The following is a 55,324-nucleotide window of genomic DNA, read 5'->3' on the forward strand; positions in this document are numbered from 1 at the left end:
GCATGCCGCTGCTCACCGCGATCATCGGTGTCGGCATCGGCGTCTCCGGCATCGCGGCGCTCGGCAGCGTCCTCAACCTCTCCAGCACCACGTCCACGCTGGCGATGATGATCGGCCTCGCGGTCGGCATCGACTACGCCCTGTTCATCGTGAGCCGCTTCCGCGCCGAGACAGCCGAGGGCCGCGCGGGCGAGGAGGCGGCGGGCCGCGCGGTCGGCACCGCGGGCTCCGCGGTCGTCTTCGCGGGCCTGACCGTCATCGTCGCCCTCGCGGGCCTGTCCGTCGTGAACATCCCCATCCTGACGAAGATGGGCCTCGCCGCGGCCGCGACCGTGGCCATCGCCGTCGTCATCGCCCTCACCATGATCCCGGCGCTGCTCGGCTTCGCGGGCAAGAAGGTGCTGCGCCGCAAGGAGCGTAAGGCCGCCGTCCCCGCGCAGGCCGCCGCGGCCGGCAAGCCCAACCTGGGCACCCGCTGGTCCCGCTTCGTGATGCGCCGCCCGCTGACCGTCCTGCTGGTCGCCGTCCTCGGACTCGGCGCCATCGCGGTCCCCGCCACCAGCCTCGAACTCGGCCTGCCCGACGAGGGCTCCTCGGCCCCCGACAGCACGCAGCGCAAGGCGTACGACATGCTGTCCGAGTCGTTCGGCGCCGGGTTCAACGGCCCGCTGACGGTCACCGTCGACGGCCGGGGCGCCGAGGCCGCCGCCAAGTCGGTCGGTGCCTCGCTCGCCAAGGTCGACGGCGTCGCCGCGGTCGCCCCCGCGCAGGTCAACGAGGCGGGCGACACCGCCATCATGTCCGTGGTGCCGACCACGGGCCCGAGCGACCACGCGACCGAGGAACTGGTCAGGACGATCCGCTCCGAGGCCGGCGGCTGGGAGGCGCAGACCGGCGCGGACGTCCTCGTCACCGGGCAGACGGCCATGACGATCGACTTCTCGCAGACCCTGAACGACGCGCTCGTGCCCTACCTGCTGCTCGTCGTCGGTCTCGCCTTCCTCCTGCTGATGCTGGTCTTCCGCTCGATCCTGGTCCCCCTCAAGGCGGCGCTCGGCTTCCTGCTCTCGGTGGCGGCGGCGCTCGGCGCCGTGGTCGCGGTCTTCCAGTGGGGCTGGCTCGCCGACATCGTGGGCGTCGACCAGCCCGGCCCGATCATGTCGATGATGCCGATCTTCATGATCGGCGTGGTCTTCGGCCTGGCCATGGACTACGAGGTCTTCCTCGTGACGCGGATGCGGGAGGCCTATGTCCACGGAGCGCGGCCCGGCGAGGCGATCGTCACCGGGTTCCGGCACGGCGGCCGGGTGGTCGGCGCCGCCGCGATCATCATGATCAGTGTCTTCTCCGGCTTCATCATGGAGAACGACGACATGATCAAGATGATGGGCTTCGGTCTGGCCGTCGCCGTCCTCTTCGACGCCTTCGTGGTCCGCATGGCGATCGTGCCCGCGGTCATGGCGCTGCTCGGCAAGGCCGCCTGGTGGCTGCCCCGCTGGCTCGACCGGCTGCTGCCCAACGTCGACGTCGAGGGCGAGAAGCTCCGGAAGGACCTGGCGGCGGCCCCCTCCGCCGAGGACGACCGGGAGCTGGAGCCGGTACGCGGCTGAGTCAGGAGCCCTCTTCCAGGCGGCGGGCCCGCTCCGGTGACCGGAGCGGGCCCGCCGCTGTGCCCCGCCGTCCCCAGCGAAGACGCCGTCCCCGGCGAGGGCGCCGTCCCCGGCGAAGGCGCCGTCCCCGGCGAAGGCGGCGGCCACGTTCGGACACACCCGCACAGTGCCGTGACCGCCGCCCGGACGCACCCGCCCGGCAGGTCGCCGGGGCGCATCCGATCCCTCAACTCCCGCGGCGGGCCCGGGGTGACGGGCCGCCCCGCCGTCCCCCCGGACGGCTGTCGGCTCGCTCACCTGTCCGGGACCGGGCGTCCCGGACCCGGGGCGGGCGGCGTCAGTCGGTGTAGACCTCGGCCCGGTCGACGCTCACGAACGCGGCCCCGGACGCACCGCTCCGCTCGCCGGTCACCCGGACCCGCACCGTGTGCGTGCCGGGTGCGAGACGCGGGCTCAGGTATTGCAGCGTCTCCCCGGTGCGGATCGCGCCGTAGTAGTCCACGCGCTGCTCGGGGCCGCCGTCGACGCTGATCGCCGCGATGCCGTTGCCGGTGTCGCGGACCGAGAGCAGGGCGATCCGGGTGCCGGTGAAGGTGTAGGTCGCGCTGTTGCCCGCTTGGTCGCTCCAGTGGTCGTCGCCCCAGAAGCACTGGGCGGCGCAGCCCGTCCCGGAGTTCCAGCTGCCGGTGTACGCGACCGAGCCGGCGCCGCTGGAGCGGCCGTCGTCATTGATCCAGTAGGTGCCCGAGCCCGGGTCGCCCGCGGGCAGGTCCTGGGTGGCGCCCAGGGCGAGCGGGACGCCGAGGTCGGGGCTGCCGTCCGCCTTCCAACTGATCTTCTGGGCCCGGGTGGTGCGGTTGCTGTAAGTGTTCACCGACGTGGTCTTGGCGTGGTAGATCAGCCAGTCCTGAGTGCCGTCGGGGGAGGTGAAGAAGGCGTGGTGCCCGGGGCCGAAGACGCCGTGGCCGTCGGCGCGGGAGAAGACCGGCCCGGCGTGCTGCTTCCAGTTGCCGGCGACGAGCGGATCGGCCCCGTCGGCCAGGGACATCATCCAGACCTGGTAGTCGGGCTTGCCGGTGTCGCAGGTCGAGTACGTCATCCAGGTGCGGCCGTTGCGGTGCAGGAACTCGGGACCCTCGCGGACCTCGGGGCAGCCCCCCGCGGCGTCGATCGCGCTCGCGGCGCCCGAGACGGTCCAGGGGTTGGCGAGCGGCGCGATGTTCAGGCCGTTGTGCTGGTATGCGTTGATGCCGCTGTACGCGAGGTAGAGACGGCCGTCGCGCTGCAGGATGCCGGGGTCGATCGCGAAGTCGTCCGCGTGGTTGGGCGGGGTGAGCTTGGCCTTGAAGTGGTAGGGGCCCGCCGGGTCGTCGCGCTCCGATTCCAGGACGTAGAGGCGGTGGTGGTCGTCCGTGCCGTCGTCCGCGGTGTAGTAGAGGTACCAGCGGTTGCCGGAGCGGTAGAACTCCGGCGCCCAGATGTGCTGGTTGCGGGTGCTGCCGGTGTCCGTCCAGACCGTGATCGGGTCGGCGTCGAGGAGGGTGGCCAGCGAGGGCGAGCGCCACATCCGGATGCTGTCGCCCTGGGTGGTGGTGAGGTGGTAGGCCCCGTTCGCGTAGGCCAGGAAGGGGTCGGGTCCGGTGTTGAGTGGATTGCGGAAGGTGCCCCCGGCCGCCGCCGGCGCCCGGCCCGCCGCTCCGGCCTGCGGTGCGCAGACCAGTCCGACGAGCAGGGCCAGGAGGGCGGTGACCAGGGCGAGACGGGGCCGGGTGCGCATGAGCGGCTCCTTACATCGATGTAAGTCTCACGGCTTCAGGACGGTAGGGAAGGGGTGCGGGGCTGTCAACGGGGCGCGGGCGCACCCGCGTTGTCCCTCACTGGCCACCGAGACCGGTGGTCGCCACCGACTTCACGATGTGCCGCTGGAACAAGAGGAAGACCACGACGAGCGGCAGCGCGGCGAGCACGGCCGACGCCATCGACTGGGCGTACTGGATGCCGTACGCGTCCTTCACCGTGGTGATGCCGACGGGCAGCGTCATCAGCGACGGGTCGGAGGTCGACACGAACGGCCACAGGAAGTTGTTCCACGCGCCGATGAACACGAAGATCGCGACGGCGGCGAGCATCGGCCGCGACAGCGGGAGCAGCACCGACCAGAAGATCCGCCAGTGCCCGGCGCCGTCGATCCTGGCCGCCTCCTCCAACTCCTTGGGTAGCGAGTCGAAGTGCTTCTTCAGGATGAACACCATCACCGGCGCGACCGTCTGCGGCAGGATCACCGCCGCGTACGTGTCGAGCAGGTGCAGCGTCAGCATCTGCTGGAACCACGGCACGATCAGGATCTGCGGCGGCACCAGGACGGCCGCGACGGTGAGGACGAACAGCCGGCGGCGCCCGGCGAACGCCGTGCGCGAGAACGCGTAGCCGGCCATCGCGGAGACGAGCACCGTGATCACGGTGACGGCGGCCGAGATGATGAGGCTGTTCAGCATCCACAGCGGCAGGTCGCCGCGCTCCCACACGGCGCTGAACCCGTCGAAGGTGAACCCGTTCTTGGGCCAGAACCAGTGCAGCGGGTCGCTCGCGTCCTGCTCGGTCTTGAACGCCGTGAGCAGCGCCCACGCCATCGGCAGGAGCCAGACCAGGGCGCCGACGGTGAGGACGGCGAGCGCGAGCACGCGGGCGACGCGGCTCTCGCCGAGCGTCAGGTTCGTGCGGGAGCGCCCGGTGCGCCGCGGCGGTCTCGGCGGCGTGATGGGCCTGCGCGCTCGCGGCTCGGTGGTCGGACGGGCCGGTGCGTCGGTTGCGGTCATGGTCACTTCTCCCGGCTGCGGAGTGCGAAGAACTGGGCGGCGGAGGCGAGGACGACGAGGGCGAAGAAGATATAGCTGATCGCCGAGGCATAACCGAGCCGGTAACCGGTGAAGCCGACGTCGTAGACGTACTCCACCAGGGGCCGCGTCGAGTTGTTCGGGCCGCCCTTGGTGAGCAGGTAGACCTGGTCGAAGACCTTCAGCGACGCCAGCAGCTGGAGGACGGTGATCACCACGGTGATCCGGCTGAGCTGCGGCAGCGTGATCGAGAACAGCCGGCGCCACGCGCCCGCGCCGTCGATCGCCGCGGCCTCGTAGAGGTGGTCGGGGATCGACTGGAGCGCGGCCAGGTAGAGCAGGAAGTTGAAGCCGACCGTCCACCACAGGGTGGCGAGCGCGATGGCCCACAGGGCCACCGACTCGTCGCTCAGCCACGCGACCCCGTCGAGACCGACCTTGTCCAGGAGGTGGTTGTAGAGGCCGAGGTCGGGCTGGTACAGCCAGATCCACAGGAGGCCGACGACGCCGACGGGCAGCAGGTACGGGGCGAAGAACGCGAGCCGCCACACCCACTGGCCCGGCACCCCGGTGTGGACGAGCAGCGCCATCCCGAGCGCCACCACGACCAGCGGGACCGTCGAGATGAGCGTGAAGAGGACCGTGTGCCAGAGCGCCTTCCACATCTCGGCGTCCTGGAACGCCTCGGTGAAGTTGTCGACGCCGATGAACGACGGGGTGTGCGCGGACAGGGCCCGGTCCGTGAGGGACATCCAGAGCCCCTGGCCGAGCGGCCAGAGCATGAACACGGCGAACAGGACAAGGAAGGGCAGCGCGAAGAGCAGGCCGGGGGGAAGCAGCCGGCGCACCGCGGGAACCCCTGGCCGGGGTGAGGCGTGGGGAGAAGAGGACATCGTCGTGCCTCCTAGGGGCGTGGCCGGTCAGGCCGGGCTGGGCTTGGCGAGGAAGGTGTTCAGGCGCCGCACCATCGCGCGCGCCGCACGGTCGGGGGCGAGTCCGTCGAGCAGGGCCTGCTGGAGCACCTGCGACATGGCGTTCTGGAAGTCGGACCCGGCTCCGGCGAACCAGGCCGCCGGGTCCAGGACGACGTGATCGGCTGCTGCCTTGTAGTGGGCCTGCGGCAGCAGCTCCGCGTACTCCTTCGTCCTGGTGACCGGCGTGTAGGCCGGGATGTGGCCCGCGGTGCCCCAGATCTGCCCGGCCTTCAGGAGCGCGGCCACCGCGCGGTGCGTACGGCGGCGGTGTTCGGCGTCGGGGTGGGGGTGGTGCGGGAGCACGAAGCTGTGCGAGTCGGCGTAGACGGCCGGGGTACCGAACACGGTCGGGAACGGGGCCGCGCCCACGTTCTTGTCCGCGCCCCGGAACGTGCCCAGCTCCCACTCGCCGGAGAGGATCATCGCGGTCTGCTTGTTGTTGAACGCCGCCATGCCCGCGTTGTAGTCGAGCCGCCCGGGGTTCACCCGGCCGTCGACCAGCCTGGCCATGAACGCGATGACCTCGGCCATCCGGTCCACGTCCACCTCGGCCGGGCCGCCCTGCGGCACCTCGAAGACGCCGCCCGTCTGCTTGTACAGGCCGTAGAACAGCCGCCAGCCCTGCGCGGTGTCGGTGACGTACCCGAAAGCGACGCCCTGTTTCCCGGACGCCTTCGCCAGTTCCCTGCCCGCCGCGAGGAACTTGTCCGGCGACGAGAACGCGTCCGCGTCGAGCGTGCCGTCCGCCGTCAGCAACCCGGCCTTCTTCACCGGCTCCGGGTGGAAGAACGTGATGAACGGGTGGGTGTCGAGGGGGATCGCGTACGTCTTCCCCTCGTACTGCGTACGGGACCACACCGCGTCGGTGAAGTCCTCGCGCCGCACGCCGTACTCGGCGAGGACGTCCAAGTCCCACGGGTCGACGAGGCCGCTGGGCGCGTACCCCGCGAGCCGCGACATGTGGCAGACGGCCACGTCCGGGCCGCGGCCGCCGGCCGAGGCCATGGCGAGTTTCGTGTAATAGGGGGTGCCCCACTCCAGGACCGTGCGCTCGACGCGGGTGCCCGGCATGTCGGGCCGCGCCTTCTTCACCATCTCGTTGAGCAGGCCGCCGTCGGCCCCGCTGAACAGGTCCCACAGGCGAACGGCCGAGTCGTCGGCCGCCAGCGCGCTGCCGCAGCCGCTGAGCGCTCCGGCGCCGAGGACCGTGGTCCCGGCGGCGAGTGCGGCCGCAAGCGCGCGTCGTCTGGTGAGTGCGGGGCGACCGACGGGTGCGGGTGTGCCGGTCATCAGGCTCCTTCCCCGGGGGACGGCGGCGGGCGGGCCGCCGTCCCCACGGACGTACATCGATGTAAAGAACGGGAACGAAGAACCTAGCGCGGGTTCTCGAAGGCCGCGGGGCGCCGCTGCGCGTCCCGCAGCAGAGCGGTGTCGACCTTCTCGCCGCGGTCGAAGCGGTAGACGCCGTTGCGCTCCTGGAAGACGTCCGTGAGCTGCGTGTAGCAGTAGCCGAACATGTCCGGGTCGTCGAGCAGCACGCCCGTCAGGCCGATGAACCGCCGCACGAACTCCTCGGCGCTGCGCGGTCGTTCGCCGTACCCCCACGACTCGTCGCGGGCCTCGCCGGAGACCTCGGCGGCCGCCTGCGCGTCCCACCAGATGCCGCCGAACTCGCTGCAGAAGTAGGGCTGGCCGCGGTACGGCAGCGACCAGGGGCGCCCGTCGGGGCCGGCGTTGACGTACGGCGCGCCGTCGGCAAGCCCGCTCATCGCCTTCGCGAACTCGGCTGGGTCCTGCTCGTAGTTGTGCGAGTCGTAGACGTCGGTCTCCAGGACCCGGTGGGCGTAGCCGGAGGCGTCGATGACCGGCCGGGTGCCGTCGGCCTGCTTGGTGGCGAGGAACATCGCCCGCGTCACGTCGTCGAGCTGGGTGAGGCGGTCGTGCAGGTGCTGGTACGTCTCGTTCAGCGGGCACCAGCCGACGATCGAGGGGTGCGAGTAGTCGCGCTCCACGGCCTCCAGCCACTGCGCGACGTAACTGGCGTCGGGCCGCTGGTTGTCGTCCCGGACGCCGACCTCGCAGCCCCAGTCGCCGAACTCGCCCCAGACCAGGTAGCCGAGCCGGTCCGCGTGGTACAGGAACCGCTCCTCGAAGACCTTCTGGTGCAGCCGCGCCCCGTTGAAGCCGGCGGCGAGGCCCAGTTCGATGTCGCGGACGAGGGCGGCGTCGCTCGGCGCGGTCATCAGGCCGTCCGGGTAGTACCCCTGGTCGAGCACGAGCCGCTGGAAGACGGGCTCGCCGTTCAGCAGGAGCCGCTTGCCGTCGACGGAGACCGAGCGCAGACCCGCATAGGACCGCACGCGGTCGACCACCCCGCCCGCGGCGTCCAGGACCTCGAAGGTGAGGTCGTACAGGTGCGGGTCGGCCGGCGACCACACGCGCAGCCGGTCCGCGGGCACCGTGAGCGCCAGCCGGGGCGTGAGGTCGAGGTCGGCGCGGGCCTCGGCCGTCACCACGGCGCCCCGCTCGTCGCCGAGGGTCGCGCGGACCCGGTGCCCCGGCGCGTTCCCGGTCAGCGCCGCCTCCACGAAGAACGAGCCCGAGGCCAGGTCGGGCGTGATGCGCGGGCGCTTCAGGGCGACGGTGCGCGGCACCGGCTCCAGCCACACGGTCTGCCAGATGCCGGTCGTGCGGGTGTAGTGGCAGTGCGTGTTGGCGTACCAGGTGGCCTGCTTGCCGCGGGCCTGCGGGCCGTGCCGGCTGTCGCGGGCGCGCACGACCAGCGTCACCTCGCGGCCGGGTGCCGCGACCTCGCCGAGGTCCGCGGTGAACGGGGTGAACCCGCCGCGGTGCCGCGCCACTTCCACGCCGTTCGCCCACACGGTGGTGTCGTGGTCCACGGCTCCGAAGTGCAGGAGCACCCGGGAGCCGGTCCAGTCCGCGGGGACCGTCACGGTCCGGCGGTACCAGACCGCCTCCAGGAAGTCGGTGTCGCCGATCCCGGACAGCTCCGACTCCGGGCAGAACGGCACGGTGATCCGTCCGGACAGCTCGCGCTCGCGCAGACCCCGTTCGAGTCCGGTGTCGGCGCGGTCGGTCTCGAACTGCCACTCGCCGTTGAGATTGAGCCAGGCCTCGCGGGCGAACTGCGGCCTCGGATACTCGGGCCGCGGCAGGTCGTCGTGGTGCGGGACGGGCATGGTGCTCCTTGCCTCCGGGTGCTGCTCCAGTCGGTGCGTGGCTCATGGCACCATGGCGATTACATCGATGTAAATATCCGGGGCGGTACGAGATCCGGCCCGAAACCGATTCGTGATGGTCGATACGATCGCGGGTGGCAGACGGAAAGGAATGAGCAGCGTGGCGGCCAGACCCAGGATCAAGGACGTGGCGGAGTACGCGGGTGTCTCCCCCAAGACCGTCTCCAACGTCATCAACGACTACGAGCACGTCTCCGACCGCACCCGCGAGGTCGTGCGGGAGGCGATCGAGGCCCTCGGCTACCGCGTCAACATCGCCGGCCGCCAGCTCCGCCAGGGCCGCACCGGCATGATCACCCTGGCCGTGCCCGAACTCGACGTCGCCTACTTCTCCGAACTGGCCAAGCACGTGATGACCGAGGCCGACCGGCGCGGCCGGACGGTGCTGCTGCACCAGACCGGCGGGGCGCGCGAGCGCGAACTCGCCGCGCTGCACGGCTTCGACGCCCAGTTCACCGACGGCGTCCTCCTCAGCCCCCTCGCCCTGCTCCCCAGCGACCTCGCCACCCGCGACCGGCGGCTCCCCGTCGTCCTGCTGGGCGAGCGCCCCGCCGAGGGCAGCACCGACCACGTCGCCATCGACAACGTGCGGGCCGCGCGCGAGGCCACCGAACACCTGCTGGCCCGCGGCCGGCGCCGGATCGCCGTCGTCGGCGGCACCGTGCGCGGCCGCCAGGGCACCGACCGGCTGCGCACCGACGGCTACCGCGAGGCGCTGGAGCGGGCCGGCGTCCCCTTCGACAGCGCCCTCGTGGTGCCGGTGGACGCCTACCACTGGCAGGACGGCGCGCGGGCCGCCGCCGCCCTGATGTCCGGCGCCCCGCGCCCCGACGCCCTGCTCTGCCTCAACGACCACCTCGCCCTGGGCGCGCTGCGCGCCCTGCACGAGCGGGGCGAGAGCGTGCCCAAGGACCTGGACGTGGTCGGCTTCGACGACATCGAGGCCTCCGGGTTCAGCGTGCCCAGCCTGACCACGGTCGCCCCGGACAAGAAGGAGATCGCGCGGGCCGCCGTCGCGCTCCTGCTCGACCGGATCGAGGAGCCGGCGACCGGCCCGCTGCTGGACCACGTGGTGGGCCACGAGCTGAAGGTCCGGGAGAGCACCGGAGGGTGAGCCCCCGTGCGCCCCCTCGTGCGTACGAGGCTCTTCGTCACGCCGGGTGCGACGGTTACGATGAACTACTGAGTGAGCCTCATATGCCGTGGCCCACGGGGGAGTTCGCGGAGGATCCTTGACGAGCGTGCTGTTCATCCACGGCACCGGGGTGCGCGCACCCGGCTATGCGCAGGCGCTGCGCGCGGTGCGCGCGGGCCTGTCCGCCGTGCGGCCCGACGTGACGGTGGCGGAGTGCGACTGGGGCTCCGCCCTCGGCTCGTACCTGCGGGCCGAGGGTGCCTCCATCCCCGGATACGCCCCGGGCGAGCCGGCCGTGAAGCCCTCCCCGCAGGACGAGGAGCGCGCCCGCTGGGCCCTGCTGTACGCGGACCCGGACGCGGAGTTGCAGCTGTTCGCCCTGGCCGGGCAGCAGGCGAGCGCACCCTTCCTGCCCGGGGCGCTGCCCGCGGGACGCCAGCTGTGGACCTGGACGCAGCAGGTGGACCGCGCGGATGCGGTGCGCGAGGCATGGCGGGCGGCGGGCCTCGGCGCGGGACCGGCCGACGACGTGGCGGCGCTGCTCGCCTCGGCCGTCTTCCGGCGGGCCTGCGACGCGGCGGACGGCGCCGGAGCGGCGGGCCTGGCCCGCCTCACCGGCCGCTCGCTCGCCGCACGCGCCCTGGCCCGCCACCCGGGCGGCCCCGGCGCCGTCCCGCCCGCCGCGCGGGACGCGCTCGTCGCCGCCGTCGTCGACCAACTCGGCGGTGAGGAAAGGGGCGTGGGCGATCTGCTGAGCGCGACGGCGGGCGCCTGCGCGCGGCTCGTCGAGCGGGCCGGCGGCTCCCGGTTCGTCGTGGGCCGGCGCAGCCGGATCAGCGAACGCTCCCTCGGCTTCGCCGCGGACATCCTCAGCTACCTCGTGCGCGGCGCCGCCGTGCGGGCCTTCGTCGCGGACCTGGCCCGGCGCCTGGAGCCGCCCGTGGTCCTCCTCGGCCACAGCCTCGGCGGCATCGTCGCCTTCGACCTGCTGGCCGGGGAGCCCGGCACGGCCCCCGAGGTCGCCCAGCTGGTCACCGTCGGCTCCCAGGCGCCGCTGCTCTACGAACTGGACGCCCTGCCCTCCCGCCCGTACGGCACCGGACTGCCGGCTGCCTTTCCGGGGTGGCTCAACATCTACGACCGGCGCGACCTGCTGTCGTTCGTCGGCGCGGACCTCTTCGGGCGGGGCGTACGCGACGTGGAGGTGGACAACGGCCAGCCGGTGTCCGCCGCCCACGGCGCGTACTGGACCAACCGGCGCCTGTACGAGGTGCTGGCACAGGAACTGCCCGGGTGACGCCGGATGTTACGCAGTGCGAGGGGGACGCACGTGCCGCAAGGCGCAGGAGGACGGCAGGAGAGACAGCGGACGCTGCGGGAGATGGTCGAGGCCCTCGGCACGTCCACCCCGCTCGCCGACGAACGGGGACGGCTGCAATGGGCCCGTGAACTGGCCGACGAGTTCCCGGACCTGGACCTGGAGGGATTCCGCACCGCACGCCAGGCGTTCGCCGAGGCCGTACGGCACTGCAGCCGGGTGGAGGACGGCCTCGAACGGCTCGTGGACACCACCGAGTTCGTGGCGCCCGCCGTGGCCGCGAAGCTGCGCCCGCTGCTCGACGAGTGGCACGCCATCGACCTCTACCGCGGCCGCGACTGGTCCGCCCTGCGCGACGGGCTCGACCTGGCCCTGCCGGAGCTGCCCGCCCTGGTGGCCGCCGCCACGCACGACCGGATCCGGCTGCCACGGCACTGCCGCTCGGCCTGGCACGCCTTCGTGCACCTGGCCTGCCACAACGCGCCGGTCGGCGGCCTCGAACCGAGCATGGCCCTCCTGGAGCACCTCATGCTGCGCCCCGAGGCCGCCCACCTCGTCGGCGAGATACGCGCCTGGAACGACCACTTCGCGCAGGACTGGGGCAAGAGCGACGGGGCGCAGGGGCTGCGCGCGCTGCGGGCCAAGCTCTCCGGACGACCGGATCCGGCCGCCCCTGCGGAGCGGAGCGCGGAGCGGGGCGCACGGAACGGCGCCGCCTTCGCGGAGCCGCACGTGCCGGTCATCCGGCTGTTCATCAAGGTCGCCCCGGACCTGCGCCCCTCGGACGCGCACGTGGCGCGTCAGGGGCGGCACGAGGCGCACTACCGGGTCTCGTCCCGCGTCCGGTACACCGAATCCGTGCGCCTGCACCAGGAGGACTGCGACCCCGTGGAGCCCGTGCCGCGCAGCAGGCTCCCGTACGCCGTCGCGGACCTCCTGTCGGCGACGGCCGAGCTGTGGCAGTCTCGGGACGAGAACGTCGTCCTGGAGTTCTTCCTCCCGGCGGAGCTGCTCACGGAGCCCGTCGAATGGTGGGACAGGGATCCCCGGCTGGGGCATTCCAACCCGCTGTTGAGCAAGTACCCGTGGGTGTACGTGCACAGCCTCGAACGGATGCAGCGGCGCGATCTGCACCACGCCTGGCGCAGGCGGTGGACGCGCTTCAAGAGCGACCCGGGCGGCGGGCGTGCCCACTGGTGCGACCCGCAGGGCCGCCCCGACCCCGAGCACCTCGCGCTGCTTGATGCACGGATCGGCAAGGAGGAGGGCGTGGTCTGCATGGTGCTCAGCGACACTCCACGGGCCGGGGACGGCACGGGCTCGCACGAACTGCGGCTCGGGCTCGACCTGGGCGTGCCGGTGATGGTGTTCCACCGCGCGCCGGACGCGCCGGAGGCCTTCCACGGTCTGGTGAAGGAGTTGTTGGCCGGGGAGGGTCTGGCCAACCTTCCCGCCGCTGCCCGACAGTGGAGGAGCGATGCGGCAGCGGGCACCGCGGAAGTGCGCGACAAGGCGTTGATCCAGCAATTGGGCGTGGTCTGGGACGATCCGCAGCAGCTCCTCGACGGTGACGCGTGCGCCCCCGCCGCCTTCGTAGGGGGGACCGAGTGAACGCGCAGGAGACCGACGGGCTGCCGTACCGGGGCAGCGGCGCGCCGCGCCCCCAGGGACCGTACGAGGAGCGGAGCTGGCCGGACGGCCCGCGCTGGCGCAGTTTCGGCGGCGGCCCGGTCCAGCCCCGGCCGCCGGACGACGACGAGGCCGACCGCAGGCTCGGCCCGGCCGACGCGCCGCGCACCCCGCCGGCCGACGAGGTGCGCCTGGTGAACGCGGCGATCCTGCTGCGCCGGCCGCTGCTGATCACCGGCCGCCCCGGAGTGGGCAAGTCCGCGCTCGCCTTCCGCGTCGCCCGCGAGCTGCAGCTCGGCCGGGTCCTCCAGTGGCCCGTCACCAGCCGCACCACCCTGGCCTCCGGACTCTTCGAGTACGACGTGATCGGCCGGGCCCAGGCGGGCCAGGCCTGGTACCTGGCCCAGCAGCGCACGGACGGCGCGCACCAGACCGAGGCCGGTGAACTCGCCACCGACATAGGTGAGTTCGTGCAACTGGGGCCGCTGGGCACGGCGCTGCTCCCGCACCGCATCCCGCGCGTCCTGCTCGTGGACGAGATCGACAAGTGCGACGTCGACCTCCCGCACGATCTGCTGTCGCTCTTCGAGGACGGGTTGTACGCCGTACCGCCACTCGTTCGTGTGAGCAAGAAGCAGCCGGAGGTCACCGTGCACACCGCGGATCCGGGCGGAACCGCTCGGATCACGGACGGAATCGTTCGCGCGCGGGCATTTCCCATCGTGATCATGACCTCGAACGGCGAACAGGAGTTTCCTGAGGCCTTCTTGCGCCGGTGTCTGCGTCTGGACATGCCGGACCCCGATGCGGAAGGGTTGGGCGAACTGCTCTCCGCCCACTTTTCCGACCGACTCGGTGACATGCACGGCAAGTTGATCCAGGACTTCACGTCCCGCAGCGAGCGCACCGACGGTCTGGCCGCCGACATGCTGCTGAACGCCGCGCACCTGGCGACCTCGGGCGCCTACACCTACGAGGACGGCGACGACGCCGAGTGGCAGGCCGTCCTGCGCGCCATCTGGCACTCGCTGAAGGCCGACGGGACCGGGATCGGTGACTGAACGCCCACCCGAGCCCGAGGGCCGGGGGCCGGACGCGCACGGCCCGCGTCGGCCCACCGGCCGCTCCCGCCTGCCCGTGGAGGAGCTGCGCTGGTGGGAGGTGGCGGACGCGCTGTGGATCGCCGAGCGGCACCCCGAACTCCTCGACCCGCCGCGCGCCAGCGCCCCGCCGCCCGCCCCGGCGGCGCGCCCGGCCCCGCCGGGGTCACCGACGCCGCCCGAGCCGCCGCGGGACGCCCCCGACCCCACCCCCGTACGGCAGGACGCCCCGGAGCCCGCCGCGGCCCCCGGGGAGCCGACCGGAACCGCACCACAGCCGTTACCTACACCGCACCGGAGCACGGAGCGGGACCACGCGGACGACGCGGAGCCCGCGCCCCGGCGGCGCCCCGGTCGCTGGCGCGCCGCGGGCCCGCGCCGCCGGCGGGGCCCCTCCGCCCGGGACCTGGGGCGCGCCCTGCGGCCCTTCCGGCAGCTGCGCAGGACCTCGCCGGCCGACGAGGTCGACGAGGAGCGCACCGGTGAGCAGTTCGCAGAGGCGCCCTGGCTGCCCCCGGCGCTGCGCCCGGCGCCGGAAGGGCGCTGGGACGTCGTGCTGGTCGTCGACGGCGCACCGCAGATGGCCGTCTGGCGAGCCACCGCCGACCGCCTCGCCGCCGTACTGCGCCGCTACGGCGGCTTCCGCGACATCGTGCTGCGCCGCCTGGACACCGACTCCACCGGCGGCGTGGTGCTGCGCGGCCCCGGGCGGCGCGGCGCCACCCACCCGGTGCGCAGTCTCGTGGACCAGTCCGGGCGGCGGATCGTGCTCGTGCTGACCGACGGCGTCGCCGCCGCCTGGCGCAGCGGGGCCGTGCACAGCGCGCTCGCCCAGTGGGGCAGGCACCAGCCGCTCGCCGTGCTCAGCACCCTCCCGCAGCGGCTCTGGCACCGCACCGGGCTGCGGCCCGAGCGGGTGCGGCTGCACCTGGCCGGCCGCGGCGCCGCCGGCGAGACGGTGCGCTGGGAGCCGGCGCAGCCGCACGGCGCCGAGGAGTGGGTGGCGCCGCTGCGCCGGGACCACGCGCTGGCCGTTCCGGTCCTGGAGGTGTCGGGGGAGTGGCTCTCGCCCTGGGCCCGCTTCGTGGCGGGCGAACAGCCGCGCTGGACGGAGGTCGCCGCCCTCATGGTGACGCCCGGCCCGGCGAAGGACCGGGACCGGTCCGAACCGGAGCCCGACGCCCCGGACGCCACGGCCGCCGAGCAGGTCGGCCGGTTCCGCGTCTGGGCCTCGACGGAAGCCTTCGACCTCGCCGTGCGGCTCGCCGCGGTCCAGCTCGACCTGCCGGTGATCACCGCCGTGCAGCGCGCGATGCTGCCCAGGTCGGAGCCGGTGCACCTGGCGGAGCTGCTGATGAGCGGCCTGGTCGAGGTGTTGCCGGGGGACGAGAGCGCGTACGTGTTCCGGCCGGGCGTGCGCGAGGAGCTGCTCGCGGCCGGGACGAAGCGGACCACCTTGCAGGCCTCGCGCCGCGCCGCGGAGGTGCTCGCCTCCCGCAGCGGCGCGGCCCGTGAGCTGCTGGCCCACTACGACGGGCGGGAGCAGCCGCCCGAACCGGAGGTGACGGCGGAGAACGCCCGCTTCCGGGCGGTCGAGCACGCCGTGCTGAGCGTGCTGGCCGGCGAACACCTGCCGAGGGCCCGGCGGCTGGGCCGGCTGATCGCGGCACACACGAAAACGGCACCACCGACGGACGCTGGGGAGCGTGGCGGAGTGATATCGGACGAATCATCCCGAGGCACAATGAAGCACCATAGTTCGCAAAACGGCCCGAATCGCACTGATTCTCCCCGCTCCCCGCACCCCCCGACCGCCGTCACCACCGGCCGGGGGCCAGGCGCACCGGGCCCGCTCCAAGGAGGCACGCCAGTGACCACGGTCGTCCCCGGGACCGCCGCCCCCGCCGCCGAGACCCGTGAGGAACCGGGCGGCGCGACCTACCGGACGCGCGCGGTCCGCCCCGCGATCCTCGGCAACATGCCGCCCCGCAACCTCGTCTTCACCGGCCGCGACGACCTCCTGCAACGGCTGGAGGACGACCTCGGCCAGGGCCCGACCGCCGTGCTGCCGCACACCCTGCACGGCATGGGCGGCGTCGGGAAGTCGCAGCTCGCCCTGGAGTACGTCTACCGCAACGCCGCCCGCTACGACGTGGTGTGGTGGATCCCCGCGGAGCGGCCCACACAGATCGCCCAGGCACTGGTGGAACTCGCGCTCCGGCTCGACCTGCCGGTGACCGGCGAGGCGAACACCGCCGTGCCCGCGGTCCTGGAAGCGCTGCGCACCGGACAGCCGTACGCCAACTGGCTGCTCGTCTTCGACAACGCGGAGAGCCCCGAGTCGGTCCAGAACTACTTCCCGCTCACCTCCGGCGGCGGCTCCGCCGGCTCGATCCTCGTCACCTCGCGCAACCCGCAGTGGAACACGCTGGCGCACCCCCTGGAAGTCGACGTCTTCAAACGCGAGGAGAGCATCCAGCTGCTCCAGCGGCGCAACCCCGACCTCCCCGACGACGAGGCCGACCGGCTCGCCTCCGTCCTCGGCGACCTGCCGCTCGCGGTCGAGCAGGCCTCCGCCTGGCGCGCCGAGACCGGCATGCCCGCCGAGGACTACCTGAGACTGTTCGAGGAGAAGCGCGCCGAGCTGATGGCGGTCTCCCCGCCCACGCAGTACGAACAGACCGTGGCGACCGCGTGGAACGTCTCGCTCGACCACCTGGAGGGCAAGAACAGCGCGGCCCTCCAACTCCTCCAGGTCTGCTCCTACTTCGCCCCCGAACCGATCGCGCGCTCGCTCTTCTCCGGCGCCCCCGTCGAGCCGATCGCCCCGGACCTGGACCGGGCCCTGACCGACCCGCTGCGCCTGGGCCGCGCCATCCGCGAGATCAACCGCTACTCCCTCGCGAAGATCGACCACCGCACCAACTCGATCCAGATGCACCGCCTGGTCCAGGCCGTGCTCAACGCCCGCATGTCCCAGGAGCAGCGCGACCGGATGCAGCACGGAGCCCACCTGCTGCTCGCCGCCGCCACCCCCCGCGACCCGCAGGACCCCTCGCACTGGGGCCGGTTCGGCGAGCTGTACCCGCACGTGGTGGTCTCCGAGGCGATGCGCTCGCCCTCGCGCCACGTACGCCAGATGGTGCACGCGGTCGCCGAGTTCCTCTACTACTGGGGCGACCACGAGGGATCGCTGGACTTCTCCCAGCGGGCCTACGACAGCTGGTGCGAGCTGCACGGCGAGGACGACCGCCAGACCCTGATGCTCGGCCGCCACCTGCGCTACGTGCTGTGGGCCCTCGGCCGCTACCGCGACGCCGCCGCGCTCAGCACCCGGATGCTCTCCGTCCTGGAGGAGCGGCCCGGCTCGGACGTGGACGACGAGTTCCTGCGCGTGCGCGGCCTCGCCGCCTCCGACAGCCGGGCCAGCGGCGACTTCACGGCCGCCCGCGGCATCAACCAGGAGGTCTACGAGCGGGCCGTGCGCGCCTACGGCGACGACGACCCCGAGACCCTGATGCACGCCCACAACCTCGGCGTGAGCCTGCGCGTCAACGGCGACTTCCGCGGCGCCCTGGAGCTGGACCGCCAGACCTGGCGGCGGCGCACCCAGATGTTCGGCGAGGACTCGCTGAGCAGCATGCTCACCGAGTCCAGCATCGCGCTCGACCGCCGCGAACTGGGCGAGTACGTCGACGCCGTGCAGCTCTTCGAAGGCATCACCGAGCGCTACCAGCTGCAGATCGGCGCCAACCACCCCAACACCCTGCGCAACGTGGCCCGGCTCGGGGTCTCCCTGCGCAAGGCGGGCCGCCACGCGGAGGCCGCCGAGCTGACCCGGCGGGCCCGCAAGGAGCTGCTCAGCCGGTACGGGCCCGAGCACCCCGACTCCCTGGTGGCCTCCCTCAACCTCTCGGTCGACCTGCGCCAGTCCGGCGAGCTGACCGAGTCGATGCGGCTCGGTGAAGCCACCCGGGACCTGTTCGCCCGGGTCTTCGGCGCCGACCACCCGCACACCCTCGAAGCCGAGATGGACCTCGCCATCACCTACCGGCTCCTGGGCAAGGTCGACGAGGCCCGCGCGCTGAACGAGTCGGCGCTCGCCCGGTGCACGGCCCAGCTGGGCGACGGGCACCCCGACGCCCTGGTCTGCCGGATCAACCTGGCCAGCGACCTGTTCGCGCAGGGCGACGCGGCCGCCGCCCTCGCCCTCGACGAGGAGACCCTCCAGGCCGCGAAGGAGAGCCTCGGCGAGAACCACCCGACGGTCCTCGTGCTGATCAGCAACGTCTCGCAGGACCTCAGAGCCCTCGGCCGGCTCGCGGAGTCCGAGGAGCTGCGCCAGGCCGCCGTCGAGGGGATCGGCCGGGTCCTGGGCGAGCAGCACCCCGCGCACGCCGACGCGGTCGCCTCCCGCCGGGCCAACTGCGACATCGACCCCATGCCGATCTGACCGGGCGGGGCCGCCCGGTCAGCCGGCCGCCAGCCCGTCCAGCCAGCTGACGAACGCGAGGGGGCCGGGCCCGGCCCCCTCGCCCCGGCACACCGCGCGGTGCACCGCGAGCGCCAGCTCGGGCTGCGCGCGGGCGACGTGGCCGGGGCCCGGCGGCCCGGACGCGCGCAGCGCCAGCAGGAGATCGGCCCACGCCGACCGGTCCGGCGCGGCCCCGGACAGCGCCGCGACGGCGGCGCGGACCGCACCGGCCGCGTCACCCCGTACGAGCAGGGCCTGGGCGGGGCGGGCGTCACGGGGCGGGTCGGTGTCCGCGCGGCCGGACAGCCGCATCCGGTAGAGCGCGGCGACCACGTCAAGGCGCGGCACCTCCGGGTCCGGGCAGACGCGGGCGGTGCCGGTCGCCCGGGGCGTCAGCGGCGCGGGCCAGGCGTCGGCGAGCGCGGCCACCGCCGCCGGGTCGGGCGCCATGTGGTGCAGCCGCCAGCTCATCGTGTGGTGGTCGGCGGCGTCCCGTGCCATCGCGGCCACGGCGCCGGACGGCTCAGGCCCCTGCCGCGTCACCGACTCCCGCAGCCGCCGCACGACCCGGCGCCCCAGCTCGGTGAGGCCGGCGTGGGTCTCCAGGCGGGCCAGGACGCGCAGGAGCTGGCGTCGCCACAGCGCGTACTCGAAGCGCGCGGCGGCGCGGCCCGGCGCCGCGAGCCCGGCCCGGCCGCGCCAGAAACGGGTCACGGCCGTGAACGCGTAGACGCCCTGGAGCAGCCCGCGCAGCGGGCGCGGCTCGTCGCGCCAGGGCGTGTAGAAGAGGGTGTCGTCGTCGGGCTCGTACAGCTGGTACAGGTGCATGAGCATGCTCAGTTTGGTGTGCTGGATCTCGTGGGCGAGGACCTCGGCGAGCTGCTCGGCGTCCCCGGGCCGCGCGGAGGCCAGACGCCCCGCGCCGTCGCCCGAGGTGGCGCTGGTCAGCCGCTCGCCGCCGGTCCTCGTCACGGGCTCGACGCTGTGCAGCAGCTCCGCGACGTCCGTCGCGGACTGCGTGTCGGCCGCCGCGAGCAGCGGCGCCGCCGCGTGCAGCAGCTCGGTCCAGCGGTCCGCCTCGTCCGCGGGCAGCCGCCCCGGCGGCCTGCCCTGCGCGGTCGGCACCACGCGGTGCAGCCCCAGGTCGTCGAGGAGCACCGAGCGGGGGGCGCCCAGCGAGGTCAGGGCGACCCGGCGGGCCGGTTCCCAGCCGGGCCCCGCCGCGGTGCACGGGTCGGGGACGCGGACCGTGTGCCCGTCGACGCGGACCTCGATCCGGCCGCCCGCGCCGGTGACGTGGGCCCGGCTCCAGGGGGCGCCGCCGGGCACGACGGCGCGGCCGGCGCCGGGCAGCCACACGGTGCCGTGCCGGGCGGGCACGCGCAGGGCGAAGTCGGCGCCCGTGAGCAGCGCCGCCGCCGCGGCCAGGGCGTGGAAGTGCCCGGTCTCCACCCACAGCGGCGCGGGCGCGGCGGCCGGCGGCGCCGTGCCGCGCAGGGCGCGCAAGGTCCCGGCGAGCCACAGCCCCGTCTCCGGCGCCATCAGGAGCCCCTCGACCGCGGCGTGGTCGCGCCGGTCCGCGTCGATCAGCAGCCGCCACGGCTCGTCGGCCGGATCCAGCGGCCCCACCGCCCACGGGTGCTCGCGCAGCAGGTCCAGGAAGAGGTCGACGAGGAGCAGCCGGTGGCTGCGCTCGGCCCGCCACAGGTCCCGCAGCACGCGGGGGCTGCCGCCGCCCGCGGCCAGCGCGTCGAAGTCCGTGGCCGAGAACCCGTGCCGCCGGGGGCCGGTGGGCGGCCCCGCGGTCTCAGCGGCCATCGGCCGGCCCCGGCCCCCCGTCCGGTGCCCGATGGCACCGCTCAACTCTTGTCGTCACCACCGAAGTTGACGTCCGGGTCGTCGAGCTTGCGCAGCAGTCGTCGCTTGCCCTGTGCCCGCTCGGCTCCGGTATGCGCGCGTAGCTGCTCAAGCGTCCATCCCCCGAGGTCTACAAGCTCCGACTCGACAGCGTTGTCGGCGTGATCCATGGTGCCGTGGCCCTCCCAGCATCCGGGTCGCCGATGACGCCGACGCCGACCCCTTGTGCTCCATCATGTCCCTTGCACTCCTGCTCGGGAACCCTGTGTCTCAGTCATCCTTTTCGGTCAACTCGCGTGCCCTGGCCGAGAATTCTGCAAAAGCGAGGGTTCCGGGGTCGACCATCTCCAGTGCCGCGCACAGTTCGCCGAGCCCCTCGGCGAACTCCAGGCAGGTGTCGACGAGGTCGAGCAGGGCGGGCCGGGTGATCGACGACTGGGGCACCCCGGTCGCGATCTCCGGCGGCAGTTGCCGGATCACCCGGGCGCGCGCCCCGGGTTCCCGCATCGCCGGGACGCGCTCCAGCGCCAGGACGAGCTCCCGGCGCACGTCGCGCGGCACGCGCCCCGGGTGGGCCGGGCGCGCCGCGGGCCGCCGCCACCGCTCGCCCTGCCCGTCGGGCCCGGAGTGCCAGAAGTAGGTCGGGGTCTGCACGGCCCGGCCCCGCTCGGCGACCCGCTCACGCAGCCGCCCGGCCAGGAGCCGCGGGTCGGCCAGGGCGCCCGCGGGACCCGCCTCGTCCCACAGCTCGTGCACGGCGGCGGTGAAGACCCCGGGGCCGCCGGCCGGGCCGCCGCGCGCCGACTGGCCCGGGGCGCAGGCGAACAGGGCGTGCTGGCCCGGCCGTTCGCGCAGGGGCCGCACCGGGACGGGGTCGGGGGCCAGGGCGCCGTCGAGCCGGGCCGGGTCGGCGAACAGCTGGCAGGCGTCGAGCAGCCACAGCTGGTGCGGGAAGGACGGGACGAGGTCCGAGCGCCACGCGGCGAGCGCCGCGTCGAGGTCCAGGCTGCGCAGGTCCTGCCCGGTGGCGTCGGCGTAGAGCAGGCGCCGGTGCCCGTCGGCCGCGACCAGCCCGTGGCCCGACCACGCCAGGAAGAACAACTCGCCCGACCGTGCGGGCAGTTCACGGAAGAGGGCCTGGTGCACGGCCTCCCGGCCGGCCGGGAGGACCGGGAGCCCGGCCTCGGCGGCGAGCCGCTCGTGGTCCGGGGTGGGGGAGAGCAGCAGGGTGATCCGCTCCGGCGGCACCCCGGCGGCGAGCAGCCTGCGCGCGTGCCCGACGGCGTCGCGGACCGGCCCGTCGAGATCCCAGGCCGGCCCGGCGGCATGGCGCTCCACCCCCACGATGACCGCGTGCGTCTCCAAGGTCCGGTCCGGCATGGGGAGTTACTCCCCGGGAACGGCTCGGACGAATCGTGCGGAGCGGACCGGGCGGCCCGGGGCGCTCACTCCGTGAGCGGCTGGGTGAAGCGCAGGAGATTGCCGGCCGGGTCGCGGAAGGCGCAGTCACGGACACCGTAGAACTGGTCCATCGGCTCCTGCACCACGTCCGCGCCCGCGGCGCTGACCCGCTCGAACGTGGCGTCGCAGTCCTCGGTCGTGAAGAGCACGCCGCGCAGCAGCCCCTTGGCCAGCAGCTCGGCCATGACCTTGCGGTCGGCCTCCGAGGCGTTCGGATCGGCCAGCGGCGGCTCCAGGACGACGCTCACGTCCGGCTGCGCGGGCGACCCCACGGTCACCCAGCGCATCCCCTCGTAGGCGACGTCGTTGCGCACCTCGAGACCCAGCACATCGCGGTAGAAGGCGATCGCCTTGTCGGGGTCGTCCACGGCGATGAAGCACGTTGAGAGCTTGATGTGGTCCATGCCGCTCAGCCTACGACCGGGCGGCGGGCCCTGCCTCTCCGTTCCTGACCGGCCTGGTGTGGATCTTCATCATGCAGGCCGGGATCGCGGCCGCGGCGTCGTGGGGCCGGGCCCGGTACGCGCTCGGGCTCTCCCCGACCAGCTCGGTGAAGCGCGAACTGAACGAGCCGAGCGAGGTACAGCCGACGGCGAAGCAGACCTCGGTCACGGTGAGATCGCCCCGGCGCAGCAGCGCCTTGGCCCGCTCGACGCGGCGCGTCATGAGGTAGCTGTACGGCGTCTCCCCGTACGCGGCGCGGAAGCTGCGCGAGAAGTGGCCCGCGGACATCAGCGCCACCTGCGCGAGCGCCGCGACGTCGAGCGGCTCCGCGTAGTCCCGGTCCATCCGGTCCCGGGCCCGCCGCAGCCGGGCGAGGTCGTCGAGCTCTGGCTGTCTCACGGTCCGAGTCTCGCACAGCGGGCGGGTCGAGGGAGCGGGAGCGCGTATGGCAGAGTGCCGCTTCGGCAGGCGAGCGACGTACGGGGGAGCAGTGGGCGACGAGGCGGCCAGGGGTACCTGGGGGCTGATGCTGACGTGTCTGGGCGGCGGGCTCGGCGGGGTGCGGATGGTGACGCGCCCGGTCGGGCACGTGACGGGGACCAGGCAGGAGGCGCGGGCCGCCCTCCACCGGCACGTGCTCACCTTCGAGCCCAAGCACCCGGCCAACCCGCAGCGCCGCACCGTCTACGAGCAGGACGAGGGCTATCTGGTGATCGCCGAGGGGCTCACCCAGACCTTCGAGTACGCGTTCCAGCTCGCCCGGGTGGTCCACGACACGCGGCCCGACCTGCCGATGGCGCCGCCCCAGCCGACGGCCCCGCCGCCGCCCGTGGCGCCGCCGTACCGGTGACCGCGGCTCAGCCGAGGGCCAGCAGCGCCGCGATCACCGCGTCGGCGCCGCGCTCGGCCTTCACCCGGGGGCACCCCACGTTCAGGCGCAGGAAGCCCGGCGCTCCGTAGGCGGCTCCGGGCATCACGGCCACCTTCTGCCGCTCGACCAGTTCGCGCTGGAGCGCGTCGTCGTCGACGCCCAGCGGCCGTACGTCGATCCAGGCGAGGTAACCGGCCTGGGGCGGCGCCCAGCCGAGGCCCGGGAAGGCGGCGCCGAGCCGGTCGGCGAGGCAGGAGAGGTTGCCGCGGACGTAGTCGCCCAGCGCGTCCAGCCAGCGCGCGCCCTCGCGGTACGCGGCGATGTGTCCGACGAGCGAGAGCACCGCGGGCGACGACAGTCCGTCCGCCTCCTTGAGGTGGCGCAGATAGGCGTCGCGGCTCGCCGGGTCGCCGATGATGCCGTAACTGCCGGTGAGAGCCGGGATGTTGAAGGACTTCGACGCCGAGGTCACCACGGCCCAGCGGCCGCCCGGGGCGCCGTGCAGCGCCCAGGGCCGGTGCACGTGGGGCGCGTGCGCGAGATCGGAGTGGATCTCGTCGCTGATCACCGCGACGCCGTACCGCGCGCACAGCTCCGCCGTGCGGTCCAGTTCCGCGCGGGTCCAGACGTGGCCGGTGGGGTTGTGCGGCGAGCAGAGCAGGAGCACCGCGGTGTCGGGCCGCGCGAGCAGCCGCTCCAGGGCGTCCCAGTCGCCCGGCGGGCAGGCCAGCAGCCGCCGTCCGTGCGCGGCGACCGTCTTCGGGAACGCGTCGTACATCGGGGTGTGCGCCACGACGCCGTCGCCCGGCCGCGACCACAGGTGCAGCAGCCGGCCGATCTGGTAGACGACCGAGGGGCCGTAGACGATCGCCTCGGGGTCGAGCGTGGTGCGGTGCCGGGTGCCGTACCAGTCGGCGACCGCGGAGAGGAAGTCCCGCTGGCGCCAGCGGGAGTAGCCGAGGACGCCGTGGTCGAGGCGGCCGTGCAGGGCGCGCAGGATCTCGGGCGCCGCCGCGAAGTCCATGTCGGAGATGGTGAACGGCAGCAGGCCGGGGACGCCGAAGCGGTCCTCGACGTAGTCCCACTGCGTGCACCAGGTGCCGTGCCGGTCCACCGGGGTGTCGAAGTCGTAGGCGGGGACGGCGGGACGGCCGGTGGGGTCGAGGGGGTCGAGGGGGTCGAGGGGGTCGAGGGGGTCGAGGGGGGAGGGGTGCGTCATGGGTCAGCCCGCCGGGACCATCGTGGCGAGCGCGTCCTTCACCGACTGCACCTGGGGGCCGATGACGACCTGGACGTTGTGGGCGTCGAGCTTGACGACACCGACCGCCCCGAGCTTCTTGAGGCGGGGCTCGTCGACGCGGGCGGCGTCCGCGACGGTCATCCGCAGCCGGGTGATGCAGTTGTCGAGGGAGCGTATGTTGTCCGGCCCGCCGATCGCGTCGAGGATCGCCACCACGTCGTACTTCCCGGCGACCAGCTCGCGCGGGCGGTCGTCGGCCGCCTGCGGGGCGGCGTCCTCCTCTTCCGTCGGCTCGTCACGTCCCGGCGTCTTCAGGTCGAAGCGGACGATGGCCCAGCGGAAGAGGAAGTAGTACCCGGCGAACCAGACCGCGGCGATCACCGGCACCAGGTACCACTTCGTGCTCGTGCCCTGGAGCACGCCGAAGACGAGCCAGTCGATGACGTTGCCGTCCGTGTTGCCGATGAAGACGCCGAGGACCGCCGCCGTCAGGAACCCGAGACCGACCAGGACGGCGTGGAGCAGGTACAGCCACGGCGCGATGAACAGGAAGAGGAACTCCAGCGGTTCGGTGATGCCGCCGACGACGCACGCGACGACACCGGAGACGAGGAGCGCCTTGATCTCCGGCCGCATCTCACGGCGCGCGCTGTGGTACATGGCGAGGGCGGCACCCGGCAGGCCGCCGAGGTAGACCGCCATCTTGCCCTGGGAGAGGAAGTGGGTGGCGTCGGTGACCGAACCGGTCGGCGCCTGGTCGCAGTTGAGCTGGGCGTAGAAGAGGTTCAGCGCGCCGGAGACCTGGTCTCCGCAGACGGTGCCGGAGCCACCGACATCGGTGAAGCGGAACATCGCGACGAGGATGTGGTGCAGCCCGACCGGGCGCAGCAGCACCTCGCCCATGCCGAAGAAGAACGGCCCGAAGACGCCCGTGTGCCCGATGCCCCGGCCCAGGTCGGTGATCCAGCCGTTGAACGTCGGCCACACCAGCGGGATCAGCAGGCCGAGCACGCTGAGCGTGAGCGCCGAGACGATCGGCACGAACCGCAGCCCGCCGAAGAAGGCCAGCGCGTCGGGCATCCGCTGGGTACGGAAGCGCCGGTGGAGGACGCTGACAACGATGCCAACGGCGACCGCGCCGAGCAGTCCCGTGTCGATCGACCGGATGCCGATCACGTCGGCGATCCCGTAGTGCGCGATCGCCTGCTCGTCCTCGACGTCGATGCCCTTGGCCGTGAGGTAGAAGTTCACCGCCAGGTTCATCGCGGCGAACCCGACGAAACCGGAGAAGGCGGCCACGCCCTTGTCCTCGCGGGCCAGCCCCAGCGGGATGGCGATCGCGAACATCACGGGCAGGAACTGGAAGGCGACGAGCCCCGTGCTGGCCATCCACGTGAAGACGAGGTGGAACCCCTCGCCCCGCAGGAAGGTGAGGTTGTCGGTGACGGCCTCGCTGGAGAGCGAGGAACCGATGCCCAGCATGATGCCGCAGAACGCGAGCAGCGCCACCGGGAGCATGAACGTCTTGCCGAGTCCCTGGAGGAATTCCCAGAGTGCGGCCTTGGTCTTCTGCATGTGGGGGGTCTTTCGTGCCTGGGCGGTGGGCGTCCGGACGGATGAGATCACAGCAGGTGGGGGGCTGTCCATGGGGGTCAGGGCGCGACGGCCCGCGCGGTGGCGGGGCCCGCCGGGGCGGGCCCGAGGGGGTGCGCGGCCGGTGCGGGGCGGCGGGGTGCGTCGGCCGCGACCCGCCGCGGGCTCCGTGCGCCGCCCCGTGCCTCAACCGCTGCGTCCACGCCCCGCGCCCTCTCTCTGCGCGTGCTGTGCGCCCCCGCGCGGAGGTTCGCTCCGCACGAGCCGTGGTGATAACCGTGGAGGGACGGGGTCGGCGGACGGGTGACGAGAGGAATCGGCATGGCACCTCAGGCAGTTCTGGAGGCGGGGCGGCTGTCCGCCATAGCGAAGATCCTCGACCGGGCGGGCGGCCATCTCAGTGCCGCGGCCGGTGACGGCGCGCAGGCGACCGGCATCGAGTCGCTCCTCGCGCTCTCCCGCAGCGCGTCGTACGACGTGACCTGCGCGGTGCGACACGCGGTCACGGGTGAACTCGGCCTGGCGCACGAGCATTTGGAGGCGGCCCGCACCGCCCCCGACAAGCTGGCCGTCGCCGCGGACGGGATGCCCCGCCCGCTGCCCGCCGGGGTGCGCACGGCACTCCAACTCCTGCGCGGCATCAGCGGTTTCTTCAGTGCGGAGACCGAGGACGCGTTCGTGCGGGCCCTGAGTATCGACGTCGGCCGGAGCCGCGCCGCGAGCTGACCACAGACCGCTCGCCGCGCGACGACGCCGGAAGGCGACGAGACAACGAAGGCCTCCGTGAGGTGTGGTCGCCCCTGACCGCACCGACCGGGGGCCTTCGTCATGCCCGGTCGCGCCCCGGGGTGCCGCGCACGTCGGCTTCCGCGCGTGCCGGCTCCCAGGCGTGCCGGCTCCCGCTCGTGCCGGCCTCCGTACGTGCCGGTTCCCGCGAGTGCCTTGACAGGGTCACGGCCGCTTGTATGGTCTAGTCCAAGCAGTAACGGCCGTTCCGCTTACGGGAGTTCGCCCGCTTCTCCGGGCGTGCCTTCCGCTGTCCCTTCGCGCCTCTTGGCCCCACCCACGAGAGGCCGACCTGCCCGCGTCCCCCCACGTTCGTGCAGGCAGGAAGACCGCGAGTGAAGGAGTACGCATGAACGCCAGAAGGAAGACGGCTGCGCTCATCGGCGCGGCACTGGCCCCGGTCATCGCCGTCAGCCTCCCCGCCGGTTCGGCGAGCGCACACGGTTACATCTCCACCCCGCCCAGCCGCCAGGCCCAGTGTGCCGCGGGCACCGTGTCCTGCGGCGACATCACGTACGAACCGCAGAGCGTCGAAGGCCCCAAGGGGCTGACCAGTTGCAGCGGCGGCAACAGCCGGTTCGCGGAACTCGACGACGACTCCAAGGGCTGGATCGCCACCCCCGTCCCGCGCAACGCCAGTTTCCAGTGGAAGCTGACGGCCCAGCACGCCACCAGCACCTGGCAGTACTTCGTCGGCGGCCAGGAGATAGCCGAGTTCGACGACAACGGTGCCAAGCCCGGCGCGACCGTCACCCACCAGGTCGACTTCGGCGGTCTGACCAGTCGTCAGAAGGTGCTCGCCGTCTGGAACATCGCGGACACGACGAACGCCTTCTACGCCTGCATCGACGTGAACGTCGGCGGCTGACGGACCCGCGGAGCCGGACTCCGGCCGGCTCACGAACGGCGGCGCCGCGAGCCACCCCCCACGGCATGCCCGGGGCACATCCCTGCCCCGGCGTGTCCTGGCTCGCGGCGCCGAACCCCCCACCTCCGCATCTCGAATGGAGCGCCCCCATGCGCCGTCGTATCCTCGCGCTGCTGACCGCCACCGCCTCGGCCGCCACCCTCGGCCTGCTCACCCTGGCCTCGCCCGCCTCCGCCGAGAAGGCCGACGCCCAGGCGGACTTCGTCGTCAGCCAGGCCCAGTTCGACCAGATGTTCCCGAGCCGCAACTCCTTCTACACGTACGACGGGCTGAACGCCGCCCTCAGCGCCTACCCGGGGTTCACCACCACCGGCAGCGACACCGTCAAGAAGCAGGAGGCCGCGGCCTTCCTCGCCAACGTCGGCCACGAGACCGGCGGCCTCGTCTACGTCGTCGAGCAGAACACCGCCAACTACCCGCACTACTGCGACACCTCGCAGTCCTACGGCTGCCCCGCCGGCACCGACAAGTACTACGGCCGCGGCCCGATCCAGCTCAGCTGGAACTTCAACTACAAAGCCGCGGGCGACGCCCTCGGCATCGATCTCCTCCACAACCCCGACCTCGTGCAGAACGACGCGGCGGTCTCCTGGAAGACCGGCCTGTGGTACTGGAACACGCAGAGCGGCCCCGGCACCATGACCCCGCACAACGCGATGGTCAACGGCGCGGGCTTCGGCGAGACGATCCGCAGCATCAACGGCAGCCTGGAGTGCAACGGCGGCAACCCGTCGCAGGTGCAGAGCCGCGTCGACAACTACAAGAAGTTCGCGCAGATCCTCGGCGTCGACCCCGGCGCCAACCTCACCTGCTGACCTCCCGTCAGCCACCCGGCCCCCGCGGCGAGGCGCAGCCCCCGCCGCGGGGGCCCGGCGCGTACCCGCCCGGCACACCGTCCTGTGCGCACGGCGGACGCACCCGGATGTGATCTGATCGACCACCATGAGTGCGCAACAGGACCTACGGGACACGACCGACCTGGCGGACCGGGCGGAGCGCAACCTCGCCGAGCACGCCTGTCACCTGCACCGGGTCCTGCCGGGCGGCGCGGTGACCGCGACCGGCGACCTGCTGGTCGCGGACAGCGGGCTCGACGACGACACCTTCAACATCGTCGCCGCGGCCCGCTTCACCCCCCGCACCGCCCCCGCCCGCATCGCCGAGACCGCCGGGGCCCTGGCCGCCACCGGCCGCCCCTTCTCCTGGTGGGTGGGGCCCGCCTCGACCCCGCCGGACCTCTCCGAGCGCCTGACGGCCGCCGGGCTGCCCGCGACGGAGACGGAGACGGCGATGTGGGCCGAACTGACCGACACCCTGCCCCAGTCCTACGTCGACGGCCTCGACGTCCACCCGGTGACCACCCCCGAACGGCTGCGCGACTACGCCGCCGTCCTCGCCGCCGCCTGGGACCCGCCCGCCGCCACGGTCCGCCGCTTCTACGAGCGGGCCGCCGCGCGGGCCCTGGCCCCGGACTGCCCCGCCCGCTGCCTCGTCGGGTACGCGGCGGGCCGCCCGGTCTGCACGGCGGAGGTCTTCCTGCACGCGGACGTCGCCGGGATCTACAACATCAGCACGCTCACCGCCGACCGGCGGCGCGGCTACGGCGGCGCCATCACCCTCGCCGCCCTGCACACGGCCCGCCGCGCCGGCCACTCCCTGGCCGTCCTCCAGGCCTCCGCCGCCGGTGAGCCCGTCTACCGCCGCCTGGGCTTCCGCGCCTTCGGTCACTTCACCGAGCACGCCGTCGCCCCCGGCAAGGCGCCGGTCACCCCCGGCTGAGCGACACCCACCCGGCCCTGCGGACCGCCGCCCGAGCCGAGCCGCCGCTACCAGGGCGCCGGCCAGACGCCCGGGCCGCCGCCGCGCCAGTCGATCAGCGGCGAGGCCGCCACGTCGTCCTCGTCCATCTCCAGACCGGCCCGGCGCAGGTAGGCGGCGACGTCGCGCAGGTCGTGCGCGAGCCCGAGGATCTCCCCGTCGACCCGGACCCGGCGCCCACCGGAGGGGGAGGGCTGGTAGACGGTGATGGGTTTGCTCATGCCTCCACCGTCCGGTGCGCCCGGCCGGCCTGCATCCCGGGAGCCGCCCGACGACCGGCCCGGGCACCGGCGCGCCGCCGGGCTGAGCGCTTCAGGTGACCCCCAGCGCGTGGCGTCACGCCTGGGCGGCGGGCCCTTCCAGGATGAGGCGCGTCGGGTTCCGGCGCCCGGCCGCACCCGGCCCGGACAGGAGAGCGCCCAGGTGGCCGTAGCCGTCGTCGAGAACGATCCCGCGCCCGCGGCACGCCGCACGGCCCCGCGGCGCCGGCCGTCCGGCACCACGCTCGCCGCCACGGTGCCCGCCGCCGTGACGGCGGCGCTCGGCAGCTGGGGGCTCGACCGGGACCGCGTATGGAACGACGAGGGCGTCACGCTGCAGATGGCGTACCGCTCACTGCCGGAGATCGCCCACCTCGTGACGCACATCGACGCGGTGCACGGCCTCTACTACGCCCTCATGCACGTCGTCCTCGCCCCCTGCCCCGGCGAGGTCCTGCTGCGGCTGCCCTCCGTCCTCGGCGCGGCCCTCGCGGCCGGCCTCGTCGGGCTGCTCGGCGCACGCCTGGTGCGCCCACGGGTCGGGCTCTGGGCGGGCCTGCTCTACGCCGTGACCCCGTTCGTCGGCCGCTACGCGCAGGAGGGCCGCTCCTACGCGCTGGTCGCCGCCGGCGCCCTCGCGGCGACGGTCTCCCTGGTCGGCGCCGTACGCGCGCCCGCGCCCCGCCGCTGGGCGCTGTACGCGCTGCTGGTCACCGCGACGGCGTGGCTGCACGAGCTGTCCGTGCTCGTCCTCGCGGCCCACGCGGGCACCCTGCTGTGCGCCCGCGCGCCGTGGACGGTGTGGCGGGCGTGGCTGGCCGCCGCGGTCTGCGCGGCTGTGGCGCTGCTGCCGCTCGTGCGCCTCTCGCGGGGGCAGAGCGCCCAGCTCGCCTGGCTGGGTACGCCGGGACCGCGCCAGGCACGCGGCCTCGTGCTCTCCTTCGCCGGACCCACCAGCGGGGTGTGCGCCGTGGTCCTGGCCCTGGTCGCGGTCGGTGTCTGCGCGCGGCTGCCACGCCACGGCCCGGTGTCGCTGCGCGCGGTGGCGCTGCCGCTCGCCGTCGTGCCGCCCGCCGCGCTGCTGGCCGTCTCGCAGTACCAGCCGCTCTACTACGACCGTTACCTGCTCTTCTGCCTGGCGGGCGTGCCCCTGCTCGCAGCGGCGGGCGCGGAGGGGCTCGTCCGCCTGGTGCCCGGCTCGCACACCACCCGGAGCGTGGCGGCGCGGGCGTTCCTCGTCGCGGGCGGTGCGGCCCTGGTCAGCGTGGCGTTCGCCGCACAGCTGCCCGAACACGAGCACGAGCGCGGCCCGTCGGCGCGCCCGGACGACCTGCGGGGCCTCGCCCTGCTGGCCTCGCGGGCGCTGCGGCCGGGCGACACGGTGCTGTTCCTGCCCTCGCCGCGGGCCCGGCGCGCCGCCGCCGCCTACCCGGCCGACTTCGCGCACCTCCACGACGTCGCCCTCGCGCGCAGCGGCCGGGCGACGGGGCAGCTGTACGACACGGAGGCGCCCGCCGCGACCCTGACCCGCCGGCTGCGCGACGTGGACCGGGTCTGGCTGGTCGTCGACCCCCGGGCCGCCCGGCCCGGCTGGACCCCGGGCGGCCGGACGGACCGGGCCAAACTCGCCGTCCTGCGCCGGGACTTCGTCCTGCGCGAGCAGCGCACGGGCGGCAGCGGTGTGCTCCGGCTTTACGAGCGGCGCCCGGCCCGCTGAGAGGTGGCCGTGCCCAGTGCCTACTCCTGCGCCACCGGCAGCAGACCCAGCTCGCCGAAGACCTTCTTGGCCACGAACGTGGCGTTCAGTGCCTTGGGGAAGCCGCAGTAGCCCGCGGCGTGCAGGAATGTCTCGACGATCTCCTGCGGGGTGAGACCCACCTTGAGGGACGTCCGGACGTGGACCTCCAACTGCGGTTCGCAGCCGCCCAGGGCGGTGAGCATGCCGAGCGTGACCAGCTGCCGGTCGCGCGGGGGCAGGGCGGGGCGGCGGTAGATCTCGCCGAAGCCCCAGGCCACGATCTGATGGGCGAGTTCCGGGCTGACGTCGGCGAGGGCCTCGACGACGCGCCGGCCGCCGTCCCCGTCGACACGTGACAGCGTCTCCATACCGCGGTCGAAACGTTCCTGGCGGCTCTCGGAGCCGGGCGCAGCGCTCATGGCGGGTCCGTTCGTAGGCGTGGGGACTCCACGGTCGGGACCCGGACGCCACGGCGCAAGCCCGCCACGCGGCGGCGGAGCAGGGGCGCGACCGGGTGGGCCGGACGGGGGCGCTCCCCGTTCCGGGCGCGTAGCGGCGGATCTCCCGGGAAACCGGTGGACCATGACAGCAACGCTCGGTGGCTTCGTCCTCGGTACGCCCGACCCGCCCGCGCTGGCCGATTTCTACCGGGCCCTGCTCGGCTGGGAGGAGGCCGAACGCGATCCGGAGTGGGTGCGGCTGCGCCCGCCCGGCGGCGAGCGGCCCTCCCTCAGCTTCCAGCGGGAGCCCGACCACACACCGCCGGTGTGGCCGCAGCGTCCGGGCAGCCAGCAGATGCAGGCCCACCTGGACCTTCAGGTCGTGGATCTGGAGGCGGAGACGGAGCGGGCGTGCGCACTGGGCGCGACGCTGGAGGAACACCAGCCGCAGCCGGACGTACGCGTCCTGCGGGACCCGCACGGTCATCCGTTCTGCCTGTTCCTGCCGGGCGCCTGACGGACCGGCCGGGGCCACTGCCGGTGGGAGCCGGCCGGCGCGGGGCAGTGCTGGTCAGAGCTGCTCGGGGAGCTGCCGGCCGGGGTCGCGCTGCTCGTCGGCGCGGTGCTCCTCGTCCTGGGCGAGGAGGCCGAGGAGGGAGGCGACGGTCAGACCGGCCTCGGCCTCGGCAGGGTGGCGCAAGGTTTTTCCTGGGGCGATGCGGTAGGTGTTGCCGCGCCCCTCACGGGTGTGCGACAGGAAACTGCTCTCCTCCAGATCCGCGATGATCTTCTGGACGGACCGCTCGGTGAGTCGGCAGTGCGCGGCGATGTCACGGATCCGCGCATGCTGATTGTCGGCGATGGCGGCCAGCACCCGGGCGTGATTGGTGAGGAACGTCCATCCAGCATGCGGTTCCGGAACTCCATCCATGAACGCATCGTAGGCCCGCTGGTTCATGTCCTAAAACCCCTGAACTTCGTTTCCGGTATCACTTGACGTATGTTGCCGCAGAGCGGGAATCTGAGACAGGACCGCGAGGCTGCACCGAGGGAGACGGCCATGCCACAGCCTGCCCAGTCCGGGACCGGGGCGGCCGCGACCTGCACCGACCCGGACGCTCCCGCGGGCGCCCACCGGCTGTCCGGGCTGACGCTCTTCAACCACTGGGACGGGGAGCGAATGGTCGTCAGCGTCCGCGGCGACCTGCACCTGGACGAGGACCAGCAGCTGAACAGCGCCCTGCGCCCGCTCCTGCTCGCCTCCGACGGCAGCGTCGACCTCGACCTGAGCCGGGTCGGCCGCTGCGGCTGCTCCGCGGTGAACGTGGTGCTCAGCGTCGACGGCCTCGCCGCCGCCCCGGACTTCGGGCAGGACGGGGGACCGGACACCGAGGAGAGCCGCGAACTGACGCAGCTGCGGCGGGCGATGCAGAGTCGCGGCACCATCGACATGGCCCGGGGCGTGCTCGTGGCCGCTTTCGGCATCGACCCGCAGAGCGCCTGGACGGCACTGGTCGACACCTCGCAGCGCACCAACATCAAGCTGCACCGCGTGGCGCAGCACCTGGTGGACTCCACCACCGGGGTGGCTCCGCTGCCCAAGTCGGTGCAGAGCCAGCTCTCCGCCGTGATCGCCCGGCTCGGCGAGCGGACGGACCCGGACCCGGCGGACCCGGCCGCGCCGGTCGCGCCGGTCGACGGGCAGGACTGGGAGTGGGACGCCGCGGACGCCGCCCTGCCGGCGCTCCCCATCACTGCCGTTCCCTCCCCTTCCGACGGTGCCGGCTCCCCGGACGGCTGAGCACGCTCTTCCGAGGGCGCCGGCCGCGGCGCACGCGGGCCATGGACCCGGGCCGCGATCACGGCGCATGCTGACGGCTCGCACCCAGACGGTGCCGGTCCTCGCGTGCCGCCCGTCGTCCGCCCGGAACCGAAAGAGCCTCCCGATGAAGATCGTCGACGCCACGACCGTCGTCACCAGTCCCGGCCGCAACTTCGTCACCCTCAAGCTGACGACCGACGACGGAGTGACCGGCCTGGGCGACGCCACCCTGAACGGCCGCGAACTCGCCGTGGCCGGCTACCTCACCGAGCACGTGGCCCCCCTGCTCACCGGCCTCGACCCGCACCGGATCGAGGACACCTGGCAGTACCTCTACCGCGGCGCCTACTGGCGGCGCGGGCCCGTGACGATGGCCGCCGTCGCCGCCGTGGACGTGGCCCTGTGGGACATCAAGGCGAAGGCGGCGGGGCTCCCGCTCTACCAGCTCCTCGGCGGCGCGAGCCGTGAGCGCGTCCGCACCTACGGCCACGCCGACGGCCGCGACCTGCCCGAACTGCTCGACTCCGTCCGCGCCCGGCTCGCCGAGGGCTACTCCGCCGTCCGCATCCAGTCCGGCATCCCGGGCCTGAAGGCCGTCTACGGCGTGCACGGCACCGACGCCACCGGCGCCTCCGTGCCGCACCAGCGGGCCCGTCCCCTGGTCGAGGACTGGGACACCGACGCCTACCTGCGCCACACCCCGGCCGTCTTCGAGGCCGTCCGCGCCGAGTTCGGCCCCGAACTGCCCCTGCTCCACGACGCCCACCACCGCCTCTCCCCGATCCAGGCGGCGCGCCTCGCCAAGGACCTGGAGCCCTACCGCCCCTTCTGGCTGGAGGACTGCACGCCCGCGGAGAACCAGGAGGCGCTGCGCCTCGTGCGCCGGCACAGCACCACGCCGCTGGCCGTCGGCGAGGTCTTCAACACGGTGTACGACTACCAGACGCTGATCACCGAGCAGCTGATCGACTACGTGCGCTCCGCGGTCACCCACTTCGGCGGCCTCACGCCCCTGCGCAAGCTCGTCGACCTCGCCGCCCCGTACCAGATCAGGAGCGCCTTCCACGGGCCCGAGGACATCTCGCCGGTCGGCATGGCGGCGGCGATCCACCTCGACCTCGCCGTCCACAACTTCGGCATCCAGGAGTACGCGGGCCACACCCCGCTCACCGAGGCGGTCTTCCGGCACGCCTACACCTTCACCGACGGCCATCTGCACCCCGGAGAAGCCCCCGGTCTCGGCGTCGAGCTGGACGAGGAACTGGCCGCCGCCCACCCGTACGCCCCCGCCTACCTCCCGGTCAACCGGCTCAGGGACGGCAGCGTGCACGACTGGTGAGGCCGCGGGGGTGCCGGAGAGGCGCCGGCTGCCGCCGCGGGGACCGGAGTGCGGGCCGGGGCGGATCACCCGTCTGGGAAAGCGCCGGCCGCGGTAGTGATCCAGCGTGCAGACTTTTCTCCCGTACCCCGACTTCACGCGCTCCGCCACGGTCCTGGACCGGGCCCGCCTGGGCAAACAGCGGGTCGAGGCCCTCCAGGTCCTGCGCGGCCTGACCGTGCCCGGCTACGGCTGGCGCAACCATCCCGCGGTCCGGATGTGGATCGGCTACGAGGAGGCCCTGGTCCGCTACGGCCTCGACGTCTGCGCCATCTGGGTGGCGGAGGGGCGCGCCGACACCTGCGCCACGACGCTCGTCACCGACTTCAACCGGCACCGCCCCGGCGCCCCGGTCCGCCCCCAGGAGCAGCTGGCCGAAGCGGGGGAACTGCCGCCCTGGCTGGGAGATCCCGCCTTCCACCGCAGCCATCAGTCGGCGCTGCTGCGCAAGGCGCCGGAACTCTACGCCGAGGCGTTCCCGGACGTCCCCGACGACCTGCCCTACTACTGGCCCGCCTCCGACCGGACCCCGGCGTAGGGCACGCCCGGACTCGCACCTCGCGGGGCGGCCGCGTCGGTCGGCGCGGCCGGGAGGGACACAAGCGGCTCTAGGCGGCGTCCGCCACGGGGGCGTGGTCCGTCCCGGCCGCCGCCGCGCCCCGGGCCGTACGCAAAGACCTGACCGGGCCCGCGCTGCGGCGCAGCAGGCCGTCCGCCACGCGCCGGGCGTCCTCGACGCGGGTCGTCCCGGTCATGACGCACAGCGTGTAGGCGCTGTCCTCCCGGGCGCGGAACGTCTCCGCCGTCGAGCGGCGCTCGTCGCGGGCGACGGCCTCCGCGTGGCGTATCAGCGCCTGCCGCAGGTCGTCCGCCGTGGGAAGCAGCACGGTCATCTCGGGTTCTCCTTCGCCGTCCGTCCGGCTCCCGCTCACGCGGAGCCGCTCCGCCTACGGTCTGCCCACGGCGAGATATCCGGTACCGGGACTTTGGTCCCTTCTGCCGGAAACCGGCCCCGGCGGACGTGTGGGGCAGCGGGATGCCGTCCGGCGTCCGTGGGTCAGCGCGGAGCCGGACGCCACTCGAACATGAGGATGGTCGCGTCGTCGCGCAGCCGGTTGTCCTGGGCGTCGACGATGGAGTGGATGAGACGCCGCAGCGTCTCCGGGGCCAGCTCCCCGGCGGCGGTGGCGCGGATGACGTACTCGGCGAACCGGTCGAGCCCGAGTTCGTCCCCGCTCTGGTTGCGGGCCTCGGTGACCCCGTCGGTGTACATCAGGACCCGGTCGCCCGGCTCAAGGCGCGTCTCGTGCACCCGGCGCGGTGTGCAGGAGAAGACGGCCGGCAGGCCGAGCGGCGGGTCGGCGTCCCCGTCCAGGGCGCCCGCGACCACCCGGTCGTCGCGGATGAGCAGCGGCGCGGGGTGCCCGCAGTTGATCCAGCGCAGCCCGCCGGTGGCCAGGTCCAGCTGGCTGAGGATCGCCGTGCAGAACTGGTCCGGCAGCCACTCGGCGAGCGCCGCGTCCACGGACTCCGCCAGTTCGGGCAGGTCGGCGCCGGTGCGCCGGGCGTTGCGGCAGGCGGCCAGCGACACCACGGAGGTCAGCCCGGAAGCCAGATCGTGGCCCATCGCGTCCAGCAGTCCCGCGTGCAGCGTCGTGTCGGTCAGGGCGTGGTCGAAGGCGTCGCCCCCGACTTCGTAGGCCGGTTCCATCACCGCCGTCGAGACGGCATGCGTGGTGCCGATGGTGCGGGGCGGCAGATAGGCGCGCAGCATCTCCGCGGGCAGCTGCATGGTGCGCGTGCGGGCCCGGCGGACGTACGTGTCCTTGTACGCGCGCTTCGAGGTCACCATCATCGCGCAGACGTGCGCCAGCGTGCGGCCGCGCCGCAGCGAGACGGGGTCGAGCGAGGGGGCCCGTACGGCCACGACGCCGAGCCGCTCCGCGCCGTCCACCATCGGCAGCCAGGCCGTGAGCCCGCCGACCGGGGACTCCTCCACGCGCAGGGACTCCGTGCGGTAGGTCCAGCCGGCGAGCGAGTCGTCGATGAGGAGCGTCGGCGCGACCTCGTTCAGCGGGGCCAGCTGGCGCTGCTGCAGATCGGCGAGGTAGACCACCGCGCCGTGCAGGCCCAGCGCCTTGGCGCAGTACGCCACCGCGGTACTGAGGTCAAGCGGCGAGTTGCGCGGTTCGGCGAGAAATTCGCCGAGGAGACGGTCCGCGGACTCGGGTGCCGACACGTCATCACTCCTTGGGGCCGCAGGAACGGCTGCCCGGGCAGTCTCGCACCGCATCGGCCGTCCCGCCCGCGCTGTCCGGCCGAACGGGGCGGCCCACCGCGCACCGCGGGGCCGCTCGGGCCGCGCAGGTGTGGAGCCGCCGTCCGCGGGACACCCGGAGTCCTGCGTTCGCGCCGGCCCGCCACCGCGAGCAGGCTGAGGCGTACGCGTCACCGGGCGGCGCCCGGCGCAGGCACAGAACGGACCGCAGGAAGGACGAGCACCGATGGGTGGCACCCCGCAGGACCCGACGACGAAGCACCCGCAGCCCGACTTCGCCCAGCAGGACCAGCAGCCGCCGGGCTGGAGCGGACCGATGGACCCGCCGCCCGACCACGGCGAGGAGTCCTACCGCGGCAGCGGGCAGCTGACGGACCGGGCGGCCGTCGTGACCGGCGGGGACTCCGGGATCGGCCGGGCCGTCGTGCTGGCGTACGCCCGCGAGGGCGCGGACGTGCTCTTCACCCACCTGCCCGAGGAGGCGGAGGACGCCCGGGAGACGGCCCGGCTCGTCGAGAAGGCGGGCCGCCGCGCCGTGGCCGTGCCGTGCGACATCCGGGAGGAGGAGCAGTGCCGCCGGCTCGTCGAGCGGGCGGTGGCGGAGTTCGGCCGGATCGACGTGCTCGTCAACAACGCGGCCTACCAGATGTCCCAGCCCGACGGCATCGGCTCGATCTCCACGGAACAGTTCGACCGGGTCGTGCGCACGAACCTGTACGGCATGTTCTGGCTGTGCAAGATGGCCGTACCGCACATCCCCTCCGGCGGCTCGATCATCAACACCACCTCGGTGCAGGCCTACAAGCCCAGCCCCCACCTGCTCGACTACGCCATGACCAAGGGCGCCATCGTCACGTTCACCCAGGGCCTCGCGCAGATGCTGGTCGACCAGGGCATCCGGGTCAACGCGGTCGCCCCGGGGCCGGTGTGGACCCCGCTCATCCCCGCGACGCTCCCGGACACCGCGGAGTTCGGCAAGCAGGCGCCGATGGGCCGCCCGGCCCAGCCCGCGGAGATGGCGCCCGCCTACGTGTTCCTGGCGTCGGAGCACGCCAGTTTCATCACGGCGGAGATCATGAACGCCACCGGGGGCACGCCGCTGCCGTGAGCGGACCGGAGCAGCGGGGCAGCCGGAACACGGTCGGCCACCAGGCCAGGCAGCGGAACAGCCGGTGATGAGCGGTGCGAAGGAGGCGCAGGGATGAGCTCCGACATCGAGGTACGGATCGGGCGGCGCACGGTCGGGGTCAAGCGGGCCGACAAGGAACTGTTCCCGCAGGACGGCCTCACCAAGGCCGACCTCGTCGAGCACTACCGGCGGGTCGCCCCGCGCATGCTCCCCGAGCTGCGCGGCAGGCCGCTGATGCTCGAACGGATGCCGGACGGCATCGAGGGACAGCGGTTCTACCAGAAAGAGGTCTCCGACTACTTCCCCGACTGGGTCCACCGGACGGTGGTGGACAAGGAGGGCGGCGAGGTCACCCACGTGGTCTGCGACGACGAGGCGACCCTCGCCTATCTGGCGGGCCAGGCGTGCATCACCCCGCACCGCTGGCTGAGCCGCGCGGACCGGCCGCGCCACCCCGACCGGCTGGTCTTCGACCTCGACCCGCCCGCCGACGACTTCGCGCCGGTGCGCCGCGCGGCGCACCACCTGCGCGAGCTGCTCGACGAGCTGGAACTCGCGTCCGGCCTGATGACCACGGGCTCACGGGGGCTGCACGTCGTCGTGCCGCTGAACCGGCGCGACGACGCCGACGACGTGCTCGCCTTCGCCCGCGCCGCCGCGCACGCGCTCGCCGAGCGCCACCCCGATGAGCTGACGACCGAGCCGCGCAAGGCCGCCCGCGAGGGGCGGCTGTACCTGGACGTCGCCCGCAACGGCTACGCCCAGACCGTGGTCGCGCCGTTCGCGGTCAGGTCCCGGCCCGGCGCGCCCGTGGCCGTCCCGGTGGCCTGGGACGAGCTGGACGATCCCGCGCTGAACGCCCGCCGCTGGACGGTGGCCGACCTCGGCGACCGCCTGGACCAGGACCCCTGGGCGGGTCTTGCGCGGCACGGCGCCGGCGTGGGGGCGGCGGACCGGCGGCTGCGGGCCTTGGGCCAGGGGTGAGGGCTCAGGACGAGGCCCGCTGCCGGGACGTCCCGCGGAGCGCCGCGACGAGGTCGTCCCGGTTCATGGCGGACCGGCCCGGGACGCCGGCCTCCGTCGCGCGCCGGTAGAGCTCGGCCTTGGTGAGCGCGTCGAGCGACGCCGGCCGCGCGGTCCCGTTCGCCTTCCTCCCGCCGCGGGAGCGCCGCTTGGCGGCGGCCTCGCTGATCTGCGTGGGAGGCGGGGGCGCGGCGTCGGTACGCCCCTTGCCGGCGCCGGACGACGCTTTCTTCGCGGCTCCCTTCCCGTCGGCGGCCCCCTTCCCGGAGGCGGCCTTCCCGGGGGCGGAGCCCTTCCCACCGGAGGCCCCCTTCCGGGAGGCGGACTTCTTCCCGGCGGGCTTCTTCGCTCTGTCGACGCTGGCCCGCAACGCGTCCATCAAGTCGACCACGTTGGTGGACTCGGCGGGCGGTTCGGCCTTCTCGACGGCCTCACCGGTCCGCTTCGCCTCGATGAGCGCGCTCACCTGCTCCTGGTAGGTGTCGTGGAACTCCTCCGGCCGCCACTCCATGCCGAGGGTGTCCACCAGCTGGCGGGCCATCTTCAGCTCCCGGTCGGTGACCTTCGTCCTGCCCGGGAGGTCGTCGATCTCCCGGCGCGGGTCGCGGATCTCGTCGGCCCAGTGCAGGGTGTGCAGCGTCAGGAGCCCTGCCTCGGCCTTCACCGCCACGAGGTACTGGTGGTTGCGCATCACGAACGTGGCGATGCCGGCCCGCCCCGTCTCCTCGAGCACCTTCTCCAGCAGGGCGTAGACCTTGGCGTACTCCTTGCCCTTGGGGCCGAGGTAGTACGTCTTGTCGAAGAAGACCGGCTCGACCTCCGCCAGCTCGACGAAGCCGGTGATCTCCAGCGCCTTGGACCGCCCGGGGGCGATGTCGTCCAGCTTCTGCGGCTCGACGAGCACGTACTCGTCGCCGTCGTCGTAGGCCTTGACGACCTCGTCGAGGGGGACCTCCTCGCCGGTCCGCTCGTTCACCCGCTTGTTGCGGACGCGGTCGGAGGTGCCGCGCTGCAACTGGTGGAACCGGACGGTGTGGCTGTCCGTGGCCGTGTACATCTGGATGGGCAGGGACACGAGACCGAAGGTCAGCGTGCCGCTCCACACTGGACGCGCCATATGCGCCGCACCCCTTTCGCTTTCCCCCATGGCACCCCGGCCACCGGCGCACCGCATCCGGGGAGCGGGCCGTGCCCGGCGGGTTAGCCTCGGTGGGATGCGGCAGCCAGCACCCCGTGATCCGGTCCCGCGCCACGTAGCAGTGGTCGCTTCCCACGACTTCACGCGCCCGGACGAGCTGCGCCGCTGGCTGCCGCCGCACGTGGCGTGGTCGCTGGCCCGCACCGAGGAGGTGCGGGCCCACGGCCAGGACAATCTGCGGCTCGTCTCCCGGCTCGGCCGCCCCGAGCTGCTGGCCGGACCGGTCCGCGCACTCGTCGACGCGGGGGCGGAGGCGGTCGCGTACCTCTGCACGGCGTGCAGTTTCGTCGACGGCGTGGCCGGCGAGCGGGCGCTGCGCGAGGCGATCCGGGCGTCCGGCGCACGCCGCGCCCTGACCACGAGCAGTGCGGTGACGGCGGCGCTGCGCGCGCTGGGGGCGCGCCGCCTCGCCGTGGTGCACCCCTACCAGGAACCCGTCGACCGGCTGCTGACCGGATACCTGGAGGCCTGCGGGTTCGAGGTCGTGGCATGCACCTCGCTGGGGCTCGACGCGGTCGAGGACGTCTACGCGGTGGGGGAGACGCAGGTGGCGCGGGCCGTGGCGCGGGCCGATCACCGCGCGGCGGACGCGGTCTTCGTCAGCTGCACCGCCCTGCCCACCTACGACGCCCTGCCCGGCCTCGAACAGCGTCTCGGCAAACCCGTCGTCAGCGCCAACCAGGCCACGGTCTGGGCGCTGCTGCGTGCCGTGGGGGAGCGGGCGCGCGGCGCCGGGCAGCGGCTGCTCGGTGTCGGTTCCTGACCGGCGTCACCCGGTGCGCGCGTGCGAGTTCACCGCGAAACGGGCGCCGTCGGGGTCGCAGAGCACGGCTTCGGCGGAACCGTCGGGGCCCTGGAGCACCTTGCCGCCGTTGGCCTCCGCCGCGCGGGCGCAGGCCTCCACGTCCGTGACGGCAAAGTGCACCTGCCAGCGCGGCCGGATCGCCGGGTCCGGCGCGGCCTCCACCGCTCCGGAGTGGATGCGGGCCACGATCTCGCCCCTGCTGCGCAGCACGACCTCCTCGTCCTCGTACTGCACGTCGCAGGCGTCGGGCGCCCCGGACGCCCAGCCCAGGACCTCCCCGTAGAAGATGGCCGCGTCGAAGGCGTTGCGGGTGTGCAGGGCGACGAAGGCCGGGGCGGCGCGGCGCCACTCCTCCCAGCCCGCCACCAGCGCACCCTCCCAGATGCCGAAGACCGCGCCGTCCCGGTCGGCCAGCAGGGCCGCCCGGCCCGGCGGGAAGGAGAGCGGGCCGACGGCGGTCGTCCCGCCCCGCTCGTGGCTGCGCGCCACCGTCTCGTTCGCACTGGCCGCGGCGAAGAACGGGGTCCAGGCGACGGAGGTCTGCCCGATGCTCTTCGCGGCGGAGACCCCGGCCACCGGCATCCCGTGCACACTCGCGAACCGGTACTGGTCGCCCATCGCACCGGTGTTCCACTCCCAGCCCAGCACGGCGTGGTAGAACTCCTCGGCGACGCGCAGGTCATACGTGGACAGACTGACCCAGCAGGGCGCACCCGAGACCGATCGGCTGGCCGGGACCTGGTGTGCAGGTGTGTGGAAGCTGCTCATTTTCGTACCGTTCTGAGGTCGGTGGAAGCCCCCCACCCGCGCTGAGCCACTGGCGCCCGGCCCGGGACCGGATGGCGACCGGTGGCCGGTGGTCCCTGGAGGAGCGCGAGACCTCCAACGAACGAACCGCTCGCTGGATGCGTCGCCGTCACTCTCGTGGCTGCTCGAACCACCACCATTAGACCCGGCTCCTTCCTCTCCCGCCTCCGCTGAGGTGGCCTCGCGGAACTGTCGCGTCCGGTCCGCGGGACGGGTGACCTGCGACGGCGCCGGTGAAACGTCCTCGCGTGCGGCCCGTCGGGACCCCGCGGGCGCCCGCCGCGGCGGCTCATCCGTTCGGCCCCCGCCTGCTCGCCCCGCCGGGGCGCCCCACGTCAGATGGGAGCAATCCGGAAACCGGGTGAGCGGCCCGCCGGAGGGTACGCGGAAGGTCATCGCAGAGCGCCGGCGGACGAGCGAGCCGCCCCGGCCCGGAAGGAGAACGGCATGCCGCAGGGTTCCAGCGCGAAGCGCGAGCGCCAGTACGAGCACATCAAGGAGGGCGCGGAGAAGCGCGGCACCTCCAAAGGGCGCGCGAAGGAGATCGCGGCCCGCACCGTGAACAAGGAGCGCGCCCGCTCCGGTGAGTCGAAGACGGCGAGCAAGACGTCCACGCGGGACAGCAAGTCCGCCCCGCAGCGCGGCGGCGAGCGCTCCCACAGCGGTTCCCAGGGGCCGACCAGGGACCAGCTGTACGCGGAGGCGAAGAAGAAGAACATCGAGGGCCGCTCCTCGATGAACAAGCAGGAGCTGGCCAAGGCCGTCGGCCGCTGACCGGCGGGCGCGCGGCGCGGCCCGCGCCACGCGAGGACCGGGGCCGGCCCTGACGGGATCACTCCCGTGAAGGGCCGGCCCCGTCGGGTGCGGACCGGTCACCTGACCGGTCACATGGTGGTGCCGAACCGCTCCCACACGCGGTGGGCGCCGAGCAGCTCCCGCAGCTGTCCGAGGACCACGGTGGCGTCCTCGCCGAGCACGACAACGGGGGCGTCCGTCGGCAACCCCGCGGCGTCGATGACCCGGCCCGCCCCCGGCCAGCCGCCGATGGCCTTGCCGTGCCGGAACGCCTCGTCCAGGAGCAGCCGCAGCCGCGGGTCGACGCACGTCGGCGGCGTCCTCGGTGCCGTCGGTCACGATGCCGACGATCCGGACGTCGACCGGCCAGACCGCCGCCGCGACCGAGCCGCTCGGGAGTCCGCGCCCCAGCCCGGCCGAGAGAGACGACGGATGGACGAGAACCACCCCATCAAAGAAGCGCCGTCCAGGGCGCTGGGCCGCTGCGACGGTGCGCCGCGGCAGCGGATCCAGCAGGGGTACCCGGATCGCGGGGATACGCACGGGGCTGTTCAGTTGGTTCCCGGCCGGTTCTCGGCTAGTTCTCGTCGCCGGGAGTTCCCGTGCCCGCCCGCGCGCCGGCCGTGCGGCGTCGCACGGCCGCCACCGCGCCCAGGACCACCCCGACGGCCAGGACGATCAGCCCCCGCAGCCACACCTCGCCGTCGACCTGCGTGGCCAGCACCACGCACGACAGCGCGCCGAGGACCGGCAGCACGGTGAACGCCCGGAAGTGCGGCGGCGCCTCACGGTCCCGGCGCAGCACCAGGACCGCGGTGTTGACGAGGAAGAACACCACGAGCAGCAGCAGCACGAGCGTGGAGGCGAGCGTCTCCACGTCCCCGGTGAGCGCCAGCAGGAAGGAGAGCACGGTCGTCACCGCGATCGCCGCCCACGGCGTCCGCCGCCCGGGCAGCACCCGGGTCAGGATCCCCGGCAACAGCCCGTCCCGCGCCATGCCGTAGGCGAGCCGGGAGCTCATGATGCCGGTGAGCAGCGCGCCGTTGGCGACGGCGACGAGGGCGATGGCGCTGAACACCTTCGGCGGCACCCCGCCCGCCTCCTTCACCACCTCGAGGAGCGGGCCGCTGGAGTCGGCGAGCGTGTCCGTCGGGACGGCGGCCGAGGCGACGATCCCGACCAGGGCGTAGACGGCCCCCGCGGTCACCAGCGCCCCGAAGAGGGCGCGCGGGTAGGAGTGGCGCGGATCGCGGGTCTCCTCCGCGACGTTGACCGACGTCTCGAAGCCGACGAAGGAGTAGTACGCGAGGACCGTCCCGGACAGCACCCCGGCGAGGGCCCCCGAGTCGGCGGTGCCGAGGTGGACGAGCCGGCCCGCGTCACCGTCCCCGCGCAGGAACAGCCACACGCCCAGGGCGACCACGAGCAGCAGACCGCCGACCTCGACGAGGGTCGCGGCGACGTTGGCGCGGGTCGACTCGCTGATGCCGCGCGCGTTCAGCAGCGCCAGCGCGCACAGGAAGACGGCGGCCACCAGGACGACGGGCAGGCTCACGAAGGCACTCAGGTACTCGCCGGCGAAGCCGCGGGCCAGCGCCGCCACCGAGACGATGCCCGCCGCCAGCATGCAGAACCCGGCGAGGAACCCGGCGAACGGCCCGTACGCCAGGGTCGCGTAGTGCGAGGCGCCGCCCGCCCGCGGGTACTTCGTCGCCAGCTCGGCGTAGGAGGCGGCCGTCAGCAGGGAGAGCAGCAGGGCGAGGACCAGCGGCACCCACACGGCGCCGCCCGACTTTGCGGCCACCTGCCCGACGAGGACGTAGACGCCGGCGCCCAGGACGTCCCCGAGGATGAAGAAGTAGAGGAGCGGGGTCGTCAGCGCCTTCTTGAGCCCGGTGCCCTGCTGCTGCGCGCTCGTCTCTGCGGCCACTCGACTGCTCCTCGATACCGGCGAGGGGTCCCTCGCTCCGCCGACCCGCTTACACCCTGGGCCAAGTAGCCACACCCGGCCAGCTGAAACGATCTCCGCCCGCTCGCCCGTACCAGACGGCCGGGCGGAGATCACGGGAGAGCACCGGAAGATTCTTTCCTCGCCCGCCTGTGCGGTTTCCGCGCGGATCGGGGTACATGAGGCGCATGCACACTCACAGCCACATCGTTCTGGCCGCCGGGAGCGGAGGCTCGCTCGTCTTCATCGTCGTCGGCGTTGTCGTGGTCCTCGGTCTGCTCGCCATGTTCGTGACCGGTCGCCGCCGCGCGGCCCGCCGCACCGAGCCCACCCAGCCGGCCCCCGGCACGCACCCGGGCAGCGACGAGGCCCAGCGCGGCACCACCTGGCAGACCCCTGACGACGACCCCGACCAGGGTCACCCCCACCCCTGACGGGCGGCAACGTGACACAGACGCACCGCACGGCCCCGGTACCGCCGATAGTCGTCCGCCGTCCGCTCGGGACCGGCGGGCGGCGGGTGACGGCGCACGGACGGATCCTCGGCCTCGCGCACTCGGACGCGGACGTCGTCGCCCTGCTGCGCGGGGCGGAGCTGCCCGACGCGGAGCTGCTCCTCGACGACGGCTCGTTCATGGCCTGGCAGGGCGGACACGCGCACCACTACGAAGCCGCGTGAGCCACCGCCGCCGTGCCGGTCCCGTGCATATATGCCGTTTCGCCTACGCAGCCGCCGCCGCGCTGCCATATTGAGGTCGTACGCCGGGCCACGCCCGGCGGCCGGGGCCCCGCCACGCATCCCCCGTCGTGGCGGGGCTTCTCCGTTGCCCGGGCCCCTGACCGCGGTCCGGCGCTCCGATAACATGATCCGATCTCACCGTGATCCCGCAGTGATCGCGCCGAGCACCCGCGCCGCGCCGGAGAACAAGGTGATCCAGCAGGAAGGGTGGACCACCTACCGGACCGCAGACATCGGCTGACCTTTGATGACACCAGAAGAGCGAACGACTCCGCGCACCAGACCCGGCACCATATCCGCCGTTCTGCGCCGGCCACGGACGTTGCTGTGGACCGCGGCGGCGGTGGCGACCACGGCGTTCCTCGTCGTCCTGGAGATCGTGGCACGCCGCTACGGGCTGCCGGGACCGATCACCACCCAGACGCGCGAGGTGATCCTCACCCCGGAGTCGGGTCCGCTGCTCTACGCCGGGCTGGCGCTGACGCTGGTGGTGCTCACCTGGCGGCAGCGGCTCGTCGCGGTGGCCGCCGCGGCCGGCATCGACCTGGTCTTCCTCCTGGTGCGCCTCGCGGTGGGCGCCGACCCGGCGTTCGGCAACGGCGCCCTCTGGGTCATCATCGGCGTCGCCGTCCTCGCGCTGACCCGCCGCACCGGCGCCGACCGGTCCCTGCTGCTCAAGGGCGTCGGCCTCGGCCTGCTGCTGGTCGCCGGCCACAAGACCGGCGACACCTGGCTGCTCATCACCTCCGAGTCACGCCCCGAGGTGCTCGACCCGTACGTGGCGACCGCGGACCACGCGCTCGGCAACCCCTCGTGGCTGGTCGGCCGGCTCGTCGAGGCCAGCGGCCCGGTCGGCACCCACGTCCTGCACGCCGTGTACGGCCAACTCCCGCTGGCGGCGGCCGTCGTCGCGCTCTACCAGCTGCGCCACGTGTCGGTCGAGCGCCGCTTCCCCGGTCACCACCTGGTGCGCACCTTTCTCGTCATAGGCCTGCTCGGCCCCGCGATCTACATGATCTTCCCCGTCGTGGGACCGGTCTTCGCCTACGGCGCCGACGGCGCCGGCTGGGCGGTGGCCGACCTGTGGCCGCACACACCGACGGCGATCAGCCCCCCGCACCCGGTGCTCTTCGACGAGATCACCCCGCGCAACTGCATGCCGAGCCTGCACACCGCCTGGGCCACCACACTCTTCATCCACTCCCGCAAGGGCTCCCGCCTGATGCGGTTCGCCGGCGCCTTCTGGCTGGTCGCGACGGTCACCGCGACGCTCGGGTTCGGCTACCACTACGGCGTGGACCTCATCGCGGGCGTGGTCTTCGCCCTCACCATCGAGGTCGCCATGCGCGCCTTCGAGCGGGGCTGGGACCGGGCCGCCGTCCAGCAGGTCACCCACGGCACGCTGGTCTTCGCCGCGCTGCTGACCGCCTACCGCTACCTGCCGCTGGAGATGGCCCGGCACCCGTGGGCGTACGGACCGCTGCTCCTGCTCGCGACGGCCTCGGTGGTCCACGGCTACGTACGGCTCACCAAGGCCTGGCACCCGAAGGCGGGGCCGGCCCCGCTGCCCGAACCGCAGCTGATGCAGGCCTGAGCGACCCCGGAAGCCGGGCGGGCCCCACCGTCCGCACGGATGGCGGAGCCCGCCCCCGCGGCCTAGCGTGGACCGGGAGGCCGGGCTCCGTCCTGCCCGGTGAGGACCTGCGGAAGGCGGCGCGTCATGCCCGTACCACCCGAGGGCGCGCCGGTCTGGGCCGACGCGATGTTCCCCGACCTGGAGGCCGCGAAGGCCTTCTACACCGAGCTGTTCGGCTGGACCTTCGATCCCGGTGCCGAGGAGTTCGGCGACTACACGCAGGCGCGGACCGCGGGCGGCAAACGCGTCGGCGCGCTCGCGCCCCAGATGCCCGGCATGGATCCCGCCCCGGCCGCCTGGAACCTGTACTTCGCCACCCCGGACGCCGCGGCGGCCGCCGAGCGGATCAAGAGCGCGGGCGGCACCCTCGCCATGGAGCCCATGCGCGTCGGCGACTTCGGCACGATGGTCACCGCGCAGGACCCCGCCGGGTGCTGGTTCAGCGTCTGGCAGCCCGGGACGCACGAGGGGTTCGAAGCCGTCAACGAGCCCGGCGCGTTCTGCTGGGCCGAGGTCACCACCCGTGACGCCGCGAGCACCGACGCGTTCTTCACCTCCGTCTTCCCGTACGAGGTGAAGAAGATGGCCGACGAGCACGTCGACTTCGACGTCTGGCAGCTCGGCGGCGCCCCGGTCCTCGGCCGGCTGCGCATGACCGACGAGTTCCCCGCGCACGTACCCTCGTACGTCAACGTGTACTTCGTCGTCGACGACTGCGACGCGGCGCTCGACACGGTCCGCAACCTCGGCGGGGCCGTGCACTTCGGGCCGGCGGACAGCCCCTTCGGCCGGTTCGCCTCGGTCGCCGATCCCCAGGGCGCCGCCTTCACGGTCATCGACGTGACGACGACCAAGGGCGAGATGCCGCGGCTGGACTGAGGAAGCGGCGGGCCCGTGCCCGCCGACGTCAACAGGCGTGCGGCGCGGGCCCGCTGACGGTCAGTCGGAGTCGGGCATCCGGAATCCCAGTTCCCGGGCGGCCAGGTGCGCGGTGGGCTGGGCCCAGCGCTCCACGGCCTCCTGCGTCAGCGTGGACGACAGCGAGCGCGTCTCGGCCCGGTCCAGGTACAGCGTGCCGTCCAGATGGTCCGTCTCGTGCTGCACGATCCGGGCCGGCCAGCCGCCGATCTCCTCGTCCACCGCCCGGCCCCGCTCGTCCTGGGCCCGCAGCCGCACCCGCTCGTGCCGGGCGACCACCGCCTGGTACCCCGGCACACTCAAGCACCCTTCGTAGAAAGCCACTTGGCCGCCGCCCGCATCCTCGTACGCCGGGTTGACCAGCACCCGGAACGGCAGCGGGACGCGGCCGCGCGCGGCACGGACCTCCTCCGGGACGCCCGCCGCGTCCTCGATCACCGCGAGGCGCAGCGCCACCCCGACCTGCGGCGCGGCCAGGCCGACGCCGGGCGCCGCGTGCATCGTGGCCCGCATCGCCTCGATCAGGCGGGCCAGCAGCGGCTCGGACAGCTGCCCGTCGAACGGTTCGGCGGGGCGGCGCAGGACGGGGTCGCCGGCGGCGACGATCGGCAGTACGGCGGGCCCGGCGAGCAGAGCCTCGACACGGTCGGTCAGTGAGATGGTCGGCATCGCGCCAGCATGCCCACTGCGGCCACCACCGGGCAACGCGCCCCGCCTCCGCCGCCCTACGGGCACATGACCGCGGACGGCTGCCGTACGGGCACATTGCCGTGGATGTGGGCAGCGTTGCGCCCGTGTGAACACGTTGCTACCTCGTGAACACTGCACGTACCCGGGAATGCCGGCCCTGACCTGGGGGTTCGATGGTGCTGGGGTGCGCTCGCGGTCGCGGTGGCGCGCCGCTTCAGGACCGCAGCGAGCCGAGACACGAGAGAAGGGTCCGGATGACCGAGGCCACGACGGAGACGCACGGGCGTCTGCCGCAGCCCGCTCCCGGCGCGGGTACGCACCCGCTCGACAACCCGGCGCACGCGGCGCTGACCGGCCCGCACGCCCACCTCGCCGAGCGGTACGGCCGGATCCTGCGTTACCCCGTCGACGTCTCGCCCTGGCTGGCGCTGCCCGCCGATCCGGGGCCCGGGGACTGGGCGGACCTGGCCGCGTTCGCCGGACCCGGTGCGGAGGTGTCCCTGCCGGGCACCGTCCGGACCCTGCCCGACGGCTGGGAGCTGACCCAGGACATCCCCGGCGTCCAGTTCGTCGACGCCGGGGTGGCCGCGGCGCACGACCCCGAGGCGGTCCGCCTCACCCCGGCCGACGTGCCCGAGATGCTCGACCTGGTCGCGCGCACCCGGCCGGGCCCCTTCCTGCCGCGCACCATCGAACTGGGCACCTACCTCGGCATCCGCCGCCAGGGCGTCCTCGTCGCGATGGCGGGGGAGCGGCTGCACCCGCCGGGCTGGACCGAGATCAGCGCGGTCTGCACCGACGCGGGCCAGCGCGGCCAGGGGCTCGCGGGGCGGCTCGTCCGTGCGGTCGCGGCGGGGATCAGGGAGCGCGGCGAGACCCCGTTCCTGCACACCGGCGAGGGCAACGTCCAGGCGATCCGGCTCTACGAGTCCCTCGGCTTCGCGCTGCGCCGCAGGACCCGCTTCCGCGCGGCCCGCGTACCGCAAGCCTCCTGACCGGTCGGGGAACGCGGCCTCAGTCGTCCCGCGCGGACTCGTTGTACCGCTCCAGATACGCGGCGAACCGCGTCAGGTCCTCTTCGGGCCAGTCTGCGAGGCGCTCACCGAAGATCTGCCGGCGGCTGACGGTGACCTGGGCGAGGATCTCCGCCCCCGCGGGGGTGGGGAGCAGGACCTGGACGCGGTGGTCGTCCGGTTCGACGCGCCGCGTCACCAGACCGGCCCGTTCGAGCGCGGCGACCTGCCGGCTGACCGTGGACTTGTCCAGGGCGAACTGCGCGGCGAGGTCGGTGGCGCGGCAGCCGCCCTGCTCGTCGAGGTGGCTGAGCAGCGTGTACGAGACGAGCGACAGCTCGGGGTGCATCCGGGCCGCCGTCGCCCTGGCGCGCCGCGCGAAGGACGTCAGCTCGCGCTGGATGGTCTCCACGGCCGACGCGCGGTCGGCGGTGCGGTCGGGCTCTGCCACGTGACGGTTCCTTTCCTGGCGCTCGTTGCATTCTACAACCAGGCCGTGCCGGAGGGGTTCGGGCCCGGGTCGCGCGCGGGACGACAGGCGGGGCCCCGTGCCGAGCGGCGTGGGGCGGACGGGAATGGTCGGACAGGCCCTAGCCTCCGGAGCATGAGTCACACGCCCGAGGTCCCCGCCCGTTGCACCATCGTCCTCAAGCCGCGTCTGACCGACGCCGAGGGCCGCCCCGACCACGGCAACCCGTTGCGGACCGTGCCGGTGACGGCGACCGGCGCCGTGGGCGCGTCCGGCTATCCGCGCTACGCGGGCGAGGGGGTCCAGGCCGACATCGACCCGCGCACCCGTGCCGTGGAGGCGGTGACCGTCGACGGCGAGGAACTTCCGTACGGGTGGGTGGCCGAGGTCGCGGACGCGTAAGCGGGCCGGGCCGGACGAGCGGGCGGCTTGGCGGGCGGTCCCCGGGGGGCCCGGTGAGCGGCCTGGTGCACGGTCTGGCGCGCGGCCTGGTGCCCAGCCGGTAAGGCTTGCCTGCGTGGCGCAGCTCTCTTTTGCAACTTGTTGCACAAGGGGCCCGGCGTCGTCTACAACAGTGACGACGTTCGCCGCGCTCGGAGGCCCCCATGACCCGTTTCCCGCACCTGCTCGCCCCGCTCGACCTGGGCTTCACCACCCTGCCCAACCGCGTCCTGATGGGCTCGATGCACGTGGGCCTGGAGGAGGCGGAGAACGGCTTCGCGCGCATGGCCGCCTTCTACGCGGCCCGCGCCCGCGGCGGGGTCGGCCTGATGGTCACCGGCGGCATCGCCCCGAACGACGCCGGCCGCCCCTACCCCGGCGGCGCCAAGCTCACCACCGAGGCGGAGGCCGAGCAGCACCGCGAGGTCACCGAGGCCGTGCACGCGGCGGGCGGCAGGATCGCGATGCAGATCCTGCACTTCGGCCGCTACGCCTACCACGAGGACCTCGTCGCGCCGAGCCCGCTCCAGGCGCCCATCAGCCCCTTCGTCCCGAACGAGCTGACCGACGCCGAGGTCGAGCAGACCATCGAGGACTTCGTGCGCGCCGCGGACCTCGCCAAGGCCGCCGGGTACGACGGCGTCGAGATCATGGGCTCCGAGGGCTACCTCGTCAACGAGTTCATCGTCGCCCACACCAACCGGCGCACCGACCGCTGGGGCGGGTCGTACGAGAACCGCGTCCGCTTCCCCGTGGAGATCGTGCGCCGCGTCCGCGAGCGGGTCGGCACCGACTTCATCGTCCTCTACCGGCTGTCCATGCTGGACCTGGTGCCCGGCGGATCCACGCTGGAGGAGGTCGTCCACCTGGCCAAGGAGATCGAGGCGGCCGGGGCCACCCTCATCAACACCGGCATCGGCTGGCACGAGGCCCGCATCCCGACCATCGCGACGTCCGTGCCGCGCGGCGCGTACACCTGGGTCACCAAGAAGGTCATGGGCGAGGTCTCCGTCCCGCTCGTCACCACCAACCGCATCAACACCCCCGAACTCGCCGAGGAGTTGCTCGCCGACGGCGCCGCCGACATGGTCTCCCTCGCGCGGCCGATGCTCGCCGACCCGGACTTCGTGGCGAAGGCCGCCACCGGCCGCCCCGAGACGATCAACACCTGCATCGGCTGCAACCAGGCCTGCCTGGACCACACCTTCAGCGGCAAGATCACCTCCTGCCTGGTCAACCCGCGCGCCTGCCACGAGACCGAACTCGTCCTGTCGCCGACCCGGACCCGCAAGCGCGTCGCCGTCGTCGGCGCCGGCCCCGCCGGCCTCGCCTGCGCCGTCTCCGCCGCCGAACGCGGCCACGACGTCACCCTCTTCGACGGCGCCGCCGAGATCGGCGGCCAGCTGAACGTGGCACGCCGGGTACCCGGCAAGGAGGAGTTCGACGAGACCCTCCGCTACTTCCGCACCCAGCTCGACGAGCACGGCGTACGCGTGGAGCTGAACTCCTACGTCGACGCCGCCGCACTGGACGCCTACGACGAGGTCGTCGTCGCCACCGGCGTCGGCCCGCGCGTCCCCGCCATCGACGGCGTCGACCACCCCAGCGTCGTCGGCTACCTCGACGTGCTGCGCGACCGGGCACCCGTCGGCGAGCGCGTCGCCGTCATCGGGGCCGGCGGCATCGGCTTCGACGTCGCCGAGTACCTCACCGACGGCGGCGACAAGGCGAGCCAGGACCCGGCGACGTACTTCCGGCAGTGGGGCGTCGACATGGAGTACGCCGACCGGGGCGGCCTCACCCGCCCCCAGCGGCCCGCGCCGCCGCGCCAGGTCCACCTCGTGCAGCGCAAGACCTCCAAGGTCGGCGCGGGCCTCGGCAAGACCACCGGCTGGATCCACCGCACCGAACTGCGCCACCGCGGCGTCACGATGGTCGCGGGCGCCACGTACGACCGGATCGACGACGCGGGCCTGCACCTCACGATCGACGGCGAGCCCACGCTGATCCCGGTCGACACGGTCGTCCTCTGCGCGGGCCAGGAGCCCGAGCGCTCCCTCTACGACGACCTCGTCGCCGCCGGCCGCACCCCGCACCTGATCGGCGGCGCCGACGTCGCGGCCGAGCTGGACGCCAAGCGCGCCATCAAGCAGGGCACCGAGGTCGCTGCGGCCCTCTGAGAGCCTGCTCCCGCTCCACCCGTCCGCGCGGCGGGGCCCGGGACGGCAGGCACCGATACCGGGCGGTCACGCGGCCGGGCCCGCCGGCCACGTGACCGTCCTCAGCCACTTACGCTGGGCCCATGTCACTGCCGCACGCGATCCTCACGGCCCTGCTGGAGAAGCCGTCGTCGGGGCTGGAACTGACCCGCCGCTTCGACCGGTCGTTCGGCTACTTCTGGTCCGCGACGCACCAGCAGATCTACCGCGAGCTGGGCCGCCTCGAGCGCGACGGGCTGATCCGGGCGCTCACCCCGCCGGTCCCCGCGCGCGGCCAGAAGAAGGAGTACGAGGTCCTGCCCGAGGGCCGTGCGGAGCTGGCCCGCTGGACCGCCACGGCGCAGGACCCCAAGGCCATGCGGGACCCGCTGCTGCTGCGGCTGCGGTCCGCCGCGGTGGTCGGCACGGACGGCGTCGACACCGAACTGCGCCGCCATCTCGACCTGCACCGGCGGCAGTTGGAGACCTACCGGGCCATCGAGGTGCGGGACTTCCCACCGGAGAAGGACACGGTCCCCGACCGGTTGCAGCACGCGGTGCTGCGGGCCGGGATCGACCTGGAGACGTTCTGGGTCGAGTGGCTGGAACGGACATTGACGGACCTGTCCGCGGGTGCCTCCGGCGACTGAGGGGCGGGGGCGGTCCGGGCCCGGGGTGCCGCCAGGGCGGGGTCGGCCGGGCCCCCGGGCGCCGCCAGGCGTCACAGCGTCGGCGTGGTCGGGTCCCAGTCGGCGGGCAGCGGCGCGGGTGGCGTCTGCGGTGGCACCCGCGTGAACTCCCCGCGGGTCGCCGAGTCCGTGATCGCGGTCATCGTCCGCAGCACGTGCAAGGCCAGCGCCCCCGACGCCCGCGGCCTGCCTCCCGTGCGGATCGCGCGCGCCATGTCGACGACGCCCAGGCCCCGGCCGTCCGTGCGGCCCCGCACCGGCAGCTCGGTCCACTCGGTGGCGCCGTTGGGACGCAGCCGCAGCGGGCCGCGGAACGTGTTGGGGTCGGGGACCGCCAGCGCGCCCTCCGTGCCGATGACCTCGAAGCCGATGTGCGCGTGCGCCGAGTCCCAGCTGAACACCGAGGTCGCCGTGGGCCCCGAGGCGAAGTCGAGCAGCGCCGAGACGTGGGTGGGGACGGCGACGGGGAAGGACCGCCCGGCCGCCGGGCCGGCCCCCGCCACCCGGTCCTCGCGGGCCCGCCGCACCGAGGCCGCGACCCGCTCCACCCCGCCGAAGAGGGCCACGAGCGCCGTCAGGTGGTACGGCCCGAGGTCCAGGAGCGGGCCCGCGCCGGGCTGGTAGAAGAAGGCCGGGTCCGGATGCCAGCCCTCGGGGCCCAGGCTGCGTACCGCCGTCGACGCGGCGACCGGCGTCCCGATGTGCCCCGCGCCGACCGCCCGCAGCGCGGACTGCAGCCCCGCCCCGAGGAACGTGTCCGGCGCGCTGCCCACCAGCAGCCCCCGCTCGTCGGCCGCCGCCAGCAGCTTCTCGGCCTCGGCGGGCAGCAGGGCGATCGGTTTCTCGCCGTACACGTGCTTGCCCGCGTGCAGCGCCGCCCGCGCCACCTCCACGTGGGCCGCGGGCACTGTCAGGTTCACGACCAACTCGACGTCCGGCTCGGCGAGCACCGTCGCCACGTCCCCGGCGAACGGTACGCCGTGGACACGGGCCGCCGCCTCGGCGCGGGCCACGTCGAGATCGGCGACGGCGAGGACGCGCACGTCCGGGAAACCGGGCAGCGTGCTCAGGTACTGCTCGCTGACCACACCCGCCCCGACGACGGCGACCCCCACCGGACCTGAACTCACGCTGCCCCCAAGGACGTTCGCGAACGATCACGCGGCTCCGGGGACGGTAAGCGGTGACGCGCCGCGCGGACAAGGGGGCGTCGGGGGCGGGGCTCGCGCGTGGCGGGGCGGGCTGGTGCCGGGGGCGGTGGTGCGCGTGGCGAGGAGAGCCGGTCAGCCGCGTCGCCCCAGAGCCCGGCGCCGCAGGTACCAGGCCCCGCCGAGCGAAGCGGACGCGACCAGCGCGGCGCCCACGGCCAGGGTGAGCGTCCCGGCGTCCCGGACCGTGCCGCCGAGGCCGCCCTGCACCCCGCCGACCGGACGCGCGGACGGGTCCGTCGCCGGGCGCGCCGAGACGGTCACCGGCACCGGACCCAGCGTCGAACCGTCGGAGCAGACGACCACCGTCTGGTACGTCCCCGGGCGCAGGTCCCGCCAGACCGCCCGGCCTGAGCCGAGCGACGTCTGC

At 73.7% G+C, this 55,324-nt stretch carries 52 protein-coding genes and 1 pseudogene (2 of these 53 cut by a window edge); 28 read left to right on the top strand and 25 right to left on the bottom strand.

Features of this window, described 5'->3' with window-relative positions; genetic code table 11:
- Window positions 1-1,610: the 3' portion of an MMPL family transporter gene (locus ACIBW6_RS01980; RefSeq protein WP_399055509.1), read on the top strand. 601 nt of this gene lie to the left of the window's left edge; 1,610 of the gene's 2,211 nt are visible here — the last part of the coding sequence; its start codon lies off the left edge, out of view; the stop codon is at window positions 1,608-1,610.
- 337 nt (window positions 1,611-1,947) lie between these two features.
- Here ACIBW6_RS01980 and ACIBW6_RS01985 read toward each other — a convergent pair whose 3' ends face one another.
- The 5 genes from ACIBW6_RS01985 to ACIBW6_RS02005 all read right to left on the bottom strand — a co-directional run bounded on the left by ACIBW6_RS01985 (window position 1,948) and on the right by ACIBW6_RS02005 (window position 8,618).
- The gene (locus ACIBW6_RS01985) at window positions 1,948-3,387 is read right to left on the bottom strand and encodes a family 43 glycosylhydrolase (RefSeq protein ID WP_399055511.1); all 1,440 of its coding nucleotides are present in this window, start codon (window positions 3,385-3,387) and stop codon (window positions 1,948-1,950) included.
- Window positions 3,388-3,484: 97 nt separating this feature from the next.
- Window positions 3,485-4,426 (bottom strand): carbohydrate ABC transporter permease, encoded by a 942-nt coding sequence (locus ACIBW6_RS01990; protein ID WP_399055513.1) that lies wholly within the window; start codon window positions 4,424-4,426, stop codon window positions 3,485-3,487.
- A 2-nt stretch (window positions 4,427-4,428) separates the two neighbouring features.
- Complete coding sequence (locus ACIBW6_RS01995; RefSeq protein ID WP_399055515.1) at window positions 4,429-5,337, bottom strand: carbohydrate ABC transporter permease; 909 nt, start codon at window positions 5,335-5,337, stop codon at window positions 4,429-4,431.
- 27 nt (window positions 5,338-5,364) lie between these two features.
- Complete coding sequence (locus ACIBW6_RS02000; protein WP_399055517.1) at window positions 5,365-6,708, bottom strand: extracellular solute-binding protein; 1,344 nt, start codon at window positions 6,706-6,708, stop codon at window positions 5,365-5,367.
- Between the two features lie 83 nt (window positions 6,709-6,791).
- Entirely contained in the window at window positions 6,792-8,618 is a 1,827-nt protein-coding gene (locus ACIBW6_RS02005; RefSeq protein ID WP_399055519.1) for a glycoside hydrolase family 2 protein, read from the bottom strand.
- 151 nt (window positions 8,619-8,769) lie between these two features.
- Here ACIBW6_RS02005 and ACIBW6_RS02010 point away from each other — a divergent pair, with 151 nt between their 5' ends.
- The 5 genes from ACIBW6_RS02010 (at window position 8,770) to fxsT (ending at window position 18,313) form a co-directional block, all read left to right on the top strand.
- Entirely contained in the window at window positions 8,770-9,792 is a 1,023-nt protein-coding gene (locus tag ACIBW6_RS02010; RefSeq protein WP_399055521.1) for a LacI family DNA-binding transcriptional regulator, read from the top strand.
- A gap of 118 nt (window positions 9,793-9,910) precedes the next feature.
- The gene (locus tag ACIBW6_RS02015) at window positions 9,911-11,110 is read left to right on the top strand and encodes a hypothetical protein (protein ID WP_399055523.1); all 1,200 of its coding nucleotides are present in this window, start codon (window positions 9,911-9,913) and stop codon (window positions 11,108-11,110) included.
- An 84-nt stretch (window positions 11,111-11,194) separates the two neighbouring features.
- A complete protein-coding gene (locus tag ACIBW6_RS02020; RefSeq protein WP_399055525.1) occupies window positions 11,195-12,742 on the top strand; it encodes a hypothetical protein in 1,548 nt (515 codons plus the stop codon).
- Window positions 12,739-13,821 (top strand): AAA family ATPase, encoded by a 1,083-nt coding sequence (locus ACIBW6_RS02025; RefSeq protein WP_399055527.1) that lies wholly within the window; start codon window positions 12,739-12,741, stop codon window positions 13,819-13,821. The genes ACIBW6_RS02020 and ACIBW6_RS02025 overlap by 4 nt, the downstream gene beginning before the upstream one ends.
- Window positions 13,814-18,313: an FxSxx-COOH system tetratricopeptide repeat protein gene (gene fxsT / locus ACIBW6_RS02030; RefSeq protein WP_399055529.1), complete on the top strand. Its 4,500-nt coding sequence runs from the start codon at window positions 13,814-13,816 to the stop codon at window positions 18,311-18,313. Before ACIBW6_RS02025 ends, fxsT begins: the two co-directional genes overlap by 8 nt.
- 18 nt (window positions 18,314-18,331) lie before the next feature.
- Here the strand turns inward: fxsT and ACIBW6_RS02035 are convergent, their stop codons facing one another.
- The 5 genes from ACIBW6_RS02035 to ACIBW6_RS02055 form a co-directional block, all read right to left on the bottom strand.
- Entirely contained in the window at window positions 18,332-20,152 is a 1,821-nt protein-coding gene (locus ACIBW6_RS02035; RefSeq protein WP_399055531.1) for an HEXXH motif domain-containing protein, read from the bottom strand.
- A 41-nt stretch (window positions 20,153-20,193) separates the two neighbouring features.
- Window positions 20,194-20,361 carry a hypothetical protein gene (locus ACIBW6_RS02040; protein ID WP_399055533.1) on the bottom strand — a complete coding sequence of 56 codons (168 nt, stop codon included), beginning with the start codon at window positions 20,359-20,361 and terminating at the stop codon, window positions 20,194-20,196.
- A 100-nt stretch (window positions 20,362-20,461) separates the two neighbouring features.
- Window positions 20,462-21,571 carry a hypothetical protein gene (locus tag ACIBW6_RS02045; RefSeq protein WP_399055535.1) on the bottom strand — a complete coding sequence of 370 codons (1,110 nt, stop codon included), beginning with the start codon at window positions 21,569-21,571 and terminating at the stop codon, window positions 20,462-20,464.
- 65 nt (window positions 21,572-21,636) lie between these two features.
- Entirely contained in the window at window positions 21,637-22,056 is a 420-nt protein-coding gene (locus ACIBW6_RS02050; protein ID WP_399055537.1) for a VOC family protein, read from the bottom strand.
- Window positions 22,057-22,066: 10 nt separating this feature from the next.
- Window positions 22,067-22,441: a helix-turn-helix transcriptional regulator gene (locus ACIBW6_RS02055; protein ID WP_399056390.1), complete on the bottom strand. Its 375-nt coding sequence runs from the start codon at window positions 22,439-22,441 to the stop codon at window positions 22,067-22,069.
- 100 nt (window positions 22,442-22,541) lie between these two features.
- Here ACIBW6_RS02055 and ACIBW6_RS02060 point away from each other — a divergent pair, with 100 nt between their 5' ends.
- Complete coding sequence (locus ACIBW6_RS02060) at window positions 22,542-22,946, top strand: hypothetical protein (protein ID WP_399055539.1); 405 nt, start codon at window positions 22,542-22,544, stop codon at window positions 22,944-22,946.
- A gap of 7 nt (window positions 22,947-22,953) precedes the next feature.
- On the opposite strand, the gene ACIBW6_RS02065 is transcribed toward ACIBW6_RS02060, so the two are convergent.
- Complete coding sequence (locus ACIBW6_RS02065; RefSeq protein WP_399055541.1) at window positions 22,954-24,186, bottom strand: MalY/PatB family protein; 1,233 nt, start codon at window positions 24,184-24,186, stop codon at window positions 22,954-22,956.
- A 3-nt stretch (window positions 24,187-24,189) separates the two neighbouring features.
- Window positions 24,190-25,782 (bottom strand): maltose/glucose-specific PTS transporter subunit IIBC, encoded by a 1,593-nt coding sequence (malX, locus tag ACIBW6_RS02070; RefSeq protein WP_399055543.1) that lies wholly within the window; start codon window positions 25,780-25,782, stop codon window positions 24,190-24,192.
- 339 nt (window positions 25,783-26,121) lie between these two features.
- Here malX and ACIBW6_RS02075 point away from each other — a divergent pair, with 339 nt between their 5' ends.
- The 4 genes from ACIBW6_RS02075 (at window position 26,122) to ACIBW6_RS02090 (ending at window position 29,293) form a co-directional block, all read left to right on the top strand.
- Window positions 26,122-26,526 (top strand): hypothetical protein, encoded by a 405-nt coding sequence (locus tag ACIBW6_RS02075; RefSeq protein WP_399055545.1) that lies wholly within the window; start codon window positions 26,122-26,124, stop codon window positions 26,524-26,526.
- Window positions 26,527-26,935: 409 nt separating this feature from the next.
- Complete coding sequence (locus ACIBW6_RS02080; RefSeq protein WP_399055547.1) at window positions 26,936-27,454, top strand: lytic polysaccharide monooxygenase auxiliary activity family 9 protein; 519 nt, start codon at window positions 26,936-26,938, stop codon at window positions 27,452-27,454.
- A gap of 149 nt (window positions 27,455-27,603) precedes the next feature.
- Entirely contained in the window at window positions 27,604-28,329 is a 726-nt protein-coding gene (locus tag ACIBW6_RS02085) for a chitinase (RefSeq protein WP_399055549.1), read from the top strand.
- 127 nt (window positions 28,330-28,456) lie between these two features.
- Window positions 28,457-29,293: a GNAT family N-acetyltransferase gene (locus tag ACIBW6_RS02090; protein WP_399055551.1), complete on the top strand. Its 837-nt coding sequence runs from the start codon at window positions 28,457-28,459 to the stop codon at window positions 29,291-29,293.
- A 47-nt stretch (window positions 29,294-29,340) separates the two neighbouring features.
- Here ACIBW6_RS02090 and ACIBW6_RS02095 read toward each other — a convergent pair whose 3' ends face one another.
- Complete coding sequence (locus tag ACIBW6_RS02095) at window positions 29,341-29,553, bottom strand: hypothetical protein (RefSeq protein ID WP_399055554.1); 213 nt, start codon at window positions 29,551-29,553, stop codon at window positions 29,341-29,343.
- A gap of 202 nt (window positions 29,554-29,755) precedes the next feature.
- Between ACIBW6_RS02095 and ACIBW6_RS02100 the strand changes: the two genes are divergently transcribed.
- Window positions 29,756-31,309 (top strand): hypothetical protein, encoded by a 1,554-nt coding sequence (locus ACIBW6_RS02100; RefSeq protein ID WP_399055556.1) that lies wholly within the window; start codon window positions 29,756-29,758, stop codon window positions 31,307-31,309.
- 20 nt (window positions 31,310-31,329) lie between these two features.
- Here ACIBW6_RS02100 and ACIBW6_RS02105 read toward each other — a convergent pair whose 3' ends face one another.
- The gene (locus ACIBW6_RS02105; protein ID WP_399055558.1) at window positions 31,330-31,749 is read right to left on the bottom strand and encodes a carboxymuconolactone decarboxylase family protein; all 420 of its coding nucleotides are present in this window, start codon (window positions 31,747-31,749) and stop codon (window positions 31,330-31,332) included.
- Window positions 31,750-31,912: 163 nt separating this feature from the next.
- Between ACIBW6_RS02105 and ACIBW6_RS02110 the strand changes: the two genes are divergently transcribed.
- The gene (locus ACIBW6_RS02110) at window positions 31,913-32,287 is read left to right on the top strand and encodes a VOC family protein (RefSeq protein WP_399055560.1); all 375 of its coding nucleotides are present in this window, start codon (window positions 31,913-31,915) and stop codon (window positions 32,285-32,287) included.
- A gap of 54 nt (window positions 32,288-32,341) precedes the next feature.
- Here the strand turns inward: ACIBW6_RS02110 and ACIBW6_RS02115 are convergent, their stop codons facing one another.
- Window positions 32,342-32,701 (bottom strand): helix-turn-helix transcriptional regulator, encoded by a 360-nt coding sequence (locus ACIBW6_RS02115; protein ID WP_399055562.1) that lies wholly within the window; start codon window positions 32,699-32,701, stop codon window positions 32,342-32,344.
- 129 nt (window positions 32,702-32,830) lie between these two features.
- Between ACIBW6_RS02115 and ACIBW6_RS02120 the strand changes: the two genes are divergently transcribed.
- The 3 genes from ACIBW6_RS02120 to ACIBW6_RS02130 all read left to right on the top strand — a co-directional run bounded on the left by ACIBW6_RS02120 (window position 32,831) and on the right by ACIBW6_RS02130 (window position 35,508).
- Window positions 32,831-33,571 (top strand): ANTAR domain-containing protein, encoded by a 741-nt coding sequence (locus tag ACIBW6_RS02120; RefSeq protein WP_399055564.1) that lies wholly within the window; start codon window positions 32,831-32,833, stop codon window positions 33,569-33,571.
- A gap of 145 nt (window positions 33,572-33,716) precedes the next feature.
- The gene (gene manD, locus ACIBW6_RS02125; protein ID WP_399055566.1) at window positions 33,717-34,931 is read left to right on the top strand and encodes a D-mannonate dehydratase ManD; all 1,215 of its coding nucleotides are present in this window, start codon (window positions 33,717-33,719) and stop codon (window positions 34,929-34,931) included.
- Between the two features lie 106 nt (window positions 34,932-35,037).
- Entirely contained in the window at window positions 35,038-35,508 is a 471-nt protein-coding gene (locus ACIBW6_RS02130; protein WP_399055568.1) for an MSMEG_6728 family protein, read from the top strand.
- A 70-nt stretch (window positions 35,509-35,578) separates the two neighbouring features.
- Here the strand turns inward: ACIBW6_RS02130 and ACIBW6_RS02135 are convergent, their stop codons facing one another.
- Both ACIBW6_RS02135 and ACIBW6_RS02140 read right to left on the bottom strand, forming a co-directional pair.
- The gene (locus tag ACIBW6_RS02135; RefSeq protein WP_399055570.1) at window positions 35,579-35,863 is read right to left on the bottom strand and encodes a DUF5133 domain-containing protein; all 285 of its coding nucleotides are present in this window, start codon (window positions 35,861-35,863) and stop codon (window positions 35,579-35,581) included.
- A 164-nt stretch (window positions 35,864-36,027) separates the two neighbouring features.
- On the bottom strand, window positions 36,028-37,209 hold the full coding sequence (locus ACIBW6_RS02140) for a PP2C family protein-serine/threonine phosphatase (protein ID WP_399055572.1): 1,182 nt from the start codon (window positions 37,207-37,209) through the stop codon (window positions 36,028-36,030).
- A gap of 265 nt (window positions 37,210-37,474) precedes the next feature.
- Between ACIBW6_RS02140 and ACIBW6_RS02145 the strand changes: the two genes are divergently transcribed.
- Together ACIBW6_RS02145 and ligD are read left to right on the top strand one after the other, a co-directional pair.
- Window positions 37,475-38,356: an SDR family oxidoreductase gene (locus ACIBW6_RS02145; protein ID WP_399055574.1), complete on the top strand. Its 882-nt coding sequence runs from the start codon at window positions 37,475-37,477 to the stop codon at window positions 38,354-38,356.
- A gap of 93 nt (window positions 38,357-38,449) precedes the next feature.
- Entirely contained in the window at window positions 38,450-39,361 is a 912-nt protein-coding gene (gene ligD, locus ACIBW6_RS02150) for a non-homologous end-joining DNA ligase (protein ID WP_399055576.1), read from the top strand.
- A gap of 4 nt (window positions 39,362-39,365) precedes the next feature.
- Here the strand turns inward: ligD and ACIBW6_RS02155 are convergent, their stop codons facing one another.
- Window positions 39,366-40,517 (bottom strand): Ku protein, encoded by a 1,152-nt coding sequence (locus ACIBW6_RS02155; protein ID WP_399055578.1) that lies wholly within the window; start codon window positions 40,515-40,517, stop codon window positions 39,366-39,368.
- Between the two features lie 97 nt (window positions 40,518-40,614).
- Here ACIBW6_RS02155 and ACIBW6_RS02160 point away from each other — a divergent pair, with 97 nt between their 5' ends.
- A complete protein-coding gene (locus ACIBW6_RS02160) occupies window positions 40,615-41,361 on the top strand; it encodes an Asp/Glu racemase (RefSeq protein WP_399055580.1) in 747 nt (248 codons plus the stop codon).
- Between the two features lie 6 nt (window positions 41,362-41,367).
- On the opposite strand, the gene ACIBW6_RS02165 is transcribed toward ACIBW6_RS02160, so the two are convergent.
- Window positions 41,368-42,171, bottom strand: coding sequence for a VOC family protein (locus tag ACIBW6_RS02165; protein ID WP_399055582.1), 804 nt, complete (start codon window positions 42,169-42,171; stop codon window positions 41,368-41,370).
- Between the two features lie 486 nt (window positions 42,172-42,657).
- On the opposite strand from ACIBW6_RS02165, the gene ACIBW6_RS02170 reads away from it, so the two are divergent.
- The gene (locus ACIBW6_RS02170; protein WP_399055584.1) at window positions 42,658-42,984 is read left to right on the top strand and encodes a plasmid stabilization protein; all 327 of its coding nucleotides are present in this window, start codon (window positions 42,658-42,660) and stop codon (window positions 42,982-42,984) included.
- A gap of 110 nt (window positions 42,985-43,094) precedes the next feature.
- Here ACIBW6_RS02170 and ACIBW6_RS02175 read toward each other — a convergent pair.
- Window positions 43,095-43,307 (bottom strand): annotated as a pseudogene (locus ACIBW6_RS02175) (hypothetical protein); the annotation flags it as partial.
- A 275-nt stretch (window positions 43,308-43,582) separates the two neighbouring features.
- Window positions 43,583-44,935: an APC family permease gene (locus ACIBW6_RS02180; RefSeq protein WP_399055586.1), complete on the bottom strand. Its 1,353-nt coding sequence runs from the start codon at window positions 44,933-44,935 to the stop codon at window positions 43,583-43,585.
- 206 nt (window positions 44,936-45,141) lie between these two features.
- On the opposite strand from ACIBW6_RS02180, the gene ACIBW6_RS02185 reads away from it, so the two are divergent.
- From ACIBW6_RS02185 to ACIBW6_RS02200, 4 genes are all read left to right on the top strand, one after another.
- Entirely contained in the window at window positions 45,142-45,387 is a 246-nt protein-coding gene (locus ACIBW6_RS02185) for a DUF6479 family protein (RefSeq protein ID WP_399055588.1), read from the top strand.
- Window positions 45,388-45,398: 11 nt separating this feature from the next.
- Window positions 45,399-45,632 (top strand): hypothetical protein, encoded by a 234-nt coding sequence (locus ACIBW6_RS02190; protein WP_399055590.1) that lies wholly within the window; start codon window positions 45,399-45,401, stop codon window positions 45,630-45,632.
- A gap of 382 nt (window positions 45,633-46,014) precedes the next feature.
- Window positions 46,015-47,286, top strand: a complete 1,272-nt coding sequence (locus ACIBW6_RS02195; RefSeq protein ID WP_399055592.1) for a phosphatase PAP2 family protein — start codon at window positions 46,015-46,017, stop codon at window positions 47,284-47,286.
- A 126-nt stretch (window positions 47,287-47,412) separates the two neighbouring features.
- Window positions 47,413-48,207: a VOC family protein gene (locus ACIBW6_RS02200; protein WP_399055594.1), complete on the top strand. Its 795-nt coding sequence runs from the start codon at window positions 47,413-47,415 to the stop codon at window positions 48,205-48,207.
- A 60-nt stretch (window positions 48,208-48,267) separates the two neighbouring features.
- Here ACIBW6_RS02200 and def read toward each other — a convergent pair whose 3' ends face one another.
- Window positions 48,268-48,915, bottom strand: a complete 648-nt coding sequence (def, locus tag ACIBW6_RS02205) for a peptide deformylase (RefSeq protein ID WP_399055596.1) — start codon at window positions 48,913-48,915, stop codon at window positions 48,268-48,270.
- 275 nt (window positions 48,916-49,190) lie between these two features.
- On the opposite strand from def, the gene ACIBW6_RS02210 reads away from it, so the two are divergent.
- A complete protein-coding gene (locus ACIBW6_RS02210) occupies window positions 49,191-49,931 on the top strand; it encodes a GNAT family N-acetyltransferase (protein ID WP_399055598.1) in 741 nt (246 codons plus the stop codon).
- Window positions 49,932-49,950: 19 nt separating this feature from the next.
- Here the strand turns inward: ACIBW6_RS02210 and ACIBW6_RS02215 are convergent, their stop codons facing one another.
- Window positions 49,951-50,400 (bottom strand): MarR family winged helix-turn-helix transcriptional regulator, encoded by a 450-nt coding sequence (locus ACIBW6_RS02215; protein WP_399055600.1) that lies wholly within the window; start codon window positions 50,398-50,400, stop codon window positions 49,951-49,953.
- 153 nt (window positions 50,401-50,553) lie between these two features.
- On the opposite strand from ACIBW6_RS02215, the gene ACIBW6_RS02220 reads away from it, so the two are divergent.
- The 3 genes from ACIBW6_RS02220 (at window position 50,554) to ACIBW6_RS02230 (ending at window position 53,707) form a co-directional block, all read left to right on the top strand.
- Complete coding sequence (locus ACIBW6_RS02220; protein ID WP_399055602.1) at window positions 50,554-50,820, top strand: hypothetical protein; 267 nt, start codon at window positions 50,554-50,556, stop codon at window positions 50,818-50,820.
- A gap of 203 nt (window positions 50,821-51,023) precedes the next feature.
- Window positions 51,024-53,039 (top strand): FAD-dependent oxidoreductase, encoded by a 2,016-nt coding sequence (locus tag ACIBW6_RS02225; RefSeq protein ID WP_399055604.1) that lies wholly within the window; start codon window positions 51,024-51,026, stop codon window positions 53,037-53,039.
- A gap of 122 nt (window positions 53,040-53,161) precedes the next feature.
- Window positions 53,162-53,707, top strand: coding sequence for a PadR family transcriptional regulator (locus tag ACIBW6_RS02230; protein ID WP_399055606.1), 546 nt, complete (start codon window positions 53,162-53,164; stop codon window positions 53,705-53,707).
- A 71-nt stretch (window positions 53,708-53,778) separates the two neighbouring features.
- Here ACIBW6_RS02230 and ACIBW6_RS02235 read toward each other — a convergent pair whose 3' ends face one another.
- Window positions 53,779-54,876, bottom strand: coding sequence for a Gfo/Idh/MocA family protein (locus ACIBW6_RS02235; RefSeq protein ID WP_399055609.1), 1,098 nt, complete (start codon window positions 54,874-54,876; stop codon window positions 53,779-53,781).
- Window positions 54,877-55,029: 153 nt separating this feature from the next.
- Window positions 55,030-55,324, bottom strand: partial view of a hypothetical protein gene (locus ACIBW6_RS02240; protein WP_399055611.1) — the 3' portion only. It continues 209 nt past the right edge of the window; only the last 295 of its 504 coding nucleotides appear in the window; the start codon falls outside the window, past its right edge; it ends in the stop codon at window positions 55,030-55,032.

This window comes from Streptomyces sp. NPDC049813 (assembly GCF_044465085.1).
Lineage (GTDB): Bacteria > Actinomycetota > Actinomycetes > Streptomycetales > Streptomycetaceae > Streptomyces.

Bases quoted from the DNA above. Each gene is read 5' to 3' on its own strand.
- ACIBW6_RS01985 (WP_399055511.1), bottom strand. From the start codon at position 3,387: ATGCGCACCCGGCCCCGTCTCGCCCTGGTCACCGCCCTCCTGGCCCTG.
- ACIBW6_RS01990 (WP_399055513.1), bottom strand. From the start codon at position 4,426: ATGACCGCAACCGACGCACCGGCCCGTCCGACCACCGAGCCGCGAGCG.
- ACIBW6_RS01995 (WP_399055515.1), bottom strand. From the start codon at position 5,337: ATGTCCTCTTCTCCCCACGCCTCACCCCGGCCAGGGGTTCCCGCGGTG.
- ACIBW6_RS02000 (WP_399055517.1), bottom strand. From the start codon at position 6,708: ATGACCGGCACACCCGCACCCGTCGGTCGCCCCGCACTCACCAGACGA.
- ACIBW6_RS02005 (WP_399055519.1), bottom strand. From the start codon at position 8,618: ATGCCCGTCCCGCACCACGACGACCTGCCGCGGCCCGAGTATCCGAGG.
- ACIBW6_RS02010 (WP_399055521.1), top strand. From the start codon at position 8,770: ATGAGCAGCGTGGCGGCCAGACCCAGGATCAAGGACGTGGCGGAGTAC.
- ACIBW6_RS02020 (WP_399055525.1), top strand. From the start codon at position 11,195: ATGGTCGAGGCCCTCGGCACGTCCACCCCGCTCGCCGACGAACGGGGA.
- ACIBW6_RS02035 (WP_399055531.1), bottom strand. From the start codon at position 20,152: ATGGCCGCTGAGACCGCGGGGCCGCCCACCGGCCCCCGGCGGCACGGG.
- ACIBW6_RS02040 (WP_399055533.1), bottom strand. From the start codon at position 20,361: ATGGATCACGCCGACAACGCTGTCGAGTCGGAGCTTGTAGACCTCGGG.
- ACIBW6_RS02045 (WP_399055535.1), bottom strand. From the start codon at position 21,571: ATGCCGGACCGGACCTTGGAGACGCACGCGGTCATCGTGGGGGTGGAG.
- ACIBW6_RS02050 (WP_399055537.1), bottom strand. From the start codon at position 22,056: ATGGACCACATCAAGCTCTCAACGTGCTTCATCGCCGTGGACGACCCC.
- ACIBW6_RS02055 (WP_399056390.1), bottom strand. From the start codon at position 22,441: ATGGACCGGGACTACGCGGAGCCGCTCGACGTCGCGGCGCTCGCGCAG.
- ACIBW6_RS02060 (WP_399055539.1), top strand. From the start codon at position 22,542: ATGGCAGAGTGCCGCTTCGGCAGGCGAGCGACGTACGGGGGAGCAGTG.
- ACIBW6_RS02065 (WP_399055541.1), bottom strand. From the start codon at position 24,186: ATGACGCACCCCTCCCCCCTCGACCCCCTCGACCCCCTCGACCCCCTC.
- malX (WP_399055543.1), bottom strand. From the start codon at position 25,782: ATGCAGAAGACCAAGGCCGCACTCTGGGAATTCCTCCAGGGACTCGGC.
- ACIBW6_RS02075 (WP_399055545.1), top strand. From the start codon at position 26,122: ATGGCACCTCAGGCAGTTCTGGAGGCGGGGCGGCTGTCCGCCATAGCG.
- ACIBW6_RS02080 (WP_399055547.1), top strand. From the start codon at position 26,936: ATGAACGCCAGAAGGAAGACGGCTGCGCTCATCGGCGCGGCACTGGCC.
- ACIBW6_RS02085 (WP_399055549.1), top strand. From the start codon at position 27,604: ATGCGCCGTCGTATCCTCGCGCTGCTGACCGCCACCGCCTCGGCCGCC.
- ACIBW6_RS02090 (WP_399055551.1), top strand. From the start codon at position 28,457: ATGAGTGCGCAACAGGACCTACGGGACACGACCGACCTGGCGGACCGG.
- ACIBW6_RS02095 (WP_399055554.1), bottom strand. From the start codon at position 29,553: ATGAGCAAACCCATCACCGTCTACCAGCCCTCCCCCTCCGGTGGGCGC.
- ACIBW6_RS02105 (WP_399055558.1), bottom strand. From the start codon at position 31,749: ATGAGCGCTGCGCCCGGCTCCGAGAGCCGCCAGGAACGTTTCGACCGC.
- ACIBW6_RS02110 (WP_399055560.1), top strand. From the start codon at position 31,913: ATGACAGCAACGCTCGGTGGCTTCGTCCTCGGTACGCCCGACCCGCCC.
- ACIBW6_RS02115 (WP_399055562.1), bottom strand. From the start codon at position 32,701: ATGGATGGAGTTCCGGAACCGCATGCTGGATGGACGTTCCTCACCAAT.
- ACIBW6_RS02120 (WP_399055564.1), top strand. From the start codon at position 32,831: ATGCCACAGCCTGCCCAGTCCGGGACCGGGGCGGCCGCGACCTGCACC.
- manD (WP_399055566.1), top strand. From the start codon at position 33,717: ATGAAGATCGTCGACGCCACGACCGTCGTCACCAGTCCCGGCCGCAAC.
- ACIBW6_RS02135 (WP_399055570.1), bottom strand. From the start codon at position 35,863: ATGACCGTGCTGCTTCCCACGGCGGACGACCTGCGGCAGGCGCTGATA.
- ACIBW6_RS02145 (WP_399055574.1), top strand. From the start codon at position 37,475: ATGGGTGGCACCCCGCAGGACCCGACGACGAAGCACCCGCAGCCCGAC.
- ligD (WP_399055576.1), top strand. From the start codon at position 38,450: ATGAGCTCCGACATCGAGGTACGGATCGGGCGGCGCACGGTCGGGGTC.
- ACIBW6_RS02155 (WP_399055578.1), bottom strand. From the start codon at position 40,517: ATGGCGCGTCCAGTGTGGAGCGGCACGCTGACCTTCGGTCTCGTGTCC.
- ACIBW6_RS02160 (WP_399055580.1), top strand. From the start codon at position 40,615: ATGCGGCAGCCAGCACCCCGTGATCCGGTCCCGCGCCACGTAGCAGTG.
- ACIBW6_RS02165 (WP_399055582.1), bottom strand. From the start codon at position 42,171: ATGAGCAGCTTCCACACACCTGCACACCAGGTCCCGGCCAGCCGATCG.
- ACIBW6_RS02170 (WP_399055584.1), top strand. From the start codon at position 42,658: ATGCCGCAGGGTTCCAGCGCGAAGCGCGAGCGCCAGTACGAGCACATC.
- ACIBW6_RS02185 (WP_399055588.1), top strand. From the start codon at position 45,142: ATGCACACTCACAGCCACATCGTTCTGGCCGCCGGGAGCGGAGGCTCG.
- ACIBW6_RS02200 (WP_399055594.1), top strand. From the start codon at position 47,413: ATGCCCGTACCACCCGAGGGCGCGCCGGTCTGGGCCGACGCGATGTTC.
- def (WP_399055596.1), bottom strand. From the start codon at position 48,915: ATGCCGACCATCTCACTGACCGACCGTGTCGAGGCTCTGCTCGCCGGG.
- ACIBW6_RS02210 (WP_399055598.1), top strand. From the start codon at position 49,191: ATGACCGAGGCCACGACGGAGACGCACGGGCGTCTGCCGCAGCCCGCT.
- ACIBW6_RS02220 (WP_399055602.1), top strand. From the start codon at position 50,554: ATGAGTCACACGCCCGAGGTCCCCGCCCGTTGCACCATCGTCCTCAAG.
- ACIBW6_RS02225 (WP_399055604.1), top strand. From the start codon at position 51,024: ATGACCCGTTTCCCGCACCTGCTCGCCCCGCTCGACCTGGGCTTCACC.
- ACIBW6_RS02230 (WP_399055606.1), top strand. From the start codon at position 53,162: ATGTCACTGCCGCACGCGATCCTCACGGCCCTGCTGGAGAAGCCGTCG.